A 42684-nucleotide genomic window follows, 5' to 3' on the forward strand; every position below is an offset into this window, starting at 1 on the left:
CCACCAGCGCGTCCCATACCCCGCAGAGGCACCAGCGTCTGAACTGTGAATAGACCGTGCTCCAGAGTCCATAGTGCGCAGGCAGATCTCTCCATGGGTCGCCGGTGCGCAGGATGTGGAAGAAGGCTTCCAGGTGCAGAGGCACGATTTTGGGCCTGCGCCCTCTTCGTCCGGCTCACCGTCGCTGGATTACAGAATGAATGAAGAAGCCCTGTCACGCAGGGCGGTTTGCAGACTCCGGGTCAGTTTGTTGAACATGGCTCCTTCTCAACTCCCGCCCATTCCAGTACCTTGCCAGAAAGGCGTTTTATTTGCGAAGACACCGCCTAATTTCACCGCCCGCTCACCGACACCGCGCCCATCGCAGGCACCATGATTTCATCGCCGGGCTTGAGTGTTGTGCTGGCGTTGAGGCGGTTGATTTCACGAATGCGGTCCGGCGTGGTACTGAACTGTGTGGCGATGCTCTCGATCGTGTCCGAACGATCGACACGGTAGGCGAGGATACCACGATGGCTGTCGTCTGTGCTGGCGGCAGGTTTGGCTGGAGCCGCAGGAGTTGGGGCGGGCGTAGGTGCCGGGGCCAGGCCAGCGGACGGCGGTGGCGCTGCTTCGGAGATGCCGAAGCCGGGCAGCGGCACCGTATCGCTCGATTCACGCGCAGGCGGCGTGGAGCGGGTGGTGGCAGCCACGCTGCTGCTACGACCCGGGATTTTCAGCCTCTGTCCCAAGAAGATCTTGTTCACATCCTTGATGCCGTTGGCGCTGGCGAGCGTGCTGGTGCTCATCTTGTGCTTGATGGCGATTGCCTTGAGGCTGTCTCCCTTCTTCACGGTGTAATAGGTGGAGGAACCGGCCGGAGTGGAAGAGCCGCCAGGTGTTGAGGGCTTGTAGCTGACTTGTGCCGTGGCAGAGCTCAAACGGTGGGGTGAAGGAATGAGCAGCGTCTGACCGACGCGCACTTCCTCCTCGGTCATGCGATTGAGCTGCTGAATCTCGCCCACGCTCACTCGGTGCGTGGAGGCGATGCGCCAGAGCGTGTCTCCGGGCCGGGCAACGTAAGTCGTGTGCGCGGCGAGGTCGGTGCCACCGTCATAGCGGGTGCCGGAGCTTTTGCCGCCGCGCTTGATGCTGCTCACATCGCGTTCCAGCTCACCTAGGCGAAGGTTTTGCACCTTGTCGCTATCACGCAGCTTCGCCACTTGGCTGCTCAGGTCTCCGGTGGGGCCATAGACCTTTGGCGGAGGCGGTGGGCCGGCGGTGGATTTTTTTGAAGAGGATGACGTCTTCGTGTTCGATTTCGTGGCTGTGGGCCTGGAAGTCGTAGTGCGGGGTGCGGTGCCATACCCCGGAGGTGGTGGATAAGTGTAGCCGGGTGGCGGGGGATAAGTGCCTGGGTAGCTGGGATAGGTCGCCGGAGCCTGCACGGCGGCGGCCGACTGGCGCGTGCTCTTCGTGGACGTCTGTTTTGGCGCTCCAGCCGCCGGGTAGCCAGGAGGCGGCGGAGCCGTGTAGGTGTTGGAAACCTGGGCCGAGAGTGGCAGAGCCATTCCCCAAACAACGATGAGGGAACTCAGCACACGTGAGGCGGCGGTAGGCGTCTTCATATGGTTATTGTAGAAAATTCGGTTGTTAATTCAAACAAATATTTTATATAACTGAATATAATTTTGAAATTTCGCCATTTCATCGCCCTAACCGCCCAAACCCTTCTCGCTTTCGCGGCTTTGGCTGGCAGTGTCGCCTCCCTCGTCTGGCTGGAGCGCCAAAATGCCGCCCTCACGGCTCCTGACCTGCCCCGCTGGGACGAAACCGCACCGCTGATCATCGTGGACGCGGGTCACGGCGGTCACGATGGCGGGGCCGTCGCCAACGACATCATTGAAAAAAATCTCGCCCTCGACCTCGCCCGCCGGGTGAAACGCGAGCTCGAAGCCTCTGGCCTGCGCGTGCGCACCACCCGCGACACCGATGTCTTTCTGCCGCTCGAAGACCGCGCCGCCCTCGCTGCGAAGCACCAGGCTGCCGCCTTTGTCAGCGTCCACCTCAACACTGACGGCGCGGGCAGCGACGCTGAGGGCATCGAGACCTACTTTGCCGACTCGGCACCGCTTTCGGCCCGCCAGCTCGCATCCAAACCCGTGAGCAGCGCCGATTTCGCCGCCGCAGTGCAGCGCATGGTCTGCTCGACGACAAAAGCGCAAAATCGCGGCACCAAGGCCCGCAGCTACGCCGTCGTCGCCCAGGCTCCGTGTCCCGCCGTGCTAGTGGAGTGCGGTTTCATCACCAGCGAAAGCGAATCCGCGCAGCTGAAACGTGAGTCCTACCGTGACCAGGTCGCTCAAGGCATCGCCAAGGGCGTGGCGCTGTTTTTGCAGGCGCAGCCAGCGCGGCCGGGCCTCATCGCCACGGCGGTGAAGTGAAATTGCGCGGGACAAACCGCCGCTCCCCGGCGTAAATCCACGCGCCTTGCCTGCTTCTCCCGACAGCACTGTTTCGCCGATACGCCGTGCGCTTTACGCGCTCGTGTTGCTCGCACTTGCCTCGGCGGTGTTTTACGCGCTGTTCTCCAGCGTGGCCTACAAGTGGAACTGGGACGGCGTGTGGCTTTACCGTCAGCAGTTCGGCTACGGCTGGTTCACCACGATGGGCCTCTCGCTCATCGCCATGATCGTCAGCGTCGCGCTCGGCTTTCTGCTCATGTTGGGAAGACGTTCGCCCTGGGAACCGGTGCGCATGTTCTGCGGCGGTGTGGTGGAACTGGTGCGCGGCTCGCCGCTGCTCGTGCAGTTGCTCATCGGCCACTACATCATCGCCAACGCCCTGCGCATCGACCAACCGATCTTCACCGGCATCATCCTGCTTGGCTGCTTTGAAGGCGCGTATCTGGCCGAGATTTTCCGTGGCGCGGTGGAAAGCATCAGCGCCTCGCAGCTTGAGGCCGCGCGCGCCGTCGGTTTCAACAAGGTACAAACCTACCGCTTCGTCATCATCCCGCAGGCCTTGCGCCGCGCCCTGCCTGGAACGACCGGCCAGCTCGTTTCCTTGATCAAAGACTCCTCGCTGCTCTCCGTCATCGGCATCGAGGAACTCGTGCAGAAGGTGAAAATTATGAACGCAGCGACCTACAAGCCGCTGGAGGGCTTCCTGCCGCTCGCAGTGGCATATTTGATCGTCACACTGCCGCTGTCCTACCTCGCACGGCGTCTGGAGAGGAGGTTTGCGTATGAAACTTGAAACGCAGGCCGTGACGAAGCGCTACGGTGCGCACGCCGCGCTCGATGGCGCGTCTTTTGCCACGGGTGATGAAGCGCGCGTCATCGCACTGCTCGGCCCCTCCGGCGGCGGCAAGTCCACACTGCTCCGAGTGCTTGGCAGTCTGCTCGTGCCAGATGAAGGCAGCGTCAGCATCGACGCACGCACGCTGCCGCACGATGAGACTGGTGCATTGATCGAACGCCGCGCCAACGGCTTCGTCTTCCAGGGCTACAACCTCTTCCCGCATCTCACCGCGCTGCAAAACATCACGCTGCCGCTTTGCGAGGTGCATGGCATGTCCGAAACGCAGGCCACGCAGCGTGCGCTGGAATTGCTGCGTCGTCTCGGCCTCGAAGGACACGAATACAAACGCCCCAGCCAGCTCTCCGGTGGCCAGCAGCAGCGTGCTGCCATCGCCCGTGCGCTCGCGCCAAAGCCGCGCCTGCTCCTGCTCGATGAACCCACCTCTGCGCTCGATCCCGTCATGACCGGCGAGGTGCTTGATGTCATCCGCGAACTCGCCGAAGCCGGTCAAAGCATCATCCTCGCCACCCACGAGATCAGCTTCGCTCGCAAAGTCGCCGATTGGGTCGTCTTCCTCGCTTCTGGCAAGGTTCAGGAGTCCTCCTCGGCCTCAGATTTCTTCACCAAGCCGCAAACCGAGCTCGCGCAGCAGTATCTTGAGGGCTTGTCGAAGTATCGGTGAGGCGAAGCAAAGTAGCCGTCAGCGCTCCGCGTGACGAGCTAAGCACTTCGCAATCTCGATAGGTTTCCGAACTTCGTTCACGTCTCGCTCCGGCGGCAGCCCCAAGCTCATCACGCGGAGCGATGATGGCTACTTTCCCAGAGCGCATGCTCGCTGAGCTTCAGGCGCGCCTTCACCGGATTCTGCGCGATGTAATCCAGCAGCCGTCGATGCTGCCCCTCATGCCGCACGAGATGATCAAACGCGTCCTGCTGCCAGAAGCGCCCATGCGTTCCCAGCCTGCGATTGATCTGCGTGCCGGTGTAGTGCTTCCAGGATTCGCATTGTTCCAGCATCGCCGCCTTGTCGGGAAAGCACGCGAGCAAATGCACATGATTGGGCATGATCACAAAGCTGATCATCTCATAACGATCACCATCGAAGTGCCGCAGGCTGTCATGCACGATCCTGGCGATCCCAGGCCGCTGCAGCACGCATTCCCCATGCCCGGCGTCCAGTTCCTCGTGCCAGCGGGTGGTGAAGCGGTCGTGATACTCCACCATCTCGTCCACCGACAGCTCTTGCACGCGTAATTTCCAGCCTTTTACCGTCGGATCAATGCCATGGGCCACCAGCCAGCGATTGCGTTCCGCCCGCCACGCGGCGAGCACATCCTGCGGCATTGAATCCAAGGTGCGCCAGGTGATGAACACCACCGATCCGTCCTGCGCTCAGTGCGGCAGCTTGCGCTGGGTGATCAGCAGGTCGTCATGCGGATTGAAGAAACGCATGAGCAGGACGCTACGCATCAGGCGCGAGCGAAGCGAGCTGAAAGTAGCCGTCATCGCTCCGCGTGACGAGCTGGGCGCTTACGCCTGCATTACCCACATCCGAATTTCGAGGCTGGTGTGTGTCGGCGGCAGCGCTCAGCTCATCTTGCGGAGCAAGATGGCTACTTTGCTGTCGCGTCAAAGCACACGCTTCGGTATGATGCTGCCATCAGATCGAGGCTGAAGTGTGTCTTCACACGCTCCAGCGAAGCCCGGCGCATGCGTGAGCGAAGTTCGTCATCTTCCAGCACTCGCAGCAAAGCGGCTGCCATCGCTTCAACATCACGCGGTGGGGTTGAAAAACCGGTCACGCCGTCTTCGATCTGCTGCATGGCACCACCGACAGCCGTTGCGACCACGGGAAGGCTCGATGCCATTGCTTCGAGCGAGGCATTGGGGCAACCCGCAGGCTCCGAGATCATCGCAAACACACAAACGCTGTCGTGAAACGCAGCGAGATGGCTGATTTCACCGCACCACTCGATGGGCAGGTCTGCGGTGCTTTGCATCAGCGACTTCGCGTAATCTTCCTGCCCCGCGTCTGCGGTTCCGGCGATGCGCAGACGTATTTGCGGCCATTTTGCGTACACGAGGCGGAATGCGGCGATCAAATCCTCCAGACGCTTGTGTGGGTGAATTCGCGCCGCCGTGCCGATCACCCATTTCGCATCTACAGCCTCCGGTTTCGACTCACGCGGCTTCACACCATTCGGAATCAGGCTCGCAGGCCGTTGAAACATCTTTTCCGCGAGTTCGACCTCGCTTGCATGCTTCACGATCACGCCTTTCAGCCGCTGACCATACGATTTGGCGTCCAGGCACGACAAACCGGGGCGTGGATTCGCAAAGTAGCGTTCCAGCGAGGCAAACAACATCTCGCCCGGACTCACATCAAAGATGCGCGTGTCGTGCAGCGCATCTGCGAGCAGCAGTTTGTGCTCGGGAATGACATTCCAGAACAGCACGGCCTCCGGCGGATCATTGGCAATGCTTTCGAGCAATGGCATCAGAGCGCGCATTGCCTCGCCAGGTTCCAGCGCCATCACCGGCACACCGGCTTGGATCAACGCCGTTCGTCCCGGTGTGGCATCATTTGGATTCTCCTGAATCACAACAGCACGCACCGTTTCACCCATCTCGTGGAGCTGGATAAGCAGACGCCGCGCGCTGCTTTGCGCTCCGCCGGTGGAAAAATTGTTCGTCACCAGCAGCAGGCCGCGCTTGGGCTTTGAGGAGCGGCATAGCAGCGAGTGCAGCAGCCAGGCGTGACGTTCGGTCATCACGGGCGTCGTGAAATCGGCGGCGAGAACGCCATCACTGGGTTTCCCGGCCAGTTCGCGAATGGCAGCGGCAAATGCCGACGATTTCGCGTCGGCAGGCACCAGTTTCATCATGCCCGGATGTCGTGCTGCGAGTTCTGCGGCACCGCCAACATCCGTGGCGACCACGGGAACGCCTGCGGCCAGTGCTTCGAGCTGCGCGAGGCTCAAGCCTTCATGGGTGCTCGTTGAGACGAACACATCGGCCTGTGCGAGCAACGCTGAAACGTCTGCAACGGCTCCGAGCCATTCCACGCGCGTTTCCAGACCATTCGCCGCGATCTTGTCGTGGCAGAGGCGCACTTCCACCTGTGCATCGGCATGAATACTGGAGGGTTCTCCCGCGATCTTGAGCGTCGCTCCAGGCAGTTCGGCGAGAACGTCGATCAGCAGTGGCAGGCGTTTTTGCGGACGCGGATTCGCGATGGCGACGAGCGTCAATGCTTCGTTTCGTCGTTCAGGCTTCAGCTCGTTTCGCGAGGCCGTGATGCCGTTCCAGATCGTGCGTGCCGCATGCTGCGGGAATGAAGCCTCAATTTCTCGCGTCACGGCCTGCGAGCAGCCAACCAAGAGCGCGTTTGGCAGCTCATGCAGCCGGTCGATGGCCTCCGGCCAGCTTTGACGCTGGTTGTGAAACGTGACAATCAACGGCATCTCGGGATCGAGTTGAGAAAGAGTTTCGCCATCGACGAGATGAGCGTGAACGGCATCCGCGCCGACGTGACGGGCTGCGCGCATGATGGCTTGGGCGCGGAGCGCTGGATCAGGCGGCAGACGGAGTTGGATCACATCCGCAGGCGCGGCAAACGGCTCACGGGTGGGCGAGCCGAGCGTGAGGAGATGTGAGCTGACTCCAAATCGAGGCAGTTCGTGATGCAGATCGAGCACGAGGCGCTCCGCGCCGCCGCGTTGCAGGCTGGTGATGACTTGCAGCAGTCGTGGCCGGGGATCAAAGCCGACATCCAGGCTGGAATGGCGAATGACACGCCAGCCGCGCTGCAACGCGGCCTCGGCGATTTCATTCAATGAGGTGCCTCGAAGCTCATGCGCCGCGGCTTCGTTCAGCCAGAGGCTGTGAATGAGCGGAAGACGGTCTGCGTGGCGAAACAGGCCGCCGTTGGTCTTCAAGGCGTCTTTCCATTCGCTCGTGGGATGATTCGCATGAAGTGTGGCACCGATCAAAACGAGCGGTTCATCGACTTCGGGGAGGAACGTGGCTTCACGGGGTTTCCAAGCACCGGATTGGACATGCCAGCCAGATTGTGGTCTGCACCTCGCGAAGCGCGCCGAAGGCAATCCTCTGTGCGGCGCTCCGAAAGCTGAATCGGCTTCGGATGGCCGATGAGGCGGTTTGTTTTGTGGAGTTTGTTTTTGAAAAGAGAGACAGGAGACTTCGACGCGCCGCACAGAGGACTGTGCGGACCACTTTGTGCGCCGCAGCAGCCAGGACGGCTCGTTGTCTTTGGCGATGATCCAAACCGGGCCGTCCATGCTCAGTAGGCGGACGGATAACGGGAGGAACTGCTCGATGAGCCGAAGCTGCTGCGATGGCGGTCGTCGTCGAAGCTCGTTCCGCCGGAAATGACGGTGCTGTCCGTGCCTGCGGCTCCGCCGGTGGTCTGGACGCGCACGCTGGAGGGTTTTTTGCTGGTGAAGATGAACTGGCCCTCGGGTCCGGGCGTGAAGGCGATTTCGTCGGCGATCATGCGGCCGGCGACGACGCATTCGTAACGGAGCTGCGAGCCGACGGCTTCGGCGGGGCCGGTGATGTAGAAACCGTCGTCGGTGAGGTTGAAGGCGAAGCGATGGCCGAGAGGGGATGGTTTGGAGGAAAGCATCGCGGCGGCTTCGGGGCCGGTTAATCCAGACGAGATGGCGGTGGGTCGCGCCGCACCGCCGAAGAAGGAGAGCACCTTGCGCACGATCATGAACAGAATGAACAGCGGAATGGCCAGGCTGAACAATCCTCCCAACCAACTGCCGCCGTTCTGCGGTTCGGAAGGTTTGAAATCGTCATGAGAGCCGGGAAATGAAGGCGGCGGTTCCCGGAGCGGTGTTGGAGGGGCTGCGACAGCTCGTTGCTCGATGGAGCAGATGATGCGGAAGCCGTTGTCGGCGTTGCGGCTGCGGGCGTCGTTGCGATAGCGCTCGGCAGAGCGGGAGTGGGACACGTCGCTGAGGATGGAGCCGCCGCGCAACACCTGGCGGGGCTTGTCGGAGAGGTTCTGGTTCGCTTGCAGCGGATCGGTGGCCGCACCGGCAGGGTAGGGGGCATACCAGTCACGGCACCACTGCCAGACGGGGCCGTAGAAGTCGTGGAAGCCCCAGGCGTTGGCTTTTTTCCCGCCGACGGGATGCGTTTGAGACAAACCGTTGCCACGATGCCATGAGATGGCATCGACCGGCGCGGCGTAATGCGCGAGCGTGGTGCCAGCGCGGCAGGCGAACTCCCACTGCGCCTCAGTTGGCAGTTCGCAGAGACGACCGGATTTGGTGGTGAGCCATTTGCAGAACGCGGCGGCATCCAGGGCGGAGACGATCACCACGGGATGATCGTCGGTCTGCTCAAAGCCGGGATTGCGCCAGTTGAAAGGCTTCTGCTGCACCAGTTTGCCATCCACCACGCCGAAGCCGCCGGACTGTCCGATTTCCGCCTCGGTGCGGTAGCGGGTGGATTCGACGAATCGCGCGAACTGACCGCGAGTGACGGGAAACTTGGCCATGTAGAGCGGGCGCGTGATCGTGACACGGCGCTGCGGGCTTTCATCGGGCTCGTGTCCGGCTTCGGTGATGGGCGAGCCTTGCTCAAAGCTGCCGGGCTGGACGAGGAGCATGTCCATCTGGACGCCTGCGCCGAGATCGAGCTGCAGCGAAGGGGTTTGAGCCTGCGCGGAGGTGAGCGCGAGCAGAAGGAGGAGGCGTTTCATGTGGTGCCAGCATGGCAGACAGAGACGCAGGTGGTCAATCTTCAGCGCAGAACAAAAATGACCATGGGCGCTCACTGTGCCAAAGTTAAGCTCGAAGCGGCCATGGTTGTGCAAAGTGGCTAAATAAACCTTTAATTTTTGCCCTCCCCCTGTTTCTGTTCACTTATTTGCTGTTATGAAACGAGATCCTCTTTCAAAACTTCCGACTCAGAACCGGAGAAGGCATCTTTTGGTTCATTTCAATCTTGGTTTATCGGCGGCGTTTTTTTTCTCATGCTGTCTAAGTGCGGGAGCCCTTGAGGCCGGCAAAAGCGGGATGTACCCACTGAAGCGGCCTCGCCGCTGATGAGCCGTGTGAAAGCCGCGCTGGCCGAGCCGGATGAAATGAAGCGCTTGAGGCTGCTGGAGGAGGTGGGTGCGGAGTTAGGCCGAGAGCAGCCATTGGAGGTCAAGAAGATCATCGATCAACTGCCGACGGTGCCTGACAAGAAGGCGCTCAGCGTGGTTTTGACGCGGAAGTGGGCCGTATCACAGCCGAAGGAGGCTTTGGCCGCTGCTTTGAAACTGCCGGCCGGAGTGCTGCGTCGCAGCGCCTGCGGGGCGGCGATTGAGGGGTGGGCGGCCCACGATCCTGCGGCAGCCATGGAATGGGCGGTCATGAAGCTGGCCGGCAGCAATCGCCGGGAGGCGGTGGCGCGTGGCGCGGCGGTGTGGGCGAAGTCTGATCCACTCAAGGTCGCTGAGTGGGCGGTGAAGCATAACTCCCAGGAGCCTGGATCGCCTTCCATTGTGATTGAAGAGGTGATGCGGACTTGGGCGGTGCAAGATCCTCAGAAAGCGGGCGAATGGTCTTTGAAGCTGCCAGCGGGAGACTTTCATGACCTGGCCCTTTCGGCGTTGGTGTTTCGCTGGGCGGATGACAAGCCGGAGCAGGCAGCAGCCTGGCTCACCGAGCATATGGAAAATGACTGGCTGGTGCCCAGGGTGGCAGCCATCTGGGCGGCCACCGCCCCGGCGGAGGCGGCCAACTGGATCATGAAGTCCGGTCTGGATCAGGCGCTGTCTCCGATCATGCTGTCCTGGGCGGATGACGCTCCCGAAGAGGCTTTGCAGTGGTGCAAAGCGAATGTGGCGGGGGACTTGTATGCCGAACTGCGTCATGAAATCCTAGGCACCTGGGCGGCGGACGACGGCATCCGGGCCCTGGAGTGGGTGTTCAATCTGAGTTCTCCCGAGGAAGCCGCTGTGGCTGCCGTCCCCGCCATGGAGGCCTGGCTAGGTGACTCGAAAACCCCGCTGCCCCAGATTTCGGCGTGGGTGTCCGCGCAGAAGACGGGCCTCGTGCGTGGGGTGTGCCTACAAAAGCTGGCGATCGCCCTGGAGCCTGCCTTTCCCGTGCAGGCGATGACGGCGGCGTTAAAAATCCAAGACCGCAAGCTGCTTCAGGAGACGCTGAAAATCGTCTGGACCGCGTGGAGAGAACGTGATGCCCTAGCTGCCCGAACGTGGTTGAACGCACACCCTGAGGCGCAGTCGATGATCATCAAATGATCTTAAAAGACTCCACGCCTGATGGCATGTGCGTTTTAGTTTTCCAAGGCTGAGGAAGGCTCGCCGGGGGCGGTCTGGGTGCCGCCGGTTTGGATGTGATCGACGAGGCGTTTGACGCCGTCGCGGGCGAAGTCGCTGGGAGGGTGCATGCGCTTGGCTTTCAAATACCAGCCGAGGGCGGAGCCGATCTGCTGCTTTTCCTCGTGCTGGCGGCCGTTTTCGATGGCGGTGACGAATTCGCTGGCCTTCACGCCGAGGTCGGCGCGGAGTTTGCTGAGCACGGGGTCGTCCGGGTACTGCTTGGATTCTTTTTCGACCTTTTCCCAGGCGGCGGGAGGGCTGCTGGAGGCGAGTTCCTTGGCACCGCCGATGATGAGCTCCAGGCGGCCCATGTCCTTGAGGACTTTTTCGAGCTGCTCCTTGCGGGCGAGGTCGTCGGCCACGGAGGCGATGAAGGTGGCCTGGTTTTCGAAGATCTGGCGGTAGTTGCGCTGGCTGAGGAGGCGGTCGAACTCCATGAGAGCCTGGGCGCGCATGTCGCTGCCTTTGACGAGATCCCCGCTGAAGCCAGCGAGGTCGGGATTGGTGGGCCAGATCTCGGTGGCGGCCTTCATCTCGGCTTCCAGGGTCTTGGTGTCCTTGTTGGCCATGGCCATGCGGGCTTTGCTGATGTGCAGGGAGCTGACGGCGCGGGCGGTCTGGATGGCGGCGAGGGGCTTGGCGTATTCAAAGTCGTCGGAGAGGCTGCGGAGGTCGGTGACGACCTGTTCGGCGCTGGCGTAGTCCTTCATTTCGAGGAAGGAGAGAAGCTTGTTCTTTTTGCGGACGAAATCGAGCACCTTGGTCTTCTCGCTCATCGGCAGGCGGCGGACGCGCGGCAGGTATTCACCGACGCCGAAGGCTTCGAGCAGGCGGTTGCTGGCGCTGTCCACATCACGACGAGCCACGAGATTTTCAAAGGAGACGAGGGATTCATCGACGCTGCGGATGGCCTCCAAGGAAAGGCCGTCGATCATGCTGATGGTGGGCGGGACGCCGAAGCTGCTGGCGAGCATTTTTTGCACGTCGCTGTCTTTGTCGAGCTGGAGGATGCTCTCGCCGTCCTTGAAGATGTTCGGGTAGAAGCGGCAGGCGATGACGGCGTGCTCAAAGCGGCGCTGAAGGAACATCTGGATGATGAGCGCCTGGAAGGCGGTCTTGCTGGTGATCTCAGAGAGACCGGCGGCGGTTTCATTCAGCTTCATGCGGGCCTCGATCTCGGCGATGCCCTTGATGTAGCCGCTGGTGCGGCCCGTCATGGCGCTGGTGGTCTGGGCGTTTTGACTGCCCTGCGGTTGCTGGCCTCCTTTGGTGCTTCCACCAGCGGCCGCACCAGAGAGCGGAGCGGAGTTCATGGCCAGGTCGGAGTTCCATTCCAGCGTCTTGCGGCGCTCGAGCATGGCCTTGTTGGCGAGTCCAAGATTCTGCTGCTTCTTCTGTGCGAGCCAGACATCGTAGATGGCATTGGCCACGGCGTTGCAGAGGCCGCCGTCGATCTTGTGCATGCCAGCTTCAGGGAGAAGGGCAAAAGCTTTCATCAGCTCCGGTCCCTGCCTCTGCACTTTGGTCACTGGGTCTGGTGCCTGTTTGTGCGTGGGCGCCAGGAGTTCCATCATCTGCGCGATGATGTCACGATAGGCCTGATCCTCGGCGCTTTTGGCCTCGGGTGTGGTGAGGTAGGTCTCAAAGCGCGAGCGCATGACGCGGTTGTTCGTCACGTTCCAGAGCTTGCCGTTGAAGGAGACGTTCTCGCTGCCGGGATCTCCCATCGGCATGTTGCCCAGAGCGGTCTGGGTGTCGGTCTGGCGATCGGAGGCAGTGCCGGGGACGACGTTGTAGTTGTTGTTCGAGGTGGTCGTCGCGGGCTGGCCGCCACCGGGTGCGCCGGGCAGCACCTGGGCGTGGACAAAAGCCAGCGGACAGGCCGCGGCGAGGAGGGCGAGGCAAAACGCGCGTTTCATAAGGATAAGCGGTGACGGTTAGACTTTGAGCAGTTCAAGCACTTCGAGCACGCCATTTTCCTGGACGCGCACTTTGAAAACATAGCGCTGTCCGCGCTGGATGTTCGTGCCGGTGTAGTCTGGCGGTACCCACACTGGAACATAGGAGCTGCCTAAGCCATCGCTCACCTGCACGCTGAAGAGGCGGCCGTCCGTGCCACGCCATTTGTCGAGGCGGTCGTCGACGATGCCCTCGACCTTGTAAACATTGCCGCTGAGCGCGGTGGCATTCTCCAGAAACTCGTTGGTGCTCAAATCCGTGACGCCGGTCATGGGATCAGTGGCACGATTCATGAGGGCGAAACCACCGCCGCCGATGACGGCGAGGATGGCGATCAAACCCAGCCAGTGGGCGGGGCGGACTCCGGATTGGGCGCGTCTAGACATCGGGATTAAAAATTAAGTATGGACGGGGCGCTAAAAAGTCGGCGTTAATCGCTGGCTGTCCAATCCAAGATGGAGCAACCTTCAACTGTGAGTGATTCTGGAAAAACAAGCCTCCGCAGTTACCTGGAGGGCACGCCTGGGGCCGGCTGCGCCAGCGGGTGCATGGTTCATCTGGTGCTGCTGGGTGTGCTGGGTCTGGTGGTGCTGATCTGGGCCATCAGAAACCGGGCGTGGGAATTGGAGGTGACGGTGGAGATGCCTGCGGAGCAAGAGCCTGGGCCCAAGGCGGACATGCAGGAATAAGCCGCCCGTGGGCGCTGCGTTACCTGGATTTTGTCTCGTCCGTCTCTTCGATGTCGAAGAACTTTCCCGCGATCCCCCAGGCCATGTCGCTGCGCGGCAGGATGCCGTCACCGCCCACATAGTAGCGGCTGAAGAGGTAATAATTCTCGCGGTGCAGGCCGCTGCTGGTGCCGGCGGAGAAAATTGAGGCCACCTTCAGGCTGAGCGTGCCGGCGATGCCGTGCTTCTGCTGCATGTGGGCGCGGAACTCGGCCTCGTTTGGATTGGTGAGCGCGAGGACAACGAGCAACGCGATGATGAGAAAAAGAATGAGTCTCATGGTGGTGGAGTGGTGACAGGAGAAGAACTGACGGGGGGAGCCGTTTTTTCATCCGCCCCGGCACGTTTCCACTGAAACGAGCCTGGTGAGGAGCCCGGAACTTCGATCCACTCCCCCGTGTTGGCCTGTTGTGCGCGCAGGCGCCACTGCTCGGACTCGAGCTCGTGCAGCGGGCGGTTGGATTCTTTGGCCTTCTGACGCATGAGCAGCATGCGGTCCTCGTTTTCGGCGGCCACGGCCTTTTTCATCTGCGGTCCCCAATCGCCGGCGGGCACCTCGCGGATTTGCAGCAGACCGCGATGATCTTCTCCGACGAGTTGGTTGTTTTTGAGGGCCTGGATCTCCGCCATGCGGTTGCGCATGCGTGTCGTAGCCTCACTGGCACCTTTCGCCGCCTCCTTGTCGAGCGGCTCGTCGCCACGATACTGATAAATGTCGAGCCGCATGTTCAGGTTCACCTCCAGCGGCTTCGGCGTGGTCAGCGGCACCTCCGGCAGCGTCTTGCATGAAGACATGCACAGGATGGCGGCGAGGGCTGTCAGCAGGCTGGATTTACTCCACAGCATCAGCGGTGTCAGTTTTGCGGGGTTCCTCTTTCCAGCGGTGGTCATAGACGTTGATGTCGAGTTTGCGCGCCCCATGCGGCCCGGTGAGCCGCAGATGTCCGCGGCCCTCTCGTCCGTAGAAGCGTGCTTTGCCATCAATGCTGTCATACTCGAAGTCACGCAGTGTTTCCAGCCCGATGCGGGCGATTTGATCCGCGATGTCCCCTTTCATCACCGGCGGCAGCTCGGAGATCATGTCATTGAGCGCCTGGATGCGGAACTTCCCGCGCGAGCGGTTTTTGAACTCGCCATCGGCTTGATACAGCTCGTTCTTGTTGCCGGTGGCGATGAGTTTGCCCTCAGCGGCGCCTTCCAGCAGCAGGTAGCCGGGAAACAACACCCGTGTCACCGGCCCCAGCTTCACGTCCACGCCCGACACCCAGCCGTCCCAGGTGAACACCTCGTCCAGGTAGATGTTGAACGCGCCGTTCACATAACCGCCGTAAGCCTCGCCGCCGAACGCGCCGTAGATGCCGTTCACGTCGTAGGTGACGCTGAGATGGGCTTTTTCGAGGTGCAGCTCCTTCCAGCGCAGTTGCTGCACCGTGAAGGTCTCCGTCAGGTTGTTGTCCCGGTCCTTCATCGGCAGGTTGAAGCGCACCTGGCCCTTCATGCCGCGAAACTGGATCTTCAGCTCCTCCAGCGTGTAATCATCCGTCGGGATGTCGAACACCGCGTCGAGCTGGCCGCTTTCCAGTTTGGAAGTGAAGCTGAAAGGGAACGGCTTGCTGAAACCCTTCAACGGCACGCCCTTCGGTGCCAGCAGCAGGCGGCCGTCCGTTACCGCCAGCGTGTCCACACGCCAGCCGGGCGCGGCAGGCTTGGGTGGCGGCGGCGGACCGGCGGTGGCATCCGGCTTCGGTGACTCTCCCTTCATGAATTTCCGGTAGCTCTCCACATACCAGAACAAATCCTCGCCCACATAAAGCAGTGGCGAGACGATCTCCACGCGGTCGATGCGGCGGTGCAGCAGCCCGTCCAGGGTGTAGGTCACTTCGATCACATCCATTTCTGCCACGGTGCGCAGCGGCTCATGCGGGGAGGGAATGCGTAGCCGCGTCAGCACGATGCGCTGCGGCTCCACATTCTCCGCCAGGCCGTCGAGATCGAGCGGCGTCTCGTTGGCGCTGAAGGTCACGTCAAAACGCACCGGCGGCAGGCCTGGGGCGATGCTCATGAGCGTGACGCCGAGTTTTTCGACCTCGATTTTTTTCGCCGTCCAGCGTTCGGCGGTCACCTCCATCTTTTTCTCCACCACCGCCGAAGGGCCGTTGAACAAGGTCATGAGCGCGTCCCCGACCTCAATCTGGCCTCCTGCCAGTTTGAGCGACTCCACACGCCGCGTGCGCCACATCTCCGGCAGCGTGGCCACTGCCTCCACGCTCTCCAGGCTCAGCACCGGCAGGTTTGCTCGCTTGGGAATGCGCACACTGAGTCCAGCGACGCGGAGGTGCTGCGTCGCCTCCTCTGTGCTCACTTCAAACCGGGTGGAAGCCTCCACGCGCTCTGCCAGTTGCATCGCCAGGCTCATCGAACCCTCTTGAATGCTGAGATGATCAAACTGCAGCCGCTTCCACACGGGCGCTTCAGCAGGGCTGGGGGGCGGCTTCACCGGCTCAGACACGATCTTGTCAAACCAGGGTCCGTTTTCCGGGGTGAGTTCAAGGTGAGGCTTCTTCATCACCAGCGACTCCACCTGCCAAGCGTCGAGCAGCTTGTCTGGCACCAGCTCCGCTTTGAGCGCCTTCAGTTGGAAGAAGGGCGGGTGTTGGAGGCTGTTTTCCTTTCTTCCCCAGCGCATTGACACTTCCGTGATCTCCAACTGCTGCTTCGCGGCTGATTTCACACCGCTGGGGGTGATCTCCAGCGCCGCAAGCCGTGTATTCCAGCCAAAATGGCCGACCACCGGGCTTAGCTCCGTCGCGGACAGTGCCACCGTGCCCTCCTTCACCTCCAGCGCGTCCACGAGCACTTTCCAGACCGCCTTCGAGGTCGATTCTTCCTTCGGCAGCAGCAAGGCTTCAAGTTTTGGCGTCCAGTGGACCTGTGGCTTCATCAGCAGGCCGTTTTGCACATGCCAGAGACCGGAGGAGTCTTGCGACACCTTCAAATCGACCTTGTCAGCCGTCACCGCACCCGCGTCGTCCGCCAATTGCAGGCGCAGATTTTTCAGGCGCACTTCATGCGTGCCGCCGGCAGTCAATCCAGTGCTCGAAAGGCTGAGATCACGCCCTTCCCACTCCCACTGCATGCCCCCGGTGAGCGGCGGAAGTTGGGCGGCCAGTGCGGGGCTGATCTCCGTCAGCCAGGCCAGATCGATGCTGCCGCCGCGCAGCGATCCATGCTTCAGATCGAGATGATCCTTGCTCATCACCATTTCGAAATGCGCGTCATTGAACACCGGCTTCCCACCCCATTCCGCCTGCCGCAGGTCCGTGACAATGGTTTGAAACGAAGGCGAGTTCAGGCCGCCGATTTCAAGCGCTTCGACCTTCTGCGTCACGAACATGCTGAACAGCGGCTTCCATGCCGCATCACGCACCACCACCTTGGCCTCGGCGAGATCCACGAACTCCAGCCGCCAGCGGCGTGACGCGCCTGCCGCTGCCACTGCTGGCTGAGAGGGCGCGGGTTGAAACCACGCCAGCGGCACGTCCACGGTGGCGCCCTCCACTTTAAAACCGCCGAGATTGCCTGCGCTCAAATCGCGCCAACTCGGTCGCCATTCCAAATGACTCACGCTGGCAACGCGCTGCGCCAGGGGGACATGCAGGGTGCTCACCTCCCGCACATGCAGCGCTCCGTCCTCCCACTCCAGCGCGGTGATCTGCACCCGCACATCGCCACCGAGCCGCAGCAGCACCGCGTTCACGAGCAGCACGCGTTCTTTCCAGGCCCAGAAGCCGAACCCAGCCGCCAGGACGAGGGCGATGACCGTGAGATCAAACAACCAGCGCCACCAGCGGCGGCGTTTGGGTGATGGAGCATCCGGTTTCACGATGGGGCAAGAAAGGCGAAGAAGATGAATGACGAAACCAGAATGGCGAATGACGAATCAAGGAAGGATTCCGAACGCCGAATGATTCGCGACGCCTTTTGAGGCATTGAGGCTTACTTCGTCATTTCTTCCCCGTGATCAGCCGTGCCCCCTGATCCCGCGTGAAATAAGACCAGACCCAGATCAGGAAGACCGAGAGGCGATTGCGGAAGTCCATCAAGAAAACGAGATGGATGAATACCCACGCCAGCCAGGCCAGCGTGCCGCTGAACTTCGCGAAGTTCACGTCCGCCACCGCCCGGTGCCGCCCGATCGTGGCCATGCTGCCACGATTCCAGTAGGCGAAGGGTTTCAACGGCTTTCCCTCGATCTGCGCCAGAATGTTGCGCGCCGCATGCGCTCCTTGCTGCAAAGCCACGGGCGAGACGCCCGGCAGCGGCTTGTTGTCCTTGCCGAGACTCAGCGCGGTGTCTCCGATGACGTAAATGCACGGCGCGTCTGGCAAATTCAGTGCCTCCGTGATCTGGATGCGCCCGGCGCGGTCAAACGTGCCCGGCAGCGACTTCACCAGTGGCGACGCGGCATTCCCCGCAGCCCAGATCACCGTGCGCGCATGGATGAAGCTGTCTTTCGTGCTCACCCCCTCCGCGTTGATGTCCTGCACGCTCACGCCGAGTTGCACCGTCACTTTGAGATGTCGGAGCTGCTCCTCAGCCTTGCGCGAAAGTTCCGCGTCAAACACCGGCAGCACGCGATCCGCCGCATCGAGCAAAATGATCCGCGCTTCACGCGGGTCGATGTGCCTGAAGTCGCGCAGCATCGTCTCCCGGGCGATTTCTGAGATGGCTCCGGCCATTTCCACGCCCGTCGGGCCTGCGCCGACGATGACGAAGGTCATCAGCCGCTCGCGCTCCACCGGATCGCTCGTCACCTCGGCTTTTTCAAACGCCAGCAGCAGGCGGCGGCGGATGTCGAGCGCGTCCTCCAGCGTCTTCAGTCCCGGCGCGAACTGCTCCCACTCCGGGTGGCCGAAATAACTGTGCCGCGCCCCCGTGGCGACAATGAGATAGTCAAACGGCACGCTGCGCTCTCCCGCGAGCACGAGCTTCTTTTCCAGATCAAATCCCGTCACATCCGCCATCAGCACCTCAATGTTTTTGTACTGGCGCAAAATGCCGCGCACCGGCTGCGCGATGTTCGCGGGGGAGAGTCCTGCGGTGGCCACCTGGTAAAGCAGCGGCTGGAACAGGTGATGATTCGTGCGGTCCAGCACCGTGACCTGCACCGGCTTGTCTCCCAGAGCCTTCGCCACTGCCAGTCCGGCGAAGCCTGCGCCGATGATCACCACACGGGGTTGACTGGAAAGGGCAGTGCTCATGGAGGTCATCGTATGCACGATTACGACCAGCAGACACAATCCGGCTGCAATCTCCTCACCAATCGCGACGTTGAACGCGCCCAGCCATGATCCGCCAACTTCTTCTCAGCCTCCTCTGCGTCATCAGCGTTCACGCTGAACTCGCGGGCAAACGTCCGAACATCATCTTCCTGCTCACCGATGACCAGGGCTACGGCGATCTCTCCTCCCACGGCAATCCCATTCTCAAAACGCCGAACCTCGACCGCCTCAACGCCGAGGGCGTGCGCTTTGAGGACTTCTGTGTGAGTCCCACCTGCGCCCCCACACGCTCCGCGTTGCTCACCGGCCGCCATGAATTTAAGAACGGCATCACCCACACCATCCTGGAACGCGAACGCCTCACGCCCAAGGCCACCACGCTGGCGCAAGTGCTCAAGAGCGCGGGCTACACCACCGGCATCTTCGGCAAATGGCATCTCGGGGACGAACCCGAATACTGGCCCAGCGCCCGCGGCTTTGACGAGATGTTCATCCACGGTGCCGGTGGCATCGGGCAAACCTATCCCGGCAGTTGCGGCGATGCGCCGGGAAACAAGTACTTCGACCCCGCCATCCTGCACAACGGCACGTTCGAGAAGACCCAGGGCTACTGCACGGACGTGTTCTTTGCCCAGGCGAAAAAGTGGATCGAGAGCGTGAAGGGCAAGCAGCCCTTCTACTGCCACATCGCCACCAACGCCCCGCACGGCCCCTACATCGCCCGGCCCGAAGACAAGGCGCTCTATGCCGGCAAGGTCGAGGGCGATGACGCCGCCAGCTTCTTCGGCATGCTGCATAACATTGATCAAAATCTCGGCCTCCTGCTCGCCAAGCTGAAGGAATGGGGCATCGAGAACGACACGCTCGTCATCTTCATCAACGACAACGGCGGCACCGCCGGGGTGAAGACCTACAACGCAGGCCTGCGTGCCCAAAAAGGCACGCCCTGGATGGGCGGCATCAAGGCCAGCAGCCTCTGGCGCTGGCCCGGCACGCTCGCCCCTGCCCCGGTGACCCAACTCACCGCCCACATCGACTTCTTCCCCACCCTCGCCGAACTCGCCGGTGCCAAGCTCACGGACGAGGTCAAAACACAAGTCGAAGGCCGCAGCCTTGTTTCCTTGCTCGAAAATCCGCACGCCGCATGGGCCGACCGCCAGCTCTTCACCCACGTCGGCCGCTGGCCGAAGGACGCCGATCCGCAGAAATACCAATTCACCAACTGCAGCGTCCGCACCAGCCGCTGGCACCTCGTCAGCGAAGCGCGTGGCGGCAATCCGAATGCCAAAGCCAAGGCCAAAAACAAGGCCAAGGCTGCTGCCGCGCCGAAACAAACTCCCGGCATCCTCAACGCCGGACCTGAAGCCGTCGCCCAGCCCAAATGGCAGCTCTTCGATCTCCAAACCGACCCCAGCGAGCAAACCGACCTCGCCGCCGCGAATCCCGACGTCGTGAAACAACTCACCACCGCCTACACCCAGTGGTGGGACAGCGTCCAGCCCCTGCTCGTGAACGAAAAAGCCCCACTCGCCGCCGAGAACCCGTTCAAGACGCTTTATCAAAAGCAGTTTGGCGGGAAGTAAGTTGTCATCAGACTCACGCAACGGCGGCACCACTCCAGTGCTATTGGACAGTGGATTTTTACTCCTAGGTAGGTGCAAACCAACATTTTTATTACCTTACTCCAACATAGGAGTGTCTATCGACACCTATGGAAGCTCCAGTCCGCACTATTCGAACAAATCCGTGGATATAAATCTGCTGACAAAGCACACGTTCTGTGAATCATATTTGCACGGATCAACACGCCCACCATGATAACATCAGAACAGCAATCCATGACATTCCGCTGCCGACCTTCACTGAAGGTCATGCTCATTTGCGGCCTTTTTTTCGGTGCTTGTGCCGCCGTGATTGGCCAAAAGGCATCCACGAACACGAAGGGACTCATACTGAATGGGATCATCGAGTTTAGTCCCTCAGGTGCCTCGACCTTCTATTGGGTTCTTACAGCATTATCTATTCTCTTCGTCTTGGTTGCTGGGTGGATGATTGTCACCACATTGGTTCATGGAGTGCCGGACGTTGTCTTGACCAACGAGGCCATTTCATTTCCGGTCGGATTCCCAATCAAGCGACCATTTAGATTGCCCTACGCTGAGATCACCGGCTTGAGCCAGAGCGAGGTGAGCGGACAGCGAATCCTCACGCTTCACACAATCGCTAAGAAGCATCACATAGCACTAAACTGGCTTGGATCGAAGGACGCAGAGGTTGCTTTAACTCGTGAGTTGGCTCAGCAACTTTCCAGAGATAGCGCGGGTTCAGAGGCATGACTTCGCCGACTTCAGGATAACCAAGGAATACTTTTAACCGTTAGCCCACCAACGGGACTACACACCATGCAAGCCAACACCATTCGTATCGTCGTCTTTTTGCTGCTGAGTTCCTTTGCCTCATCGAAGGACGTTACCATCGACGGCGGCTCAGTCGTTTTTAGCATTCCAGGAGAGTTCTCCGAACTCTCGCAAGAAGAAATCAACGTGAAGTATCCCTCAGTTAACGCACCCAAGCAGGTAGTTGGCACAGAAGACAGATCGACAACTATCGCCTATCAACTCCAAGAGCAATCTGTCAAACTATCCGACCTGCCGGATGTACAGGAGGCGTTCACGAAGGTATTCGACCGCATAATTCCAGGGATCGAATGGAAACAGAATGCTCTCGTAGATTTGGCTGGCCAGAAGTGGCTTCTGATGGAGATGACCTCACGAGCGATAGACCAAGATATTCACAACATTGTTCTGATTACTTCGCACAAGGGCAAGATGCTCATGTTCAATTTTAACTCCACGAAGAATGAATTTCCAAAGATGGAGTCTATTCTCCGAGACGGCATCAACACAATCACGCTGAAACCATGAAAGCGCTTAAACTCCAAGGGCGAACAATGGCGCTGCTGGACAACGGGAGGGCGCGTGTTGTCATATCAAAGTCCATCGCAGTTTGAATATCACCCACTCCGTTCATGCTCTGCGCCACCCCTCCCGTGTCAGAGCTTAACCGTTAGCCCAAGAATTTATGTTCAAGCGCCTCCTCACCATCTTCTCAACGACTGCGGCTGCTGCGGCGCCCCTAGTCGCACCTGCGCCGAAGGTGACTCCTCATGCTGAGTTGATCTACCCGTATGTTGTACCGAAAGAGTATCTTCAGCACGGCCCGACACAGCCGGACGGAATCACCAGAACACTCGGGCATGATCTCTTCATCGTGTTAGTTCATGATCTTGATGGCTTAGTTCAGAATGTTCTGCCAGACGATCTGAAGAAACTCGGGCTGACGCCCGAGCAAGCCCAGAAGCAGGCAGACTCCAATCTGGCTGCACTGATCAAAGAACACAAGGTGCATAGCAGCGTGTTCGCCAGCGGCCCGCAAGGAAAACCCTTTGCGCTGTTTGGAGGTCACTGGGCGGCAGCCGCGAGTTCCACTTGGACCGGCCTTTACGCAGCACTCTCAAAGGCGCTTGGGTCTGGGCAGCTCATCGTTTCGATTCCGCATCGTGAGGCCATGCTTGTTTTTCCTGACGGTGGCCCTGCTTACCTCGAAGCGATGAAAGCCATAATACGGGAGAAGGAAGCAGATGGTGCCAAGCTGCTCACCTGGAATTTGTTTGATCTAACCAAAGACGGCCTTAAACCACGCAAAAATGATAGTTAACAAAACGGATGCAGGCAACGGCTCGTATGGCATCTGTCGTGTCATCAACGCTTCCCGCTCGCCGTCGCCTGATCCGAAGCGTTAGGCCGCTCGACCACGCCATGAAGAAGCTACGAGTCATCTTGCTGATTGCCGGGTTGCTGCTTGGGGCGTTGTTCATCCTTCCGCTGCTGATTGGCGTTTGGCTGCCCGACGTTATCAGCGCGCCCGAGCATACACTCGCAGAGCAGCGGCTTGCCAGCGGGCATTCGTTCCGAGTCGTGCAGTATTGGAATCGCGTGGACTTTTACTCGACCGAGTTGCGCGTCACTTCACCTGGCGGCAGCACTGAGACTCACACGTTGGACGGCGACGACAGCAAGAGTTGGCGGTTGCCCCTCGTCGTTGATGAGCAGCGGCAAACAGCAACGGTTACGTTGGGCGGCGGTCGCGTCAGAAAGGTGGATTGGCGATGAGAGCGACGCGGCCTAACTATGCGCTGCAGCGAACGGCCTCCCCGCCGTGCGTTCGAGCGTCGCGGGAGTTCGTGAGCGCACCGTGCGCTCCACCCGCGCCGCCGAGGCCGTCGGCTGATCCGAAGCGTTAGGGCAGATGCCTGGCAGATAGTGCATGCCAAACACTTGAGACCGTGCTTGAGGTGCTGCCCCGAAACGGAAAACCTTCCGTTTGACGCCCTTTAATCAATGGAACACCCTTTGCCATGACGGTTTCTGATTTATCCCCGGATGCTCTGGCGCGGCTGGAAGCAAAGTTGGTCGCGGACTTGGAGATGGTGCGCAAGGTGCGAGCACTGCTGGAGGAGCACCTGCCCATGCTGGCAACCACTCCGGCAGCGGTGAATGTGAGGGCGGTTGCCATGCCAGCTTCCGCGGCACCGATTCAAGCGTTGGCCCCGGCAGAGAAGCGCAAGTCGCATGACGAGATCCTCCTGGAGTGCCTGGTGCAGATGCCCGAGGGCGGCTTCGCCCCGCAGGACTTCAAACGGGCGGTGTACAAGGTCACGCGGAACTTCCCGGATGGCAGCACGGTGAAGACCTTTCTCAACCGCATGATCCGGCAGGGGAAGGTGGTCATTGCCGAAGCACGGACAGGCCGGAACGGCAGTCTCTACCGCTGCACCGTTCCCCGCCCCGCTCCGGCGGAAACACTGCCCGCCAGCAGCGATTCCTCGGTCGTTTCCGCCGAATCCACGCCTGCCCCAACGGAATGAGGGCGCTTCTCGCGCCATTTACCGGCATTCCAGCCCCTTTTACGGGTGAAATGAGCCGTTCATCCGGCGCAATCAGCCGATTCACCGGCAGAACAATCCGAATTTCCTGCCAAATCATCCGTTCTACCGCCAGGAGAACGTGTTTAACCGCCGCATGAATCCATTCCTCCGGCGCAACCAACCAATAAACCAGCGAATAAACCGAATTTCCTGTCGAATGAACGTGCTTTACCGCCGGTTAAACGGCTTCTTCGGCAGGATAAATGAACGATTCCTCCGGTTAATTGGATCAATCCTGCCAGTAAACGGCTCGGTGAGGCCGCTCCTCCTCGGAATGCTCCTGAGCCAACCTAGACACTGTGGGTTTGTTTAAGCGAGCCGGAGGGCTCGAAAGAACTCAGCCGGTGGTGAGCCGAGCAAGGTGAGACCGCCAGCCGCAGGCTGCCCGCAGGGTGAGCGAAGCGAAGCAACATGGCGCAGCCATCGAGAACCACCGGACCAAGGGCCGCGCACAACTCTGCCACCCTCCGCGCTCCGGCAGGAGCGCGAGAAACGAACGCGGCTTGGTGGGACCATGCTTTGGGAAGGCACCACCCTTCTCGCGCCCTTCCAGGGCGCGGTGACATAGGCGTGCTTGTTTGCTTGTGGGTCCGGTGGCTCTCCCTCGCCAAGCCTCGCTTCACCACCGGCTTTTTTTCTTGCGAGCCTCCGGCTCGCCCCTTCAGAGCGGGATGGCTTAACGGCATCGGCTTAACCAAGCTCTCAAACGGAACGGTTGGTTCTGAACCGCCTGTCGGTGCCGCTTTTTTGCGGCGCTGACAGGTCGGCCCGTGAGGTCGCAGCCTTGGCTCGATCACTTGTTCAAGACCAGCTTCAAAGCACCGTCGCGAACCTCCATGGACTGGATGCCGGCGAGGAATTTTTGCAGCGCAGGGTCGGTTTCGACGTTTTCGGCCACGAGATCGACGCCCTTGATGTCGCCGATCCAACTGTTCGGCAGCGAGATGCCGCCGAGGCTCAGGTCATCGAGTTTCAGTGAGAGTTTGTGCTCTGGCGTGAGGCTGGTGCCAAAGGTGAAGCGCACGCGGATTTTTTGATTCGGAAAGACCGGGAAATCCTCCGGTGCGGTGAAGATGAGCGCGGCAGACACATGGCCGTCGCCGAATTTCACCTGCACGCTCTCGCCGAGCTGCTGCTGCGCCAGATAGGCGTTTACTTCGCGCTCGGAAATGAGCAGCGTGCGGTTGGCCTCGTCGGCAGGAATGGCGGCGGGATTGCCGAGGACTTGCAGTTTGTTGTCAAACTCCGCTTTCTCGGTCGCCGTGAGGCTCACGGGCTGGATGGGCGAGGGATAGAACGTGTGCTTGACCCAGAGCGCCCCGGTGGCGGCGGCGATGCCCGCGCAGCCGAGAACGACGGCGAGGGTGATGAGAACAACTTTCTTCCTGGAATGCGCACGCGGTGCGGCGGGGGCAACGGTTTCAGTGATGGTTTGCATGGTGGTGGGATTGGATGGTTTCGCGGTGATTGTATTCATCCCGGCCTCGAAAGGCCATCTACATGTTCCCAGGCAGATTGTAAGGGGCTGGCCTCCGTTCGTGCCCGTGCGGCGGCACCGCACAGGAACTTCCTTGAACCGCGGCGGTTTGACGCGAGTATCCCCGCCCATGCCCCGGCACGTTCCCGATGATTATAGCTTTCTGCCCACCGTTGATTCGGTGGATGACGAGGACGTGGTCAAAGAGGAACTGGGGAGCGCCAGGCCGCCGCCGGTGGAACCTCCCCCCGCGCCAGAACCGCGTCATGACGCGGTTGAGTCGTTTCATGCTGAAGAACCTCAGCATGAAGATCCGCCCCCCTTCATCGCGCCTCCGGCTCCAGTGGCCGTGCCTCCGCAGCTTTCTGTCAAAGCCCCGGCAGCCCCTCAGAAAATCCGCACTTTTGAGCCTGATCACGCCAAGGATGCAGGACAAAGCGGCCGTGCGATGTGGGAGGCGTTTGCGGCTGATCAGGGGATCGACGCACCCACCCTTGTGACACCGAAGCCGCGCCCGGCCCCGCTTGCCGAGCCGCGTCAGGAGATCGAGCCGGTGGTTCCGGGCCGCGTTGAACCTCGGGCGACGCCCGGGGTGTCTTTTGGCCGTGGCTCCAAGGAAAACCATACCGTTCCTGTGGCCCCGGCACCCCTGAGCAGGGCGGGAATGCCGCGCCAAACGGAATCTCCGAAGGAGCAGCCCCCCAAAGAGCCTGATGAGTTGAAGGCTCCGACGGCGGTCGCTGTTGATCCCGAGGCCCCGCCTGCGGACAACTCCGGCGTGATCATGAACGCCAAAAAGCGCGCCCTGATCATGACGGTAGGTGTTCACGCCGCTGTGGCGCTCATTTTGCTCCTCATGCATGTGCCGATGCTCGATTTCACCCCGCCGGAGATCGTGGCGACGAGCGCGGTGGAGGAATTAGAGAACGAGTCGTGGAAAAAAGTCACCACCGCCGCGCCGCAGACCAGTCCGATGGCCGCCTCGGTTTCGCCTCTGCTTTCCACAGGCATCAGCGACATCGCGATGCCGGAGGTCGATTTCTCCGCCAGTGCGAATGATCTGAATGTCGGGTCGTCATTCGGCTCTTTCGGCACCGGGGTGACTTCTGGAGGGGCGGGCGGCAAGATTTCGTTCCTGGGCAACACCGCCTCGGCAAAGCATGTGGTGTTTGTGGTGGACGTGTCAGGCTCAATGTCCGCGTCAGTCACCGGAAGCAGCTTGTCCCGTTTTGATTTGCTCAAACGTGAGCTGGCAAAGAGCATTGGTCAGATGGCGGCGGGCACCGCGTACCAGATCCTCTATTTCTCCGATTTCGCCTGGCCGCATGACGTGGTGGACAGCAACGACATGCGTGCCCTGAGCAACTATGAATGGAAAATCTCCCCGACGAACCGAAACATCAGCATTCCGCGTTACAGTTATCTGGCCGCGAATCCGACCAACATCAGCAAAAGCAAAAAAATCATCGCCGAGTCGAACAATCCAGGCGGCACAAACTGGGGCAGCGGCCTCCTGATGGCCCTCAAAGGCAGCCCGAAGCCTGAGGTGATCTTTTTCATGACCGACGGCCTGCGCTCGGATGAACAGGGCTGGATCGACATCATCACTCAGGAGAACAACCGTGGCAAACGTACCATCATCCACACCACAGTCATGGGCACGCCGGACGCGGCGCGTGAGATGGCCGATCTGGCCCGTCGCAACGGCGGCAAGTTCACCGCCGTCATGGGCGATGGCAAAATCCTCAAGGAGCAGGATCTGCTGCGCTGAGCTCGCGCAACGCCGCCGCCACCTCATCCACCGGCAGGCCCACGACGTTGGTGAAAGAGCCCTCCATCCGCTCCAGCAGCATCTCTGTGTGCTCCTGAATGCCGTAGGCGCCCGCTTTGTCGAGCGGGTTGACTTTGGAGTGATAGTCCAGAATGACCGCGTCATTGAGCGGCTTGAAAATGACATGTGTGATGACATGCAGCTCGCGCTCGACCCTGCCGTCGCAGGCGAAAGCCACACCGGTGCAGACCTCGTGGGCGCGGCCTGAAAGCCGCCTCACCATCGTCAGTGCCTCGTTCATGTCCGCCGGTTTTCCCAGAGGCTCCCCATCGACATAAACCAGGGTGTCAGCGCCGATCACCAGCGCACCTGGCTTGATAAGGCTGATCGCGCATGCTTTTCGCCGCGCATTTTCGATCGTGAGCTGCTCGGGGCTCAGCGCGGCATCGTGCGCCTCCTCGACTTGCGGCACGATGATCTCAAAATCAAAGCCCGCTCCATGCAGCAGATCCACCCGGCGTGGCGAGGCGGAGGCAAGAACAAGCGGTCTCCGGCTCACGCGTCTTTGCCCAGGATTCCCGCCACATCATCCGCTCGGATCACCGCGTCGCGATGGTCCGGCGTGCGGTAGCGATAATAACCGGTTTTCTCCTGGTATTGCGGCTCGCCGGAGCACATCACCTCGCGCCCGTCCTTCAGCTTGATCTTGTGTGGCGCGGTGGATGCCAGCATGGCCGGCATCGAGCACGAGGCCAGCGATAGGACGGGCAGGATCAGCAAGGGAAGAAACAGAGCTTTCATGACAACAGGCGCGGTTTAAACGGCTCTCTTCAGACGTGACTTTCGCAGTTTATGTTCATCCTTCATGAACGTGCCAATTTCAAGCAACGGAATGATGCAGGTTGAAGCAGCCACCGTGCCTTCTAACCTGCCATGATGAGAGAAAATCTTCCCCCGGCCATTGGCATCATCGGCGGTTCCGGCCTGTACGACCTCGAAGGCTTCGAAAATCGCGAGGAGATCACCCTTCAGACGCCCTTCGGCCCGCCCTCGGACGCGCTGGTCACTGGCACGCTGGCTGGTCGCCGGGTCTATTTCCTCCCTCGTCACGGCAAAGGACACCGCATTTTGCCCACCGAGCTCAACCATCGTGCGAACCTCTGGGCGCTACGCAGCCTGAACGTGCGCTGGATCATCGCCGTCACCGCCGTGGGCAGCCTGCAGGAGCAGTACCACCCGCGTGACATCGTTTTGCCGGACCAGTTCTTCGACCGCACCAGCCGCCGCGATCAGCACACCTTCTTCGGGCGCGGCATCGTCGCCCATGTGGCCTTTGGCGACCCGCTTTCCGACAAGCTGCGCGCCTTGCTGCATGACGCCGTCGTTTCCCAGGGCCGCCGCGTCCACAACGGCGGCACCTACGTCTGCATGGACGGCCCCGCCTTTTCCACCCGGGCGGAATCCAACGCGCACCGCCAGCTCGGCTTCGATGTCATCGGCATGACTAACCTGCCCGAGGCCAAGCTCGCCCGCGAGGCCGAGATCGCTCTCGCCACGCTGGCCTTGGTCACCGATTACGACTGCTGGAAGATCGAGGAGGAAGCTGTCACCGCCGAATCCGTCATCGGCCACCTGCACGCGAATGTCGCCGCCGCCAAGGCCATCCTCGCCCAGGTCATCCCGCAGATTCCCACCGAGCCGAACTGGCCCGAGCACCGCGCCCTCGACACCGCGCTCATGACGGACCGTAAACTCTGGCCGGAGCAGACAGTGGAAGACTTGCTGCCGATTTTGCAGCGGTTTGTGTGAGGAAAATCAATCCTCCATCAGCTTCACCGCCAGTCGGCGCATGAACTGGCGGTCATGCAGATGGCCGAGGCGTTCGTGCGCCTCGTCCAGGTTGCGCAGGATGCGCAGCAGCGTGGCCTCGGCCGTGGCGGGTTCGCGGATAAGGTCTTCCATCCCCGGATTGGCGGCGGGATGATGCTTCGCCACATCCGCAGCCAGCATGAAGCGACCGCGGTTGAAACAATCGACCAGCCAGGTCTTTTCGCGATACGTCACGCGGGAGAGGAAGTGGCCGGGGAAGTTGCAGCCCTCGATCTCAATGCCAAAACGATGCCCCAGCAGGCGATAGAGGCAGCACAGGCTGATCGGGTTGCCCAGGCCGGTGTCCAGCACCCAGAACAGGTTGCTGTTCGCGGGCGAGTAATAGTCCTTGCTGTTGCCTTTGAAGCGGGTCACGCCGCCGTGCGGCGCGAACAGCCACTGCGCCAGCTCATGCGCGTCCATGCGGCCTTTTTCGGCAAAAGCCTCCTCCGCCAGCGCGTCGAGGCGTTTGGTGAGATCGGCGGACTGTGTCTTCCAGCCGTTCAGAAAGGCGGAAAGCTGGCTCAGGCCCTCCTCAAGCTGCGCGTCCGGCCCTTCCAGCCAGCGCCAGCGCATCCAGGTCTCCTCAAGCTCGGTGCGGCGCGCCGGCTCCAGCAACTGCGCCACAAGCCGCTCCTCTTCGGCTGAAAGCGGTGTCTCCAGTGCCTCGATGTGTTGCGGCAGTTCCCGGCGCATCACCGTCAGCTCCTGCCGCACCGCCTGACGCACGACTTCAGAGTCGTCGTCCAGCAGCTTGATGAGGTGATTCAGGTGCGGCAACGCAGACATGGCATGGTGTTAGCACGCCGCGCGCCTTGAATGCAATGATGAATTGATTCAAAGCCGGATTTCCATCGCCGTCGCCGCCCGGTGCGCCTTGGCCCGGGCCTCGTTGATGTTCTCAGCGCGGGCGAGCGTCACGGCCATGCGGCGCTGGCCGCTGACGCTGGGTTTGCCAAAGAGGCGCACCTGCGTGTCCGGCTCGGACAGCACCTCGTCGAGGCTGCCGAACTGCACTTTGGACGATTCACCCTCGACGAGCACCGCGCAGCTCGCGCTGGGGCCGTGTTGATGAATGTTCGGAATCGGCAGGCCCAAGATCGCCCGCACATGCAGCGCGAATTCGCTCAAGTCCTGCGAGATGAGCGTGACGAGTCCGGTATCATGCGGACGCGGCGAGACCTCGCTGAAGATCACATCATCGCCCTTGATGAACATCTCGACACCAAAGAGCCCACGCCCGCCGAGCGCCTCGGTGATCGCCCCGGCCATGTGCTCGGCCGCTTCGAGCGCCTTTTTCGACATCGGGTGCGGCTGCCAAGACTCGCGGTAGTCGCCCTTGATCTGCGTGTGGCCCACCGGGGCGCAAAAAGAGGTGCCGCCAGCGTGTCGGACGGTCAGCATCGTGATTTCATAATCAAACTCCACGAAGCCTTCGACGATCACCTTGCCCTTGCCCGCGCGTCCGCCCTCCTGGGCGTATTGCCACGAGTGTTTGATGTCAGAGGCGGTTTTCACCACGCTCTGGCCCTTGCCGGAGCTGCTCATGATCGGCTTTACCACGCAGGGCATGCCGATTTTTTCAATCGCGGCCCGGAACTCCTCCTCGGTGGCGGCAAACACATACGGCGACGTTTTGAGGCCCAGCTCCTCGGCGGCGAGACGGCGGATGCCCTCGCGGTTCATCGTGAGCTTGGCTGCTCGGGCGGTAGGGACGACGCGGAAGCCCTCGTTTTCGAGATCTAGCAGCGTGTCCGTGGCGATGGCCTCAATCTCCGGCACGATGCAGTCCGGCTTCTCCACCTCGACCAGACGGCGCAGCGCCTCGCCATCCAGCATGGAGATGATGTGGCTGCGATGTGCCACCTGCATGGCCGGCGCGTTCGCGTAGCGGTCCACCGCGATGACCTCGCAGCCGAGGCGTTGGAGTTCGATGACGACCTCCTTGCCCAGCTCGCCGGAGCCGAGGAGCATGACTTTGGTAGCGGAGGAGGAAAGGGGGGTGCCGATGCGTGCCATGCCGTCATTTAGGACGGCAGTCGGCGGGTTTCAAACCGCGATTCATGCGGATTCATGCGCTTCGATTCGTGAATCCTGATCTATTTCCCCATCACAAGCTTTAATGCGGCCACGAGATCCAGGCGGCGAAACGTCTGGCCGCTGGCCTTGTCCTCGACCTTCACGCCGGTGGTTTGCAGGATCTTCATCATCGCGCTGGCCATGTCGGGGCCGTGTTGTTTCCAATCGTAACCGCTTTTCTCGATCGCCTCGCGCAGGAGCATCACCGAGCCGCACAGAATGGCGTTGGAGGAACTGGTGGCGACTGCGGGGACGAGAAGCTCGACTTTTTCGTGACGGTCGAGAATGACGACATCCTGCCCCGGCTTCACGCCACCAATCGCAAAGCAGTTCGGCTGACTCGCGGGCCAGGAGATGCCTTTCGTGAAGCCGTGATTGCCTGCCGGAGCGCTGACCCAGATACCGAGTTCGCGCAGTTTCGCGAGCTTGGCGTCGATTTCTGTCGCCACTGGCTCCGCATGCTCCTGATCGTCCACTGGCGCGAGATTCACCGTCGTGATGCGATGCTCGGCATGATGGTCGATGACCCATTGCAGCGCTTTGGCGAGCGAGGCGGCATCGCTGATCTTGCAATGGCAGCACTCGAGGCTGCGGACAATGGCGATCTGGTTGTTGTAGGCCACGCCGCGTTTTCCGCCGTGATTCACCGACGATGGGATGCCAATCGTGCTGCCGTGGTAACCCTTGCCTTCGTGTTTCGGGTCGTTGTCACCATCCACCGCATCATAAGTGACTTTCACCTTGTCCCCTTGCCATTCGGGGCGCGACATCGTGCAGCCATCATCGAGCAACGCGAGCGTCTGACCTTTGCCGAAGGTGAGCACGTCGGCGTAGGCCTTCCATGCCGCGAGAACGCCCGCGTGCTCGAACTCGGCTGGCTGGGCAGGTTCTTGTGCGGAAGCGAGGCTGGAGAACAGCAGCAAGCCAGCAACGATGCCTTTAACGCTCATGTTTGGATGTGAGGAAGGCCAGCAGATCGCGCAGTTCGGCATCGGTGAGCGACATCACGAGTCCCGGTGGCATGAGGGACATTTTGATTTCGGTGCGGCTGATGACGTCGGCTTCGGGGAAGGCTCGTTCTTTGCCGGTGAGGTCGCGGAAGACTTCGCTGCTGGAGGAACGGAGAAGAATGCCGGTGAACTCGGTGCCGTCTTTGAGCTTCACGAGCGAGGGGTAGAACTGCGGGGCGACTTCGCGATGCGGTTCGAGGATCGAGCGGAGAATGGCGGCACGGTCGCCCTGCTGTGCGATGAGGGTGAGGTCAGGGCCGACGACGTTGCCACGACCGCTTTGGCGGTGGCAGGAGGCACAGAGGGCGACTTTGGGATGAAAGAAGAGACGACGGCCCGCCTCGACATCGGCAGTGCTGGGAAGTGAATCCAGCATCTTCAACCACGCGGCGGTGTCGTCGAATGCGGGACGAGCGGTGCTCATGGTGAAGGACTTGTCGTGCTTGGTGAAGCGCAGGCCGCGACGGGCTTCATCGCGGATGGTGGCGTTGTCACTCTTGGCGAGCTTTTGCAGCAAGGCGGTGTCTTCGACGCCGAGAATGGCCTCGGCGCGGAGTTGCGGGCTGCGCTTTTCATCAGCCGCGACTTCTGCGGAGGCTTTGCGGGCGGCGAGCGTGCGCACGACTTCGAGTGTGAGCACGTCATCGTTTGCGGCGAGAAGTTCGTTCAGCAACGGCACAGTGAGCGCCTTGTGCGTGGCAGGAACAAGCCGCAACGCGTAGCCTTTGAGACGTGCAGGCGTTTTTGAATTCGTGATGCGCTCGACGAGCACTTCGGGATTGGTCACGCCCGCGCCGGGTTCGCCACGAAGGGTGTTCCAAGTGGCGAGGACGGCTTCAAAGAGACGGAAATCGAGTGTGGGGTCGGAAAGCATCGCCTCGACCTCGGGCATGAACTTCGTCAAAACGGCGTCGGCGATCCAGCGCAGGCACTCGAAACGCATTTCAGGATCGGTTTCGGCCACAAAGGCCTGCACCCACTTTTCGTCGTTCAAATCAGCGCGACGCAGCGCGACGAAGGCCCAGACACGATCTGTTGCCGGGAGCTTTTTGAGTTCAGCGACGGACCATGGCAGGCGAGCGAGAGCGGTCAAAGCCGCATCGGAGAGATAAGAGTCACCACCACGGGCGAGTTCGAGCAGCTTTGGCGTGGGGAGCTTCGCTTTGCCTTCACGCAGTTCCTGGGCGAGGCGCGCGTCATCGTTGAGCGGGTCAGGCGTGGTCTTGAGCCAAGTCGCTTTCGATTTATCGATCTTCACCTTCCAGAGACGGCCGCGACCGTGGATCGGATACGAGCTGAACACCCAGTCGTTCATGTAGAACGCACCATCGGGGCCGACGGCCATGCAGGTGGGGCGGAAGAAATCACTGCCGCGCACCAGCGGGATGCGCTGCGAGGTGTAGCCCGCGCCTTTTCGCGTGAGCGGGAAGTAGTCGATGCTGTGATCGCTCCAAGACGGGATCATCACGCCGCCGCCGAGTTCGACCACCGCGCATGGCCCTTCTCCACTCGGATGCACCATGCCGAGCGTGCCGCGCAGCTCGCCGTTCCAAGCGACAAATGGATGCACAGGGGCGCTGCCATACACCCACTGAAAGCCGTAGTCGGCACCTTCGACGACATTGAGCAAACGGCACGGCGGACGACTGCCGGGATCGTTTTCGGCGGCGAAGATCTCGCCATCCTCACGCACGAGCAGGCCGAAGGGATTCCAGAAACCGCGGGAGATGCGGCGCAGGCCTTTGCCATCGGCGGTGCAGCGGAAGACGCCGCCTTCACCGCGACCGCTTACTTTGGAGCCGTCCTTGGCGGTAAGCGTCCAGTCCTTGCCGAAGTTTTCGCCGAGTGAGAAAACGAGTCCGCCATCAGGATGCCAGGCCATACCGCTGAGGCCGTTGTGCGGGTAATCCGCGAGCGTGTTCATCGTGGCGAGGTTCTCTTCCAAGTCGCCGACGCCATCGCCATTCGTGTCCTTCACGCGCAGGATTCGATCCCGCTCCGCGAGGTAGATCCAGCCATCGGGGCCGACTTCGACATGCATGGTGGCATCTGTCTTGTTATAAAAGACGCTGCGGTTTTTGCCGTCCTTGTCGAACACCAGAATCTCATCGTGCTGCGGCCCAGCGTAACCTTCAGGACGAAAATGTGTGTGGCACGAGGCCAGCCAGATGTTGCCCTTTTCATCGACATCAATGCCCGTCGGTGTGACGAGATCGGGATGCTCGGCCAGGAGCGTGAGTTTGACGCCGGGTTGCAACGTCTCGATCTGCGGCGGCAGATCCTTCGGCACATCGGGCGCTTTGGGCGGCGGTCCGGATTGAGCAAAAGCGGCGAGCGGGAGGAGAAAAAGGAGAAGGGATCGGTGCATGGAGAATTGGAATACGGACGGCCACCGCGCACATTGCGGTTGTGGCTCGCTTTACACGCGAGTGCTTGTGTTCAGTAAGTCGCACGACCGCCGGAGAGATCGAAGACGGCGGCGGTGGTGAAGGAGCAGTCTTCGGAGCAGAGCCAGGCGACGAGCGCGGCGGCTTCTTCCTTTTTGCCAAAGCGGCCCATGGGAATCTTCGAGAGCATGTAGTCGATGTGCGACTGCTGCATCTGCGCGAGGATGTCGGTGGCGATGACGGCGGGCGTGACGGCGTTGACGGTGATGTTGGAGGTGGCGAGCTCCTTGCCGAGCGATTTGGTGAGCGCGATGACGCCGGCCTTTGAGGCGCTGTAGTGCGCGGCGTTGGGATTGCCTTCTTTTCCGGCGATGGAGGCGATGCTGACGATGCGACCATAGCCGTTCTTCAACAGGTGCGGCACGACGCTGCGACAGCAGTAGAACGGCCCATTGAGATTGATGTCCAGCACGCGCTGCCAGTCGGCGGGATCGATCTCCCACGTCTTGGCGTTGCCGCCGGTGATGCCGGCGTTGTTCACGAGGATGTCGAGTTTGCCAAAGGCTTTCACCGTGGCCTCGGTCGCATCCTGAACTGAGGCGAGATCAGCGAGATTCACCGTGGCGGTATGCACGGTGTCCGGCGTGCCGACTTCAGACGAAGCCTGTGCGAGCGCTGCCGCGTCCACATCCCAGAGTGAGACACGAGCGCCGGAGGCAAGAAGACGTTCGGCGATGGCACGGCCGATGCCACGCGCACCTCCAGTGACGATGGCGTTGCGGTTGTTGAGGTCGATTTGGTTCATGAAGGGTTGGTGTTGGATCAATCAAAGTTCCGTCCACTGGCCGGGCACGGGCACAGGGTAGCGACCTTGGGCATCAGACTTGATCGGCGGTTCGCTCTCATGCGTGAGTTGGTCGATACCGGGGAACCATTCGAACTTCGACGCGCGCGCCTCGTCCCACGTCACGGAGCGGCCCATGTGCATGGCGGCGCGGCCCATGATGGCGGCGAGGTTCGAGTGCGCGGCACGCTTCGCCTGATTGAAGGGTTTGTTCGTGCGGATCGCTTCGAGGAAGTCGTTCCACTGATTCTGCCACACGGTGTGCTTTTCCTTTGGTGCGCGCCATTCGATGTTCTGGCGCGTGGTGTTCTGGTCCTTGTAGATCTCCACATCGGCGGCGTGTGTGCTGCCGGAGAACTGCGCGGCCTTTTTGCTGCCATGCACGTAGGTGGCGAAGTGGCTCTGCGTCTTTGCGATGTAGCGCACGGTGTGCATGGCGCGGGTGCCATTGGGGAAGGTCCACTCGACATTGAAAGCATCGAGATTCTGGCTGCAATCCGTGCTGTTCGCGGCGCGTCCGCACACGCCCTGCGCGGTGACGGGCAGCGCATCGTGTAGCCAGCAGAGTTCGTCGATCTGATGGATGTCCATCTCCGCCCAAAGGCCACCGCAGACCCAGTAGAACTTTGTGAAGTTGCGCAACTGCCACTCCAGCTCGCTCTTGTCCGCAGGCTTCGGCCCGAGCCCTCCCGCAGGGCCCATGCGATAGGCGCGGGTGTATTGCAGATCGCCCAGTTCACCCGCGCGGAGGCGGCGGATGAGTTCCTCGCGGTTCGGCGAGTGGCGGCACATGAGACCGGCGGCGATCTTCACGCCCTTTTTCTCAGCCAGTTCGGCGGCGGCGATCACGCGCCGCACGCCGACGGGATCGGTGGCGAAGGATTTCTCCATAAAGACATTCACACCGCGCTCCACGGCATACTCAAGTTGCTGCGGGCGAAAGCCTGCGTAACCGGTGAGCAGAGCGATGTCGCCTGAGCCGGGCCGGAGCACGTCGATGGCCTTCTTGAAGGCATCAAAGCCGATGAACTGTCGCTCCGAGGGCACATCAATGCGCTCTTGAAACTTGTCATAGAGAGCCGTGTGCGCCCTTTGCAGCCGGTCTTCATACAGATCGGCCATCGCAACCAGCTTCGTGGTGCTGCCGGTGGCTTCCATCGCATTGGCAATGGCACCGCTGCCACGCCCACCGCTGCCGATAATGGCAAGCTGAATGGTGTCACTGCCCGCTGCATGGACGTGCGGGATGGCGATCCCGGCCAGTGCTGATGCGGCGACGGCTTTGCCGCTTTGCTGGAAGAAATCACGGCGAGTGAGATGGATTTGGCTGGGTGAGTTCATGGCTGGATTGGGGTTGGATGGGGTTGTCTGTCTGGATCAAATCATCAGAGGCCCGCGAGCACCTCGCTGAGCTTCACCTCGCGTCCGAGTTCGAGGGAACGCTTGGCGGCTTCGAGCGCGGCGATGACCTCGACTTCCTCCTCGATGGGCACGCTCTCCTTGCCGGTGATGACGAGATCGAGGAAGGCTTCCAGCAGGTAGGCGTAAAGGTTTTTCAAATCAGGCGTGATGCTGCGCCAGCCCTTCTCGCCGTAGAGATTGATTTGATAGCCGCCGCGCATCACTTCCTTATCGGCGACCATGAGGACAACATCGCGCTTCTCGCCGAAGCGCAGACGCGCGATGTTCGCGCCGGGCTTGCCGACGTTGATGGCGCTCACCGCGCCTTTGCCAAGCACGGCGTAGGCCATCGAGAGCGCGTGGATGCCGTAATAAACCAGTTCGTTGCCGCAAATGACACTCGCGAGATGCACCTCGCCGAGTTGCGGCAGTTCGTCACGCAGCTTGATGATGTCCGGCACAAAACGCAGGCTGCTCGCGGACATGAAGCGCGTCTTCGTCTCGCGAGCGAGTTTCGCCACAGCAGCGGCCTCGCGGGCGGTCATGGCGAGCGGTTTGTCGCAGAAAGTGGGCACGCCTTTGCGCAGTGCATGCTCCGCGTATTTCCACTGCGAGCCGCTACCGTCATCGACGATGAGCACGGCATCCACACCGTCGCAGCATTGCTCGGGCGTGTCAGTCACGGTCTCGATACCGCAGACATCCGCCAGCGCGCGAGCGGCGGCTTTGTCGGTGTCCCAGATCTTCACCACGCGCGCGCCTTCGAGCCTGCGGCCTGATTTGACGAAGGTACCTTTGAGCTGCTTCGCCTTCTCCTCATCCCAGCCATTGAACGTGGTGGAGAACGCGGTGCCGTGATGCGAGCCCGGCATGCGTGGCGCAGTCGATCCATCATAGGTAGGCGCATACGTCGCCGCAGAGATGATGCCGAGCTTCAGCGGCGCTGATTGAGCAAGCAAAGGAGTGCCAGCCATCGCGGCGAGCGCACCGGCGGAACGGGAAACAAACGAGCGGCGGTCGAGCAGTGGATTCATGGTGGTGCGGGTTCGATGAATTGCGGAAGGAGAAGCTGGGTTATTTGCCGGCCACTGGCCGCCCCAGGCAGATGCGGAAGCCATCCCGCGAATCGGAATAGGCCACGTTTCTGATTCCCAACCGGACGGCGCAGCGCGCATTGCCGGGAACGTCAAAGTAGTTTCCACCTCGGCACACGGGTCGCGACACGGTGCGCAGCTCCGCGTTTTCATAATAGACATCTTCGTGCCCGCCATTCGGATCGAAGTGGTCGATGACAAACTCCCACACGCCGCCGCACATGTCGGCGAGGCCAAAATCATTGCGGCCTTTCTCGCCATAGTGATCGACGGGCGAGACAAAGGAGTAGCCGTCACTCCAAGGCACCTTCGCCAGCGGCCATGCTTTCGAGCGCCCCGGCAGGACATCCATGCTGGAGATGTTCAGCCTGCCTTCGCCAGCCTCGATCTCGTTTCCCCACCAGAAATAGCGGCTCTCCTTGCTGCCGCCACGGCAGCCATGCTCCCACTCGGCTTCCGTGGGCAGACGGTATTCGAGTCCATCGGGCAAACGACCGGCTTTGCGTTCGCGATCTGTCAGCCATTGGCAAAACGCCTTCATGTCGTTGTAACTTACGCACACAACCGGAAAGTCATCGCGGTTCGGGAAGCCCCAGTTCGGATCGCGCCAACTCTTGCCCTTCATCGATTTCCATGGCTGCACGACCTTCGTCGTCAGGTGGTAGCCGTCCCATGCAGGATCAAATACCTGCGTCTCGCCGCTGGGCTTTTCGGCATCGGTCACATAACCGGATTCGTCCACAAAACGTCGGAACTGCCCGACGCTCACCTCCGTGCGCCCCATCCAGAAACCGTTCTTCACACGCGTCAGTCGTGGCTGTTCGCCCTCGAATGACTCGCGCGACGTCCCCGGCTGCGCGCCGCCTTCGATTCCCGTGGCCCACTGTTTTTCCTCCGGCGTGCTGCCCATCATGAACTCGCCGGGCGGGATGAAAACGATCTCCAGCGTCACGCCACCTCCTAGCGCGATCTGCTTGGAGTCACCCTTTGCCTGCTCTGCGGAGAATGCGAGGCCGGAGACACCGACGATGATCGTCGAAGTGAAAATGGAACGGAGGATCAGGTTCATGGTGGTGGTTGTCTGTGTTTTGATTCTCAAATCCTGATCACCTGGCCTGTGCGGGCCGATTCTTCGGCGGCGAGGCAGGCTAGAACTGCCTCGCGTGATTCTTCAGGCGTGATGACGGTGGGCTTCTTGCCTGTGGCGACGCAGTTCACGAAGTAAGCAAGCTCATCGCGCAAAGCGCCACGAAGCTGGCCGTGAATCGTCGGCCAGTAGGTTGTGTCCGGGCAGCGCGCACCTTTGCTGTCCACGATCATGAGATTCGGATGCGTATCATGAATCGAGATAGAGCCCTCGGTGCCGATGACTTCGAGACGCTCGTCGATTTGAAACGGCGTGGTGTCCGGCAGACACCACACGGACTCCAAAATGCACGACGCGCCGCTCTCCAGCCGATACATGACGTGACCGAGGTCGGGATTGGCATGCTGGCGGAACTGCACCGTCTGCGCATACGCGGACACGGCGCGTGAGCCGCTGAACCAGAACATCAAGTCGGTGTCATGCACACCGTCGCCGATGATGGGGCCGATCTTGTCGAGCACCGAGGCACCGACCCACGCGGGCAGATTCCGCCGCGCATACATGGAGATGATCTTGCCGATCTTGCCTGCCTCGATCTCCTGCTTTGCGGCGGCGTAGCGTGGGTTGAAGCGGCAGATATGGCCGACCATGAAGAAGCTCTTCGCCGCGTTCGCCGCATCGACGATTGCGTCACAGTCGGCGACGGTTGATGCCATCGGCTTCTCCAAAAAGACGTGCTTCCCGGCCTGAAGCGCGGCGATGGCAGGCGCGGCGTGCTGATCCCACATCGTGGTGATGCTCACGGACTCCAGTTCGGGGTCCGCCAGCATCGCGTGGTAGTCAGTGAAGGTCTTCTTCACGCCAAACTTCTTTGCCACCTCGGCCAGACGTTCGGAGTTGCGGGTGCAGACCGCGTAGATTTCCGCATTGGGGATCGCCGCGAGCGCTTCGCAATGCTTCTCGCCGAACCAGCCGAGACCGAGGATGCCGTGTTTCACTTTTTTCATGAATGGAGTGGGTGGGTTGTTGTCAGGGGGCTTCACGATTTAAATCACCACGGCGGCAGCGCCATGGTGCCGCCATCGAGCACGATGGAGGTGGCATTGATGTAGCCTGCGTCATCGCTGAGCAGGAAGGCGGCGGTCTGCGCGATGTCGATCGGCTGTCCAAGGCGGCGCACCGGGATGCGGCGCGCGACATCGGCGTAAAGCTCGGCGACGGGCTTGTCCCAGCCCTCGCAGCTCGCCGCGAGCATCGGGGTGTCGATGGTGCCGGGGCAGATGCCAACGACGCGCACCTTGCCTGCATGATCCACCGCTAGACAGCGAATCAGGGACTCCAGCGCGCCCTTCGACGCGCAGTAAAGCGCGTGCGCCGGGAAGCCGATGAATGCCGCGACGGAGGTCGTGATGAGAAACACGCCCTGGCCCTGCTGCTCCATCACCGGAATGACGTGCTTCGCGGTCCAGAACACGCTCTTCACGTTCACGCCCATGAGTTTGTCCCACGCAGCATCGTCGAACTCGGTGACCTTGCCTTTTCCCCAGACGCCCGCGTTGCAATGCACGCCGTCGATGCGGCCGTAATGATCGAGTGCGCTCTTCACCATCGCCTTCACGCTGTCCTCGCGTGACACATCGGCGAAAACAAAGCGCACGTCGTGCCCGGCATCGCGCAGCTCCTTTTCGAGAGCTTCTCCGCGTTCCTGTTGATTCGATGCGATGACCACGCGCGCGCCGAGCGATGCGAAATGTCGGCTGCATGCCTCGCCAATGCCCGACGTGCCGCCGGTGACCAGAATGACTTTGTCTTTAATGTTCATCATTTTACCTCCAGGGAAGATCGCTTTCGTTTTCAAACTTCATGAACTCAATCACCGCGCCGTCCTTGAGGATGAAAGCCACGGTGAAGTTCGGCGACGGCTCGAAGGGCTCGATGAGCACCTGTTCGCCAAGCAGCTCCGCCTGGATGTCGTCCACGCGATACGCGACGTGCGGTAGGTTACGCACGGGGCCGGTGACAGGACTGTCCGGCTCAAAGCGCAGATACTCGACCTTGTAGGGATGTTTGCGTGGGTCGGTGACCCACACCTTGGTGTCTTCGACAAAATACTCGCCGGGATGACTCTCGTCTGTCGGCAGGCCGATGTGATGGAATGTTTTCATAGTTTTGATTTTCTCTCTGAAATGGCACGGTCGGCCATGCGGAAGAAGTCATTCTCCGGGGCGTAACCGAGCACCGTGCGGGCGCGGGTGATGTTGATCTCGAAAGGGTGATACTTCGGGTTGGGAATCTCGATCGTTGGCACCCCGAGCTGCTTCGACAGATAGTCGGCTGCAACGCGGTAATCGAAAGCCGCCGGCCCGGCGATGTTGAAGGTTTGCCCAAGCGCCGAGGGATTGTCGATCATCCGATCAAAGGCCTGCATCACATCATCGACATGCACGATGTGCCGTCGCAGCGGCACGCCGTTCACGTCCATGAGGATGGGAATGCACTCCTGTTTGGCCCGCACCAGCGCGAGCACATCTTCGCTCACTTCACCAAAGCCATGTCCAGGCTCGGCGGGGTTCACGTTCCGCAGCAGCGAGAAGTGATTCAGCAAGTCGTCCTGCTCAAACACCCACGACGAGCGCAGCACCGTGACCGGCACGCCGTATTGCACCGCGTATTGCGCGGCCATCGTCTCCTCCATGACCTTGGAGAAGGCGTAGTAGCCCGGATAGGCTGTGAGCGGATGATTTTCGTCGATGGGGATCGGCTGCGGATAAAACCAGATGCCCTGCGCCGCATCGCCGCCGAAGAGGATGAACTGCTTCACGCCCTCGCGGCGGCAGGCTTCGAGAATGTTGAAAGTGCCGCGCACACTCACGTCAAAGAAGGTATCCGCGTTCTCCTTGGTCGTGGCGAGCTGCACCACGATGTCCGCGCCGCGCACCGTTTCGTCCACCGCCTTCGCATCCGTGATGCTGCTGGTTACCGACGTGATGTTCTCGCCCGCCACGGGCGTGCGATGCACAAGCGCCCTCACTGCAAACCCGCGCCGGGCCAGAACCGCCAGCGCGTGGCGTCCGAGCTTTCCGCTGGCTCCAAAAATGGCGACAGTCTTTTTCATGCGACGAGTATAACGCTGCTTGAAGGCTCAAAGCATTGGCCGGGAGCGTCAACCTTTGGTATTTTTCGGCCATGAACGAACAACGCCGGGCGCAGCAATTTCAGCAGGCATTCCTCAAACGCATGGGCTGCGGGCTCCAACTCTCGGCGCTCTTCGCCACGCTGCCGATGATCGCCTTCCTGGCCAAGGACAAGGAAAGCCGCTTCGTCTGCGCCAACACCCGCACGCTGAAGATCTTCAACCTGGAGCATGAATGGCAAATGCTCGGCAAGATGGACCGTGACTTCTTTCCGCGCGAGCTGGCCGCCAGCTTTGTGGATGAGGACCGGCGCGTGATGCGCACCGGCAAGACGCGCACCTACTACTCGCAAATGGTGCCGGACATCAGCGGACCGTTGAACTGGTATGTCGTTTCTGTCTCACCGCTGCGCGATGTGCGTGGACACATCTGCGGCGTCGCGCTCGTGCTATACGACATGCATGAAGTCGGCGGTGTGGCGCAGCCTTTCCAGCAACTCGAGCCAGCTCTCCGCCACCTGCACACGCGATTTCGAGAGGCCATCGAGACGAAGCAGCTCGCCGCGCTCACGCATTTGTCGGAGCGGCAGTTCACCCGCCTCTTTCATAAGCTCCTCGGCGAGCCGCCGATGCGCTACCTCATCCGCCAGCGCATCCGCGCTGCGTGCCAAGATCTCATTGCCACCAATCACACCGCAGGAGCCATCGCGCTCGAATGCGGTTTCTACGACCAGAGTGCTTTCACCCGGGCCTTCCGCGCCCAGACCGGCCTGACCCCCGCCGCGTATCGTCAGCACCACTTAGCAGCCTGTTGAAAAACCTCTCCTCCTGGGTGATGAGAACAACCCTGCATGTTTGAGCAACGCCAAACCAAGCAACGCCAGCAGGAACTCTGGATAGTCGCCGGAGAACTTCCCGCAGCCAC

The 42684-nt window shown here is 61.0% G+C and carries 39 protein-coding genes and 1 pseudogene; 14 read left to right on the forward strand and 26 right to left on the reverse strand.

The window, feature by feature from the left end; all coding sequences use genetic code 11:
• Both ACILSI_RS18885 and ACILSI_RS18890 read right to left on the reverse strand, forming a co-directional pair.
• Nucleotides 1-151: pseudogene (locus tag ACILSI_RS18885) on the reverse strand (transposase); the annotation flags it as partial.
• Between the two features lie 181 nt (nucleotides 152-332).
• Nucleotides 333-1607 carry a LysM peptidoglycan-binding domain-containing protein gene (locus tag ACILSI_RS18890; RefSeq protein WP_395723465.1) on the reverse strand — a complete coding sequence of 425 codons (1275 nt, stop codon included), beginning with the start codon at nucleotides 1605-1607 and terminating at the stop codon, nucleotides 333-335.
• A gap of 63 nt (nucleotides 1608-1670) precedes the next feature.
• On the opposite strand from ACILSI_RS18890, the gene ACILSI_RS18895 reads away from it, so the two are divergent.
• Genes ACILSI_RS18895 through ACILSI_RS18905 form a run of 3 tightly spaced genes read left to right on the forward strand, consistent with a single transcriptional unit; the run spans nucleotide 1671 to nucleotide 3964 of the window.
• The gene (locus ACILSI_RS18895) at nucleotides 1671-2423 is read left to right on the forward strand and encodes an N-acetylmuramoyl-L-alanine amidase (RefSeq protein WP_395723466.1); all 753 of its coding nucleotides are present in this window, start codon (nucleotides 1671-1673) and stop codon (nucleotides 2421-2423) included.
• A 46-nt stretch (nucleotides 2424-2469) separates the two neighbouring features.
• Nucleotides 2470-3237, forward strand: a complete 768-nt coding sequence (locus ACILSI_RS18900) for an amino acid ABC transporter permease (RefSeq protein ID WP_395723467.1) — start codon at nucleotides 2470-2472, stop codon at nucleotides 3235-3237.
• Nucleotides 3227-3964, forward strand: a complete 738-nt coding sequence (locus ACILSI_RS18905; protein ID WP_395723468.1) for an amino acid ABC transporter ATP-binding protein — start codon at nucleotides 3227-3229, stop codon at nucleotides 3962-3964. Before ACILSI_RS18900 ends, ACILSI_RS18905 begins: the two co-directional genes overlap by 11 nt.
• Nucleotides 3965-4074: 110 nt before the next feature.
• On the opposite strand, the gene ACILSI_RS18910 is transcribed toward ACILSI_RS18905, so the two are convergent.
• The 3 genes from ACILSI_RS18910 to ACILSI_RS18920 all read right to left on the reverse strand — a co-directional run bounded on the left by ACILSI_RS18910 (nucleotide 4075) and on the right by ACILSI_RS18920 (nucleotide 9019).
• Entirely contained in the window at nucleotides 4075-4659 is a 585-nt protein-coding gene (locus ACILSI_RS18910) for a transposase (protein WP_395723469.1), read from the reverse strand.
• 236 nt (nucleotides 4660-4895) lie between these two features.
• Nucleotides 4896-7274: a glycosyltransferase family 4 protein gene (locus tag ACILSI_RS18915; protein WP_395723470.1), complete on the reverse strand. Its 2379-nt coding sequence runs from the start codon at nucleotides 7272-7274 to the stop codon at nucleotides 4896-4898.
• 311 nt (nucleotides 7275-7585) lie between these two features.
• The gene (locus tag ACILSI_RS18920; protein ID WP_395723471.1) at nucleotides 7586-9019 is read right to left on the reverse strand and encodes a formylglycine-generating enzyme family protein; all 1434 of its coding nucleotides are present in this window, start codon (nucleotides 9017-9019) and stop codon (nucleotides 7586-7588) included.
• A 345-nt stretch (nucleotides 9020-9364) separates the two neighbouring features.
• Between ACILSI_RS18920 and ACILSI_RS18925 the strand changes: the two genes are divergently transcribed.
• A complete protein-coding gene (locus ACILSI_RS18925) occupies nucleotides 9365-10570 on the forward strand; it encodes a hypothetical protein (protein ID WP_395723472.1) in 1206 nt (401 codons plus the stop codon).
• A 35-nt stretch (nucleotides 10571-10605) separates the two neighbouring features.
• Here the strand turns inward: ACILSI_RS18925 and ACILSI_RS18930 are convergent, their stop codons facing one another.
• Both ACILSI_RS18930 and ACILSI_RS18935 read right to left on the reverse strand, forming a co-directional pair.
• The gene (locus ACILSI_RS18930) at nucleotides 10606-12570 is read right to left on the reverse strand and encodes a hypothetical protein (RefSeq protein ID WP_395723473.1); all 1965 of its coding nucleotides are present in this window, start codon (nucleotides 12568-12570) and stop codon (nucleotides 10606-10608) included.
• Between the two features lie 18 nt (nucleotides 12571-12588).
• Nucleotides 12589-12996 carry a hypothetical protein gene (locus ACILSI_RS18935; protein WP_395723474.1) on the reverse strand — a complete coding sequence of 136 codons (408 nt, stop codon included), beginning with the start codon at nucleotides 12994-12996 and terminating at the stop codon, nucleotides 12589-12591.
• A gap of 162 nt (nucleotides 12997-13158) precedes the next feature.
• On the opposite strand from ACILSI_RS18935, the gene ACILSI_RS18940 reads away from it, so the two are divergent.
• Complete coding sequence (locus tag ACILSI_RS18940; RefSeq protein ID WP_395723475.1) at nucleotides 13159-13299, forward strand: hypothetical protein; 141 nt, start codon at nucleotides 13159-13161, stop codon at nucleotides 13297-13299.
• Nucleotides 13300-13318: 19 nt separating this feature from the next.
• On the opposite strand, the gene ACILSI_RS18945 is transcribed toward ACILSI_RS18940, so the two are convergent.
• The 4 genes from ACILSI_RS18945 to ACILSI_RS18960 form a co-directional block, all read right to left on the reverse strand.
• Nucleotides 13319-13618: a hypothetical protein gene (locus ACILSI_RS18945; RefSeq protein WP_395723476.1), complete on the reverse strand. Its 300-nt coding sequence runs from the start codon at nucleotides 13616-13618 to the stop codon at nucleotides 13319-13321.
• Entirely contained in the window at nucleotides 13615-14184 is a 570-nt protein-coding gene (locus ACILSI_RS18950) for a DUF1318 domain-containing protein (protein ID WP_395723477.1), read from the reverse strand. Before ACILSI_RS18950 ends, ACILSI_RS18945 begins: the two co-directional genes overlap by 4 nt.
• Nucleotides 14171-17221 carry a hypothetical protein gene (locus ACILSI_RS18955; protein WP_395723478.1) on the reverse strand — a complete coding sequence of 1017 codons (3051 nt, stop codon included), beginning with the start codon at nucleotides 17219-17221 and terminating at the stop codon, nucleotides 14171-14173. Before ACILSI_RS18955 ends, ACILSI_RS18950 begins: the two co-directional genes overlap by 14 nt.
• Before the next feature lie 121 nt (nucleotides 17222-17342).
• Nucleotides 17343-18599 (reverse strand): NAD(P)/FAD-dependent oxidoreductase, encoded by a 1257-nt coding sequence (locus ACILSI_RS18960; protein ID WP_395723479.1) that lies wholly within the window; start codon nucleotides 18597-18599, stop codon nucleotides 17343-17345.
• Between the two features lie 86 nt (nucleotides 18600-18685).
• Between ACILSI_RS18960 and ACILSI_RS18965 the strand changes: the two genes are divergently transcribed.
• From ACILSI_RS18965 to ACILSI_RS18990, 6 genes are all read left to right on the forward strand, one after another.
• A complete protein-coding gene (locus tag ACILSI_RS18965) occupies nucleotides 18686-20203 on the forward strand; it encodes an arylsulfatase (protein ID WP_395723480.1) in 1518 nt (505 codons plus the stop codon).
• Between the two features lie 231 nt (nucleotides 20204-20434).
• Complete coding sequence (locus ACILSI_RS18970) at nucleotides 20435-20956, forward strand: hypothetical protein (protein ID WP_395723481.1); 522 nt, start codon at nucleotides 20435-20437, stop codon at nucleotides 20954-20956.
• Between the two features lie 66 nt (nucleotides 20957-21022).
• Nucleotides 21023-21544 carry a hypothetical protein gene (locus ACILSI_RS18975; RefSeq protein WP_395723482.1) on the forward strand — a complete coding sequence of 174 codons (522 nt, stop codon included), beginning with the start codon at nucleotides 21023-21025 and terminating at the stop codon, nucleotides 21542-21544.
• Nucleotides 21545-21701: 157 nt separating this feature from the next.
• Nucleotides 21702-22337 (forward strand): hypothetical protein, encoded by a 636-nt coding sequence (locus tag ACILSI_RS18980; RefSeq protein ID WP_395723483.1) that lies wholly within the window; start codon nucleotides 21702-21704, stop codon nucleotides 22335-22337.
• Nucleotides 22338-22438: 101 nt separating this feature from the next.
• Nucleotides 22439-22792 (forward strand): hypothetical protein, encoded by a 354-nt coding sequence (locus ACILSI_RS18985; RefSeq protein WP_395723484.1) that lies wholly within the window; start codon nucleotides 22439-22441, stop codon nucleotides 22790-22792.
• Nucleotides 22793-23037: 245 nt separating this feature from the next.
• Entirely contained in the window at nucleotides 23038-23547 is a 510-nt protein-coding gene (locus ACILSI_RS18990) for a hypothetical protein (RefSeq protein WP_395723485.1), read from the forward strand.
• Nucleotides 23548-24400: 853 nt separating this feature from the next.
• Here ACILSI_RS18990 and ACILSI_RS18995 read toward each other — a convergent pair.
• Nucleotides 24401-25045: a hypothetical protein gene (locus tag ACILSI_RS18995; protein ID WP_395723486.1), complete on the reverse strand. Its 645-nt coding sequence runs from the start codon at nucleotides 25043-25045 to the stop codon at nucleotides 24401-24403.
• 169 nt (nucleotides 25046-25214) lie between these two features.
• Here ACILSI_RS18995 and ACILSI_RS19000 point away from each other — a divergent pair, with 169 nt between their 5' ends.
• A complete protein-coding gene (locus ACILSI_RS19000) occupies nucleotides 25215-26855 on the forward strand; it encodes a hypothetical protein (RefSeq protein WP_395723487.1) in 1641 nt (546 codons plus the stop codon).
• On the opposite strand, the gene ACILSI_RS19005 is transcribed toward ACILSI_RS19000, so the two are convergent.
• Both ACILSI_RS19005 and ACILSI_RS19010 read right to left on the reverse strand, forming a co-directional pair.
• On the reverse strand, nucleotides 26830-27414 hold the full coding sequence (locus ACILSI_RS19005) for a Maf family protein (RefSeq protein WP_395723488.1): 585 nt from the start codon (nucleotides 27412-27414) through the stop codon (nucleotides 26830-26832). The genes ACILSI_RS19000 and ACILSI_RS19005 overlap by 26 nt on opposite strands.
• Complete coding sequence (locus ACILSI_RS19010) at nucleotides 27411-27656, reverse strand: DUF903 domain-containing protein (RefSeq protein WP_395723489.1); 246 nt, start codon at nucleotides 27654-27656, stop codon at nucleotides 27411-27413. The genes ACILSI_RS19005 and ACILSI_RS19010 overlap by 4 nt, the downstream gene beginning before the upstream one ends.
• A 132-nt stretch (nucleotides 27657-27788) precedes the next feature.
• Between ACILSI_RS19010 and mtnP the strand changes: the two genes are divergently transcribed.
• Entirely contained in the window at nucleotides 27789-28664 is an 876-nt protein-coding gene (gene mtnP, locus ACILSI_RS19015) for an S-methyl-5'-thioadenosine phosphorylase (protein ID WP_395723490.1), read from the forward strand.
• A 6-nt stretch (nucleotides 28665-28670) separates the two neighbouring features.
• On the opposite strand, the gene ACILSI_RS19020 is transcribed toward mtnP, so the two are convergent.
• From ACILSI_RS19020 to ACILSI_RS19075, 12 genes are all read right to left on the reverse strand, one after another.
• The gene (locus tag ACILSI_RS19020) at nucleotides 28671-29513 is read right to left on the reverse strand and encodes a transglutaminase-like domain-containing protein (protein WP_395723491.1); all 843 of its coding nucleotides are present in this window, start codon (nucleotides 29511-29513) and stop codon (nucleotides 28671-28673) included.
• Nucleotides 29514-29561: 48 nt separating this feature from the next.
• On the reverse strand, nucleotides 29562-30743 hold the full coding sequence (purT, locus tag ACILSI_RS19025; protein ID WP_395723492.1) for a formate-dependent phosphoribosylglycinamide formyltransferase: 1182 nt from the start codon (nucleotides 30741-30743) through the stop codon (nucleotides 29562-29564).
• An 80-nt stretch (nucleotides 30744-30823) separates the two neighbouring features.
• On the reverse strand, nucleotides 30824-31753 hold the full coding sequence (locus tag ACILSI_RS19030; RefSeq protein ID WP_395723493.1) for a S8 family serine peptidase: 930 nt from the start codon (nucleotides 31751-31753) through the stop codon (nucleotides 30824-30826).
• Nucleotides 31743-34181: a PVC-type heme-binding CxxCH protein gene (locus tag ACILSI_RS19035; RefSeq protein ID WP_395723494.1), complete on the reverse strand. Its 2439-nt coding sequence runs from the start codon at nucleotides 34179-34181 to the stop codon at nucleotides 31743-31745. Before ACILSI_RS19035 ends, ACILSI_RS19030 begins: the two co-directional genes overlap by 11 nt.
• 71 nt (nucleotides 34182-34252) lie before the next feature.
• Nucleotides 34253-35005 carry an SDR family NAD(P)-dependent oxidoreductase gene (locus tag ACILSI_RS19040; RefSeq protein ID WP_395723495.1) on the reverse strand — a complete coding sequence of 251 codons (753 nt, stop codon included), beginning with the start codon at nucleotides 35003-35005 and terminating at the stop codon, nucleotides 34253-34255.
• Between the two features lie 21 nt (nucleotides 35006-35026).
• Nucleotides 35027-36385, reverse strand: a complete 1359-nt coding sequence (locus ACILSI_RS19045; protein ID WP_395723496.1) for a Gfo/Idh/MocA family protein — start codon at nucleotides 36383-36385, stop codon at nucleotides 35027-35029.
• A gap of 44 nt (nucleotides 36386-36429) precedes the next feature.
• Nucleotides 36430-37479, reverse strand: coding sequence for a Gfo/Idh/MocA family protein (locus ACILSI_RS19050; protein WP_395723497.1), 1050 nt, complete (start codon nucleotides 37477-37479; stop codon nucleotides 36430-36432).
• 40 nt (nucleotides 37480-37519) lie between these two features.
• The gene (locus ACILSI_RS19055) at nucleotides 37520-38608 is read right to left on the reverse strand and encodes a formylglycine-generating enzyme family protein (protein WP_395723498.1); all 1089 of its coding nucleotides are present in this window, start codon (nucleotides 38606-38608) and stop codon (nucleotides 37520-37522) included.
• Between the two features lie 26 nt (nucleotides 38609-38634).
• Nucleotides 38635-39633 (reverse strand): Gfo/Idh/MocA family protein, encoded by a 999-nt coding sequence (locus ACILSI_RS19060; RefSeq protein WP_395723499.1) that lies wholly within the window; start codon nucleotides 39631-39633, stop codon nucleotides 38635-38637.
• Between the two features lie 44 nt (nucleotides 39634-39677).
• Nucleotides 39678-40451, reverse strand: a complete 774-nt coding sequence (locus tag ACILSI_RS19065; protein WP_395723500.1) for an SDR family NAD(P)-dependent oxidoreductase — start codon at nucleotides 40449-40451, stop codon at nucleotides 39678-39680.
• Nucleotide 40452: 1 nt separating this feature from the next.
• The gene (locus ACILSI_RS19070) at nucleotides 40453-40791 is read right to left on the reverse strand and encodes a hypothetical protein (RefSeq protein WP_395723501.1); all 339 of its coding nucleotides are present in this window, start codon (nucleotides 40789-40791) and stop codon (nucleotides 40453-40455) included.
• Nucleotides 40788-41741 carry an NAD-dependent epimerase/dehydratase family protein gene (locus ACILSI_RS19075; RefSeq protein ID WP_395723502.1) on the reverse strand — a complete coding sequence of 318 codons (954 nt, stop codon included), beginning with the start codon at nucleotides 41739-41741 and terminating at the stop codon, nucleotides 40788-40790. Before ACILSI_RS19075 ends, ACILSI_RS19070 begins: the two co-directional genes overlap by 4 nt.
• A 71-nt stretch (nucleotides 41742-41812) precedes the next feature.
• On the opposite strand from ACILSI_RS19075, the gene ACILSI_RS19080 reads away from it, so the two are divergent.
• The gene (locus ACILSI_RS19080; protein ID WP_395723503.1) at nucleotides 41813-42574 is read left to right on the forward strand and encodes a helix-turn-helix domain-containing protein; all 762 of its coding nucleotides are present in this window, start codon (nucleotides 41813-41815) and stop codon (nucleotides 42572-42574) included.
• Nucleotides 42575-42684: the final 110 nt, after the last annotated feature.

The sequence above is a fragment of the Prosthecobacter sp. genome (genome assembly GCF_044232965.1).
In the GTDB taxonomy this organism is placed as follows: Bacteria; Verrucomicrobiota; Verrucomicrobiia; order Verrucomicrobiales; family Verrucomicrobiaceae; genus Prosthecobacter.

Coding starts and splice junctions, on each gene's coding strand:
- ACILSI_RS18905 (WP_395723468.1), top strand. CDS start 3,227: ATGAAACTTGAAACGCAGGCCGTGACGAAGCGCTACGGTGCGCACGCC.
- ACILSI_RS19030 (WP_395723493.1), bottom strand. CDS start 31,753: ATGAGCGTTAAAGGCATCGTTGCTGGCTTGCTGCTGTTCTCCAGCCTC.
- ACILSI_RS19010 (WP_395723489.1), bottom strand. CDS start 27,656: ATGAAAGCTCTGTTTCTTCCCTTGCTGATCCTGCCCGTCCTATCGCTG.
- ACILSI_RS19020 (WP_395723491.1), bottom strand. CDS start 29,513: ATGTCTGCGTTGCCGCACCTGAATCACCTCATCAAGCTGCTGGACGAC.
- ACILSI_RS18940 (WP_395723475.1), top strand. CDS start 13,159: ATGGTTCATCTGGTGCTGCTGGGTGTGCTGGGTCTGGTGGTGCTGATC.
- ACILSI_RS19080 (WP_395723503.1), top strand. CDS start 41,813: ATGAACGAACAACGCCGGGCGCAGCAATTTCAGCAGGCATTCCTCAAA.
- ACILSI_RS18945 (WP_395723476.1), bottom strand. CDS start 13,618: ATGAGACTCATTCTTTTTCTCATCATCGCGTTGCTCGTTGTCCTCGCG.
- ACILSI_RS18925 (WP_395723472.1), top strand. CDS start 9,365: ATGAGCCGTGTGAAAGCCGCGCTGGCCGAGCCGGATGAAATGAAGCGC.
- ACILSI_RS18970 (WP_395723481.1), top strand. CDS start 20,435: ATGATAACATCAGAACAGCAATCCATGACATTCCGCTGCCGACCTTCA.
- ACILSI_RS19070 (WP_395723501.1), bottom strand. CDS start 40,791: ATGAAAACATTCCATCACATCGGCCTGCCGACAGACGAGAGTCATCCC.
- ACILSI_RS19035 (WP_395723494.1), bottom strand. CDS start 34,181: ATGCACCGATCCCTTCTCCTTTTTCTCCTCCCGCTCGCCGCTTTTGCT.
- ACILSI_RS18995 (WP_395723486.1), bottom strand. CDS start 25,045: ATGCAAACCATCACTGAAACCGTTGCCCCCGCCGCACCGCGTGCGCAT.
- ACILSI_RS18890 (WP_395723465.1), bottom strand. CDS start 1,607: ATGAAGACGCCTACCGCCGCCTCACGTGTGCTGAGTTCCCTCATCGTT.
- ACILSI_RS18990 (WP_395723485.1), top strand. CDS start 23,038: ATGACGGTTTCTGATTTATCCCCGGATGCTCTGGCGCGGCTGGAAGCA.
- ACILSI_RS19055 (WP_395723498.1), bottom strand. CDS start 38,608: ATGAACCTGATCCTCCGTTCCATTTTCACTTCGACGATCATCGTCGGT.
- ACILSI_RS18960 (WP_395723479.1), bottom strand. CDS start 18,599: ATGAGCACTGCCCTTTCCAGTCAACCCCGTGTGGTGATCATCGGCGCA.
- ACILSI_RS19000 (WP_395723487.1), top strand. CDS start 25,215: ATGCCCCGGCACGTTCCCGATGATTATAGCTTTCTGCCCACCGTTGAT.
- ACILSI_RS18920 (WP_395723471.1), bottom strand. CDS start 9,019: ATGAAACGCCTCCTCCTTCTGCTCGCGCTCACCTCCGCGCAGGCTCAA.
- mtnP (WP_395723490.1), top strand. CDS start 27,789: ATGATGAGAGAAAATCTTCCCCCGGCCATTGGCATCATCGGCGGTTCC.
- ACILSI_RS18930 (WP_395723473.1), bottom strand. CDS start 12,570: ATGAAACGCGCGTTTTGCCTCGCCCTCCTCGCCGCGGCCTGTCCGCTG.
- ACILSI_RS18975 (WP_395723482.1), top strand. CDS start 21,023: ATGCAAGCCAACACCATTCGTATCGTCGTCTTTTTGCTGCTGAGTTCC.
- ACILSI_RS19075 (WP_395723502.1), bottom strand. CDS start 41,741: ATGAAAAAGACTGTCGCCATTTTTGGAGCCAGCGGAAAGCTCGGACGC.
- ACILSI_RS18950 (WP_395723477.1), bottom strand. CDS start 14,184: ATGCTGTGGAGTAAATCCAGCCTGCTGACAGCCCTCGCCGCCATCCTG.
- ACILSI_RS19040 (WP_395723495.1), bottom strand. CDS start 35,005: ATGAACCAAATCGACCTCAACAACCGCAACGCCATCGTCACTGGAGGT.
- ACILSI_RS19045 (WP_395723496.1), bottom strand. CDS start 36,385: ATGAACTCACCCAGCCAAATCCATCTCACTCGCCGTGATTTCTTCCAG.
- ACILSI_RS19060 (WP_395723499.1), bottom strand. CDS start 39,633: ATGAAAAAAGTGAAACACGGCATCCTCGGTCTCGGCTGGTTCGGCGAG.
- ACILSI_RS19065 (WP_395723500.1), bottom strand. CDS start 40,451: ATGATGAACATTAAAGACAAAGTCATTCTGGTCACCGGCGGCACGTCG.
- ACILSI_RS18985 (WP_395723484.1), top strand. CDS start 22,439: ATGAAGAAGCTACGAGTCATCTTGCTGATTGCCGGGTTGCTGCTTGGG.
- ACILSI_RS18980 (WP_395723483.1), top strand. CDS start 21,702: ATGTTCAAGCGCCTCCTCACCATCTTCTCAACGACTGCGGCTGCTGCG.
- purT (WP_395723492.1), bottom strand. CDS start 30,743: ATGGCACGCATCGGCACCCCCCTTTCCTCCTCCGCTACCAAAGTCATG.
- ACILSI_RS19050 (WP_395723497.1), bottom strand. CDS start 37,479: ATGAATCCACTGCTCGACCGCCGCTCGTTTGTTTCCCGTTCCGCCGGT.
- ACILSI_RS18965 (WP_395723480.1), top strand. CDS start 18,686: ATGATCCGCCAACTTCTTCTCAGCCTCCTCTGCGTCATCAGCGTTCAC.
- ACILSI_RS18935 (WP_395723474.1), bottom strand. CDS start 12,996: ATGTCTAGACGCGCCCAATCCGGAGTCCGCCCCGCCCACTGGCTGGGT.